Source organism: Variovorax sp. V116, assembly GCF_041154435.1.
GTDB classification, from domain to species: Bacteria; Pseudomonadota; Gammaproteobacteria; order Burkholderiales; family Burkholderiaceae_C; genus Variovorax; species Variovorax paradoxus.
On the sequence record NZ_AP028661.1, the window covers coordinates 3,855,096 to 3,910,925 of the forward strand.

Annotated in this window: 52 protein-coding genes, 1 tRNA gene and 1 pseudogene (2 of these 54 running past the window's edge); 32 read left to right on the forward strand and 22 right to left on the reverse strand. The window is 66.9% G+C overall.

Annotation, left to right across the window (positions count from 1 at the left end; all coding sequences use genetic code 11):
* Positions 1–1,182, reverse strand: partial view of a bifunctional tetrahydrofolate synthase/dihydrofolate synthase gene (gene folC, locus ACAM58_RS18300; RefSeq protein ID WP_369663214.1) — the 5' portion only. 126 nt of this gene lie to the left of the window's left edge; only the first 1,182 of its 1,308 coding nucleotides appear in the window; its start codon is at positions 1,180–1,182; the stop codon falls past the left edge of the window.
* 57 nt (positions 1,183–1,239) lie between these two features.
* On the opposite strand from folC, the gene ACAM58_RS18305 reads away from it, so the two are divergent.
* The 4 genes from ACAM58_RS18305 to argG all read left to right on the forward strand — a co-directional run bounded on the left by ACAM58_RS18305 (position 1,240) and on the right by argG (position 4,232).
* Complete coding sequence (locus ACAM58_RS18305) at positions 1,240–1,605, forward strand: ArsC family reductase (protein WP_369663215.1); 366 nt, start codon at positions 1,240–1,242, stop codon at positions 1,603–1,605.
* 58 nt (positions 1,606–1,663) lie between these two features.
* A complete protein-coding gene (locus ACAM58_RS18310; RefSeq protein ID WP_369663216.1) occupies positions 1,664–2,272 on the forward strand; it encodes a hypothetical protein in 609 nt (202 codons plus the stop codon).
* 135 nt (positions 2,273–2,407) lie between these two features.
* Positions 2,408–2,734, forward strand: coding sequence for a pyrimidine/purine nucleoside phosphorylase (locus ACAM58_RS18315; RefSeq protein WP_369663217.1), 327 nt, complete (start codon positions 2,408–2,410; stop codon positions 2,732–2,734).
* Positions 2,735–2,891: 157 nt separating this feature from the next.
* Positions 2,892–4,232 (forward strand): argininosuccinate synthase, encoded by a 1,341-nt coding sequence (argG, locus tag ACAM58_RS18320; protein ID WP_015866544.1) that lies wholly within the window; start codon positions 2,892–2,894, stop codon positions 4,230–4,232.
* 85 nt (positions 4,233–4,317) lie between these two features.
* Here the strand turns inward: argG and ACAM58_RS18325 are convergent, their stop codons facing one another.
* On the reverse strand, positions 4,318–5,157 hold the full coding sequence (locus ACAM58_RS18325; RefSeq protein ID WP_369663218.1) for a hypothetical protein: 840 nt from the start codon (positions 5,155–5,157) through the stop codon (positions 4,318–4,320).
* Positions 5,158–5,161: 4 nt separating this feature from the next.
* Entirely contained in the window at positions 5,162–6,214 is a 1,053-nt protein-coding gene (murB, locus tag ACAM58_RS18330) for a UDP-N-acetylmuramate dehydrogenase (RefSeq protein ID WP_369663219.1), read from the reverse strand.
* Between the two features lie 43 nt (positions 6,215–6,257).
* Here murB and ACAM58_RS18335 point away from each other — a divergent pair, with 43 nt between their 5' ends.
* Positions 6,258–6,743 carry a YajQ family cyclic di-GMP-binding protein gene (locus tag ACAM58_RS18335; protein WP_015866547.1) on the forward strand — a complete coding sequence of 162 codons (486 nt, stop codon included), beginning with the start codon at positions 6,258–6,260 and terminating at the stop codon, positions 6,741–6,743.
* Between the two features lie 7 nt (positions 6,744–6,750).
* The gene (locus tag ACAM58_RS18340; protein WP_369663220.1) at positions 6,751–7,392 is read left to right on the forward strand and encodes a TIGR02281 family clan AA aspartic protease; all 642 of its coding nucleotides are present in this window, start codon (positions 6,751–6,753) and stop codon (positions 7,390–7,392) included.
* 9 nt (positions 7,393–7,401) lie between these two features.
* Here ACAM58_RS18340 and ACAM58_RS18345 read toward each other — a convergent pair whose 3' ends face one another.
* The 4 genes from ACAM58_RS18345 to ACAM58_RS18360 all read right to left on the reverse strand — a co-directional run bounded on the left by ACAM58_RS18345 (position 7,402) and on the right by ACAM58_RS18360 (position 10,074).
* Entirely contained in the window at positions 7,402–7,755 is a 354-nt protein-coding gene (locus ACAM58_RS18345) for a RidA family protein (RefSeq protein ID WP_015866549.1), read from the reverse strand.
* 8 nt (positions 7,756–7,763) lie between these two features.
* Positions 7,764–8,399, reverse strand: a complete 636-nt coding sequence (gene plsY, locus ACAM58_RS18350; RefSeq protein ID WP_015866550.1) for a glycerol-3-phosphate 1-O-acyltransferase PlsY — start codon at positions 8,397–8,399, stop codon at positions 7,764–7,766.
* A 48-nt stretch (positions 8,400–8,447) separates the two neighbouring features.
* Positions 8,448–8,939 (reverse strand): aminoacyl-tRNA deacylase, encoded by a 492-nt coding sequence (locus tag ACAM58_RS18355; RefSeq protein WP_015866551.1) that lies wholly within the window; start codon positions 8,937–8,939, stop codon positions 8,448–8,450.
* A 73-nt stretch (positions 8,940–9,012) separates the two neighbouring features.
* Positions 9,013–10,074: an aldo/keto reductase gene (locus ACAM58_RS18360; protein ID WP_369663221.1), complete on the reverse strand. Its 1,062-nt coding sequence runs from the start codon at positions 10,072–10,074 to the stop codon at positions 9,013–9,015.
* 115 nt (positions 10,075–10,189) lie between these two features.
* On the opposite strand from ACAM58_RS18360, the gene ACAM58_RS18365 reads away from it, so the two are divergent.
* Positions 10,190–11,119 (forward strand): alpha/beta fold hydrolase, encoded by a 930-nt coding sequence (locus ACAM58_RS18365; RefSeq protein WP_369663222.1) that lies wholly within the window; start codon positions 10,190–10,192, stop codon positions 11,117–11,119.
* Positions 11,120–11,132: 13 nt separating this feature from the next.
* Here ACAM58_RS18365 and ACAM58_RS18370 read toward each other — a convergent pair whose 3' ends face one another.
* Positions 11,133–11,825 carry an aspartate/glutamate racemase family protein gene (locus ACAM58_RS18370; protein WP_369663223.1) on the reverse strand — a complete coding sequence of 231 codons (693 nt, stop codon included), beginning with the start codon at positions 11,823–11,825 and terminating at the stop codon, positions 11,133–11,135.
* 248 nt (positions 11,826–12,073) lie between these two features.
* On the opposite strand from ACAM58_RS18370, the gene ACAM58_RS18375 reads away from it, so the two are divergent.
* The 7 genes from ACAM58_RS18375 to ACAM58_RS18405 all read left to right on the forward strand — a co-directional run bounded on the left by ACAM58_RS18375 (position 12,074) and on the right by ACAM58_RS18405 (position 20,560).
* A complete protein-coding gene (locus ACAM58_RS18375) occupies positions 12,074–14,464 on the forward strand; it encodes a type VI secretion system Vgr family protein (RefSeq protein WP_369663224.1) in 2,391 nt (796 codons plus the stop codon).
* Positions 14,465–14,477: 13 nt separating this feature from the next.
* Positions 14,478–14,942 (forward strand): hypothetical protein, encoded by a 465-nt coding sequence (locus tag ACAM58_RS18380; protein WP_369663225.1) that lies wholly within the window; start codon positions 14,478–14,480, stop codon positions 14,940–14,942.
* Positions 14,939–17,539, forward strand: coding sequence for a DUF2169 domain-containing protein (locus ACAM58_RS18385; protein WP_369663226.1), 2,601 nt, complete (start codon positions 14,939–14,941; stop codon positions 17,537–17,539). The genes ACAM58_RS18380 and ACAM58_RS18385 overlap by 4 nt, the downstream gene beginning before the upstream one ends.
* Positions 17,536–18,585, forward strand: a complete 1,050-nt coding sequence (locus ACAM58_RS18390) for a pentapeptide repeat-containing protein (RefSeq protein WP_369663227.1) — start codon at positions 17,536–17,538, stop codon at positions 18,583–18,585. Before ACAM58_RS18385 ends, ACAM58_RS18390 begins: the two co-directional genes overlap by 4 nt.
* A gap of 61 nt (positions 18,586–18,646) precedes the next feature.
* The gene (locus ACAM58_RS18395; protein WP_369663228.1) at positions 18,647–19,285 is read left to right on the forward strand and encodes a DUF3540 domain-containing protein; all 639 of its coding nucleotides are present in this window, start codon (positions 18,647–18,649) and stop codon (positions 19,283–19,285) included.
* Between the two features lie 28 nt (positions 19,286–19,313).
* Positions 19,314–19,706, forward strand: coding sequence for a DUF4150 domain-containing protein (locus ACAM58_RS18400; RefSeq protein WP_018905449.1), 393 nt, complete (start codon positions 19,314–19,316; stop codon positions 19,704–19,706).
* 41 nt (positions 19,707–19,747) lie between these two features.
* Positions 19,748–20,560 carry a methyltransferase domain-containing protein gene (locus ACAM58_RS18405; protein ID WP_369663229.1) on the forward strand — a complete coding sequence of 271 codons (813 nt, stop codon included), beginning with the start codon at positions 19,748–19,750 and terminating at the stop codon, positions 20,558–20,560.
* Between the two features lie 41 nt (positions 20,561–20,601).
* Here ACAM58_RS18405 and ACAM58_RS18410 read toward each other — a convergent pair whose 3' ends face one another.
* From ACAM58_RS18410 to ACAM58_RS18425, 4 genes are read right to left on the reverse strand one after another with little or no spacing between them, the layout of a single operon-like run.
* Positions 20,602–20,961, reverse strand: a complete 360-nt coding sequence (locus tag ACAM58_RS18410; RefSeq protein WP_018905447.1) for a hypothetical protein — start codon at positions 20,959–20,961, stop codon at positions 20,602–20,604.
* A gap of 26 nt (positions 20,962–20,987) precedes the next feature.
* Positions 20,988–21,809 (reverse strand): MetQ/NlpA family ABC transporter substrate-binding protein, encoded by an 822-nt coding sequence (locus ACAM58_RS18415; RefSeq protein ID WP_369663230.1) that lies wholly within the window; start codon positions 21,807–21,809, stop codon positions 20,988–20,990.
* A 36-nt stretch (positions 21,810–21,845) separates the two neighbouring features.
* Positions 21,846–22,508: a methionine ABC transporter permease gene (locus ACAM58_RS18420; protein ID WP_015866564.1), complete on the reverse strand. Its 663-nt coding sequence runs from the start codon at positions 22,506–22,508 to the stop codon at positions 21,846–21,848.
* Positions 22,501–23,373, reverse strand: coding sequence for a methionine ABC transporter ATP-binding protein (locus ACAM58_RS18425; RefSeq protein WP_369663231.1), 873 nt, complete (start codon positions 23,371–23,373; stop codon positions 22,501–22,503). Before ACAM58_RS18425 ends, ACAM58_RS18420 begins: the two co-directional genes overlap by 8 nt.
* A 241-nt stretch (positions 23,374–23,614) precedes the next feature.
* Here ACAM58_RS18425 and ACAM58_RS18430 point away from each other — a divergent pair, with 241 nt between their 5' ends.
* From ACAM58_RS18430 to ACAM58_RS18460, 7 genes are all read left to right on the forward strand, one after another.
* Entirely contained in the window at positions 23,615–24,436 is an 822-nt protein-coding gene (locus tag ACAM58_RS18430; protein ID WP_369663232.1) for a MetQ/NlpA family ABC transporter substrate-binding protein, read from the forward strand.
* A 204-nt stretch (positions 24,437–24,640) separates the two neighbouring features.
* Complete coding sequence (locus tag ACAM58_RS18435; protein ID WP_015866567.1) at positions 24,641–25,849, forward strand: Fic family protein; 1,209 nt, start codon at positions 24,641–24,643, stop codon at positions 25,847–25,849.
* 136 nt (positions 25,850–25,985) lie between these two features.
* Positions 25,986–27,090, forward strand: a protein-coding gene (gene prfB / locus ACAM58_RS18440; protein ID WP_125964635.1) for a peptide chain release factor 2 whose coding sequence is annotated in 2 segments (ribosomal slippage) — positions 25,986–26,066 and positions 26,068–27,090 — 1,104 coding nt in all. Because the reading frame shifts where the segments join, the coding sequence is not laid out codon by codon here.
* A 3-nt stretch (positions 27,091–27,093) separates the two neighbouring features.
* A complete protein-coding gene (locus tag ACAM58_RS18445; protein WP_369663233.1) occupies positions 27,094–27,783 on the forward strand; it encodes an HAD family hydrolase in 690 nt (229 codons plus the stop codon).
* A complete protein-coding gene (gene pepN, locus ACAM58_RS18450; protein ID WP_369663234.1) occupies positions 27,767–30,481 on the forward strand; it encodes an aminopeptidase N in 2,715 nt (904 codons plus the stop codon). Before ACAM58_RS18445 ends, pepN begins: the two co-directional genes overlap by 17 nt.
* Positions 30,482–30,504: 23 nt before the next feature.
* On the forward strand, positions 30,505–31,521 hold the full coding sequence (locus tag ACAM58_RS18455) for a class 1 fructose-bisphosphatase (protein ID WP_018905443.1): 1,017 nt from the start codon (positions 30,505–30,507) through the stop codon (positions 31,519–31,521).
* A gap of 25 nt (positions 31,522–31,546) precedes the next feature.
* Positions 31,547–31,622 (forward strand) — tRNA-Thr (locus ACAM58_RS18460).
* Positions 31,623–31,723: 101 nt separating this feature from the next.
* On the opposite strand, the gene ACAM58_RS18465 is transcribed toward ACAM58_RS18460, so the two are convergent.
* From ACAM58_RS18465 to ACAM58_RS18480, 4 genes are all read right to left on the reverse strand, one after another.
* Positions 31,724–31,951, reverse strand: a complete 228-nt coding sequence (locus ACAM58_RS18465) for a hypothetical protein (protein ID WP_369663235.1) — start codon at positions 31,949–31,951, stop codon at positions 31,724–31,726.
* A complete protein-coding gene (locus ACAM58_RS18470) occupies positions 31,948–32,211 on the reverse strand; it encodes a hypothetical protein (RefSeq protein ID WP_369663236.1) in 264 nt (87 codons plus the stop codon). The genes ACAM58_RS18465 and ACAM58_RS18470 overlap by 4 nt, the downstream gene beginning before the upstream one ends.
* A 55-nt stretch (positions 32,212–32,266) precedes the next feature.
* Positions 32,267–33,070: a hypothetical protein gene (locus ACAM58_RS18475; protein WP_369663237.1), complete on the reverse strand. Its 804-nt coding sequence runs from the start codon at positions 33,068–33,070 to the stop codon at positions 32,267–32,269.
* Between the two features lie 265 nt (positions 33,071–33,335).
* A complete protein-coding gene (locus ACAM58_RS18480; RefSeq protein WP_369663238.1) occupies positions 33,336–33,674 on the reverse strand; it encodes a hypothetical protein in 339 nt (112 codons plus the stop codon).
* Positions 33,675–34,482: 808 nt separating this feature from the next.
* On the opposite strand from ACAM58_RS18480, the gene ACAM58_RS18485 reads away from it, so the two are divergent.
* Positions 34,483–35,511: a ParA family protein gene (locus ACAM58_RS18485; RefSeq protein ID WP_369663239.1), complete on the forward strand. Its 1,029-nt coding sequence runs from the start codon at positions 34,483–34,485 to the stop codon at positions 35,509–35,511.
* Positions 35,512–35,515: 4 nt separating this feature from the next.
* Positions 35,516–36,124, forward strand: a complete 609-nt coding sequence (locus ACAM58_RS18490) for a HEPN domain-containing protein (RefSeq protein WP_369663240.1) — start codon at positions 35,516–35,518, stop codon at positions 36,122–36,124.
* A gap of 795 nt (positions 36,125–36,919) precedes the next feature.
* Here the strand turns inward: ACAM58_RS18490 and ACAM58_RS18495 are convergent.
* Entirely contained in the window at positions 36,920–38,272 is a 1,353-nt protein-coding gene (locus ACAM58_RS18495) for a tyrosine-type recombinase/integrase (protein ID WP_369663241.1), read from the reverse strand.
* A 320-nt stretch (positions 38,273–38,592) separates the two neighbouring features.
* Between ACAM58_RS18495 and ACAM58_RS18500 the strand changes: the two genes are divergently transcribed.
* Entirely contained in the window at positions 38,593–39,093 is a 501-nt protein-coding gene (locus ACAM58_RS18500; RefSeq protein WP_027730098.1) for a DUF4124 domain-containing protein, read from the forward strand.
* 148 nt (positions 39,094–39,241) lie between these two features.
* Here the strand turns inward: ACAM58_RS18500 and ACAM58_RS18505 are convergent.
* Positions 39,242–39,576: pseudogene (locus tag ACAM58_RS18505) on the reverse strand (XRE family transcriptional regulator).
* Positions 39,577–39,741: 165 nt separating this feature from the next.
* On the opposite strand from ACAM58_RS18505, the gene ACAM58_RS18510 reads away from it, so the two are divergent.
* The 5 genes from ACAM58_RS18510 (at position 39,742) to ACAM58_RS18530 (ending at position 47,978) form a co-directional block, all read left to right on the forward strand.
* On the forward strand, positions 39,742–40,695 hold the full coding sequence (locus ACAM58_RS18510) for a bifunctional enoyl-CoA hydratase/phosphate acetyltransferase (RefSeq protein WP_369663242.1): 954 nt from the start codon (positions 39,742–39,744) through the stop codon (positions 40,693–40,695).
* Between the two features lie 187 nt (positions 40,696–40,882).
* Positions 40,883–43,888: a transglycosylase domain-containing protein gene (locus tag ACAM58_RS18515; protein WP_369663243.1), complete on the forward strand. Its 3,006-nt coding sequence runs from the start codon at positions 40,883–40,885 to the stop codon at positions 43,886–43,888.
* 153 nt (positions 43,889–44,041) lie between these two features.
* Positions 44,042–44,815: a 2Fe-2S iron-sulfur cluster-binding protein gene (locus ACAM58_RS18520; protein WP_369663244.1), complete on the forward strand. Its 774-nt coding sequence runs from the start codon at positions 44,042–44,044 to the stop codon at positions 44,813–44,815.
* Complete coding sequence (locus tag ACAM58_RS18525; RefSeq protein WP_015866587.1) at positions 44,812–45,804, forward strand: xanthine dehydrogenase family protein subunit M; 993 nt, start codon at positions 44,812–44,814, stop codon at positions 45,802–45,804. Before ACAM58_RS18520 ends, ACAM58_RS18525 begins: the two co-directional genes overlap by 4 nt.
* Positions 45,801–47,978, forward strand: coding sequence for a xanthine dehydrogenase family protein molybdopterin-binding subunit (locus tag ACAM58_RS18530; protein ID WP_369663245.1), 2,178 nt, complete (start codon positions 45,801–45,803; stop codon positions 47,976–47,978). Before ACAM58_RS18525 ends, ACAM58_RS18530 begins: the two co-directional genes overlap by 4 nt.
* 104 nt (positions 47,979–48,082) lie before the next feature.
* On the opposite strand, the gene ACAM58_RS18535 is transcribed toward ACAM58_RS18530, so the two are convergent.
* The 3 genes from ACAM58_RS18535 to ACAM58_RS18545 form a co-directional block, all read right to left on the reverse strand.
* Positions 48,083–49,015, reverse strand: coding sequence for a dimethyl sulfoxide reductase anchor subunit family protein (locus tag ACAM58_RS18535; RefSeq protein WP_369663246.1), 933 nt, complete (start codon positions 49,013–49,015; stop codon positions 48,083–48,085).
* A 4-nt stretch (positions 49,016–49,019) separates the two neighbouring features.
* The gene (locus tag ACAM58_RS18540; protein ID WP_369663247.1) at positions 49,020–49,757 is read right to left on the reverse strand and encodes a 4Fe-4S dicluster domain-containing protein; all 738 of its coding nucleotides are present in this window, start codon (positions 49,755–49,757) and stop codon (positions 49,020–49,022) included.
* 110 nt (positions 49,758–49,867) lie between these two features.
* Complete coding sequence (locus tag ACAM58_RS18545; RefSeq protein ID WP_369663248.1) at positions 49,868–52,813, reverse strand: molybdopterin-dependent oxidoreductase; 2,946 nt, start codon at positions 52,811–52,813, stop codon at positions 49,868–49,870.
* Between the two features lie 84 nt (positions 52,814–52,897).
* On the opposite strand from ACAM58_RS18545, the gene ACAM58_RS18550 reads away from it, so the two are divergent.
* Complete coding sequence (locus ACAM58_RS18550) at positions 52,898–53,833, forward strand: LysR family transcriptional regulator (RefSeq protein ID WP_209536099.1); 936 nt, start codon at positions 52,898–52,900, stop codon at positions 53,831–53,833.
* A 16-nt stretch (positions 53,834–53,849) separates the two neighbouring features.
* Here the strand turns inward: ACAM58_RS18550 and ACAM58_RS18555 are convergent, their stop codons facing one another.
* Positions 53,850–54,620 carry a GntR family transcriptional regulator gene (locus ACAM58_RS18555; RefSeq protein ID WP_015866593.1) on the reverse strand — a complete coding sequence of 257 codons (771 nt, stop codon included), beginning with the start codon at positions 54,618–54,620 and terminating at the stop codon, positions 53,850–53,852.
* Between the two features lie 126 nt (positions 54,621–54,746).
* Here ACAM58_RS18555 and ACAM58_RS18560 point away from each other — a divergent pair, with 126 nt between their 5' ends.
* Positions 54,747–55,028, forward strand: a complete 282-nt coding sequence (locus ACAM58_RS18560) for a UxaA family hydrolase (RefSeq protein ID WP_015866594.1) — start codon at positions 54,747–54,749, stop codon at positions 55,026–55,028.
* A 53-nt stretch (positions 55,029–55,081) separates the two neighbouring features.
* Positions 55,082–55,830 carry the 5' portion of a UxaA family hydrolase gene (locus ACAM58_RS18565; RefSeq protein ID WP_018905424.1) on the forward strand. It continues 427 nt past the right edge of the window, so the window shows 749 of its 1,176 coding nt (coding positions 1–749); it begins with the start codon at positions 55,082–55,084; the stop codon falls past the right edge of the window.

Below are 55,830 nucleotides of genomic sequence, written 5' to 3' on the forward strand. Positions count from 1 at the left end.
GCGCAGCGCCTCCATCGGGTTCGCATGCACGCTGCCGGACACGTCGGTGCGCGTGTTCTGCGCCTGCCAGCTCGCGAGCAGATCTGCGGCCTTGGCGGCGCGCTGGGTCGGCAGGTCGGTGAAGTACCAGCGGTCGATCATCGGGCCGATGCGCGCGAGGATCGGGGCCAGGTCCTTGTCGGCCATGACGCCGAACACGCCATGCGTGGTGGGGTAGAAACCCATCGCGTCGAGGTTCTCCGCCAGCGCCGCGACCGCGTGGGCGTTGTGCGCCACATCGAGCACCAGCGCGGGCTCGCCCGGCACGATCTGGAAGCGGCCGGGCAGCTCGACCATCGCGAGCCCCGTGCGCACCGCCTGCGCGGTGATCGGCAGCCGGGGCCGCAGCGCCTCGAGCGCCGCGAGCACGCCGGCGGCATTGAGCAGCTGGTTGGCGCCGCGCAGCGCGGGATAGGCCAGCCCGCTGTAGCGCCGCCCGCGGCCCGACCAGCCCCACTGCTGCTTGTCGCCCGACACATTGAAGTCGTGCCCGAAGCGCCAGAGGTCGGCGCCGACGGCTGCTGCATGGTCGACGACGCTTTGCGGCGGCATCGGGTCGCTCACGATGGCGGGCTTGCCCGCGCGCATGATGCCGGCCTTCTCGAAGCCGATGCTTTCGCGGTCGGGCCCGAGATAGTCCATGTGGTCGAGGTCGATGCTGGTGATGACCGCGCAATCGGTGTCGATGATGTTGACCGCATCGAGCCGGCCGCCGAGGCCGACTTCCAGGATGGCCACGTCCGGCTTTTCCTCGATCATGCAGCGCAGGATGCCCAGCGTGGTGAATTCGAAGTACGTCAGGGGCATGTCGCCCCGGGCCACTTCCACCGCCTCGAAGTTTGCTATCAGTTTGGAAGCATCGACCGCTTCGCCCGCCAGCCGCAGCCGCTCCTCGAAGCGCACCAGGTGCGGCGACGTGAACACCGCCGTGCGGTAGCCGGCGTGCGTGAGGATCGATTCGAGCATGGCGCAGGTCGAACCCTTGCCGTTGGTGCCGGCCACGGTGATCACCGGGCAGTCGAAGCGCAGGCCCATCCGGGAGGCCATTTCCTTGGCGCGGTCGAGGCCGAGCTCGATGTTCTTGGGATGGAGTTGCTCGGCGCGCGCGAGCCAGTCGTTAAGGGTTTCCATGGAGCCCGGCATTGTCGCCGACCCGCAAAGCGCCCGGCGCCCCACGTTTTATCGGCATCATTGGCGTCCATGACAACCCTCTACGGCATTCCGAACTGCGACACCGTCAAGCGCGCCCGCACCTGGCTCGACGACCACGGCGTGGCCTACACCTTCCATGACTTCAAGAAACAGGGCGTGCCCGAGGCCGAGCTCGACCAGTGGCTCAGGAAGCCCGGCTGGGAGGCGCTGGTCAACCGCCGCGGCACCACCTGGCGCAAGCTCGACGAAGCCACCCGCAACGCGGTGGTCGACGCCGCCTCGGCGCGCGCCATGCTGCTGGCCAACCCGAGCCTGATCAAGCGGCCGGTGGTCAACTGGGGCCCGAAAACCGGCGTTACGACGGGGTTCGATGCCGAAGCCTGGGCCACCGTGAACGCCGTGAATGCCGTGTAAATGCCGGAACCCCGCCTTGCCGGCCGGCCTCCAACCTCGATCTGCAGGAGAGAACACCATGAACAAGCACGTTTTTCGCACCCTTGCGGGTCTTTCCGTGGCCGGCCTGCTGGCGACCGGCGCCAGCGTGGTGCAGGCCCAGCAAGTGGTCCAGGCCCGGGTGATTTCGGCCACCCCGATCCGCGAGACGACCGGCAGCGACGTGAGCTACAACGTCACCTACGAATACAACGGCCGCCAGTACACCACCCGCACCAACAGCCGGCCGGGCGCGACCATCCCGGTCGAGGTCGGCGCCTATGGCGTGACGACCTCGCCTGTGGCGCCGCAGCCGCAGTTGCAGCCCTACCCCGTCGAGGCCAACAACGGCGGCCAGCAACAACAGTATCAGCAGCAGTACCAACAGCAGCAGCCGCAATACGCGCAGCCGGACGGCGCGCCCTGGGACAACGTCGTGCCCGAGCCGGGCGTGGTGGTCTCCAATGCGCCGGCGCCGGTCTACGTGCAGCCGGCACCGGTGTATGCGCCGCCCGTCTACGTGCAGCCTGCCTACACCTATCCCTACGCCTATCCCTATGCCTACCCGCCGGTGGGCATTTCGCTCAACCTGGGGTACTCGAGGGGCTGGGGCGGCTACCGCGGATACGGCTACCGCCACTGGCGCTGAGCCGCCCGATGCGGCGGGCCGGGCTGGCGGTGCCGGCCAAGCCCTAAAATCGAGGACTTTTCCAACCCCCAAGGGGTGCGCCGCCGCGGTGGCGCGTCCTCGACAAGCCGACCGCGCATGCGCCGGCGCCATCCAATGACGACGACTACCGACACTCTCAACAGCGCCGCAGTGGCGACCAAGGCCAATGTGTATTTCGACGGCAAGTGCGTGAGCCACAGCCTCACGCTGGCCGACGGCACCAAGAAATCGGTCGGCGTGATCCTTCCGTCCACCCTGACCTTCAACACCGGCGCGCCCGAGATCATGGAAGGCACCGCCGGCAGCTGCGAATACCAGCTGGCGGGAACCACCGAATGGATCGCCTCGGGCGCCGGCCAGAAGTTCAGCGTGCCGGGCAATTCGAGCTTCCAGATCCGGGTCACTGGCGAGCCCTACAGCTACATCTGCCACTTTGGATAAACCCCCAAGCTCCGCGCACTTCGTGTCGCTTCGCCAACCCCCTTGCAGGGGGCGATACCAGTGGCCCGGCAAAGCCGGTTCCACGGTATCCCCGGCACAGAGCGCGGCACCGACGCCATGAGTCATTGAACAGCGCCACCACAAACGGAACACCCACATGTCGACCATTCTCCAAAACGTTCCCGCCGGCCAGAAGGTCGGCATTGCCTTTTCGGGCGGCCTGGACACCAGCGCGGCACTGCACTGGATGAAGCTGAAGGGCGCGATTCCCTATGCCTACACCGCCAACCTCGGCCAGCCCGACGAGCCCGACTACGACGAGATCCCGCGCAAGGCGATGCTCTACGGCGCCGAGAACGCCCGCCTGATCGACTGCCGCGCGCAGCTCGCCAACGAAGGCATTGCCGCGCTGCAGGCCGGCGCCTTCCACGTCACCACCGCCGGCGTCACCTACTTCAACACCACGCCGCTCGGCCGCGCGGTGACCGGCACCATGCTGGTGTCGGCCATGAAGGAAGACGACGTCCACATCTGGGGCGACGGCAGCACCTACAAGGGCAACGACATCGAGCGCTTCTACCGCTACGGCCTGCTCACCAACCCGAACCTCAAGATCTACAAGCCCTGGCTCGACCAGCTGTTCATCGACGAGCTCGGCGGCCGGGCCGAGATGTCGGCCTTCATGACCAAGGCCGGCTTCGGCTACAAGATGTCGGCCGAGAAGGCCTACAGCACCGACTCCAACATGCTCGGCGCCACGCACGAGGCCAAGGACCTGGAGAACCTCGACAGCGGCATGCAGATCGTGCAGCCGATCATGGGCGTGGCGTTCTGGAAGGACGAGGTCGAGGTCAAGCGCGAGACGGTCAGCGTGCGCTTCGAGGAAGGCCGCCCGGTCGCCCTCAACGGCGTCGAACATGCGAACCTCGTCGAGCTGATCCTGGAAGCCAACCGCATCGGCGGCCGGCACGGCCTGGGCATGAGCGACCAGATCGAGAACCGCATCATCGAGGCCAAGAGCCGCGGCATCTACGAGGCTCCGGGCCTCGCGCTGCTGTTCATCGCCTATGAGCGCCTGGTGACCGGCATCCACAACGAAGACACCATCGAGCAGTACCGCGACCACGGCCGCAAGCTCGGCCGCCTGCTCTACCAGGGCCGCTGGTTCGATCCTCAGGCCATCATGCTGCGCGAGACCGCACAGCGCTGGGTGGCGCGCGCCGTCACCGGCGAAGTGACGATCGAGCTGCGCCGCGGCAACGACTATTCGATTCTCAACACCGTCTCGCCCAACCTCACCTACAAGCCCGAGCGCCTGAGCATGGAGAAGGTCGCGGGCGCGTTCACGCCGCTGGACCGCATCGGCCAGCTCACGATGCGCAACCTCGACATCGTCGACACGCGCGAGAAGCTCGCGATCTACACCCGCACCGGGTTGCTGTCGCCGGGCCAGGGCACCGCGGTGCCGCGGCTCTCGAACGACGACGAGACCAAGTAAGCGCCACGCGCTTTCTCCAATGACGAACGGGCCCTCGCGGGCCCGTTTGCTTTGGTGCGTACGCCTGGTGCGCCGCTCCGGCCGGTCAATCGCCGCCGCCACCCCCGCACCCGCCGCCACAACCGCCGCCGTCGCCGCCGGACGAATCCCCTCCCCCGCCGCCATCGCCGCCGCCGCTGCTCGATTCGCTGCCGCCGAAGCCGCCGGCATCGCCCGAGCCGCCGCCATCGGACGACGAGTCGCCGAAGCTGGTGCCGCAATGGGCATCGGAGCCGGCATGCCGGTCGACCGCCCTGCAGTCGGGCACGTAGTCGAAGCCGCCCGGGATGCCGAACTTCACGTCCAGCGCGAACAGGAGCGGCAGGCGCGCCGGCGCGCGCGGATCGATGCTTTCCTCCTTGCAGGCCCAGTACCAGCTGCGGCGCAGGCCGTCGTTGCGCTTCGGGTCCTTGCCCAGCACCTCGGCCGGGCTGTGGTGCAGCATGCCGCCGAAGGCGGCCTTGCACCAGTTCTGGTAGCCCTGCGTGTGCAGGATGAACTCGTGCCAGGCCGTATCGACCACCTTGGACGGCATGGCGACGAACTTGCGGCCGCTGCGCAAATGCGCCATGAAGAACTGGCGCAGCCCGCGCAGCACCAGTTCGGCGTCGCGCTGGCTCAGGCCGGGATGGGCCGCGCGCAGCTTGCCGGCCAGGAAGGGCGGCAGCCGGGCCTCGCGGATGAACTGGCGGCGCAGGCTGGTTTCCATGAAGCCGAGCGCGGCCGCCAGCGCCCAGGCGGCCAGGATCAACGGCACCAGCGCCAGCCGGCCGTGGCGCAAGGCGAAGAACACCGTAACGAAGGCGCCCGCCACCACCGCCCGCCGGGTCCAGATCAAGGCGGCAATGCGCCGCCGGTAGTTCAGGTGCAGGAAGTCGAGATCCATGCCGTCAGACGACCACCGGCTCCGGCTCCAGCCGGATGCCGAAGCGCTCGTACACGCTGGTCTGGATGGCCTTGGCCAGGGTCATGACCTCGCCGCCCGTGACCGGGTTCTCGAGGCCGCCGCGGTTCACCAGCACCAGCGCCTGCCGTTCGTAGACGCCGGCATTGCCGACCGACTTGCCCTTCCAGCCGCAGGCGTCGATGAGCCAGCCGGCCGCGAGCTTGATGCTGCCGTCGTCCATCGGGTAGTGCACGATCTTGGGGTCGCGCGCAATGATGTCGGCGCACTGCTCGGGCGTGACCGTGGGGTTCTTGAAGAAGCTGCCGGCGTTGCCGAGCACGCGCCAGTCGGGCAGCTTGGCGCGGCGGATGGCGCAGACCCAGTCGAACACATCGGTGGCGCTGGGCGTGAAGTTGCCGGTTTCTTCCATCTTGCGCTCGAGGTCGAGGTAGCCCACCACGGCTTTCCAGGGCTTGGGCAGGCGAAAGCGCACACGGGTGATCAGCGCCCGGCCCGACAGGCCGAAGTCGTTGGGGCCGCTGCGCACATGCTTGAACACCGAGTCGCGGTAGCCGAAGGCGCACTGCGCGGCGTCGAGCGTGAAACCGCGCCCGGTGTCCAGGTCGATGGCATCGAGCGAATCGAAGCGGTCCTGCAGCTCGACGCCGTAGGCGCCGATGTTCTGCACCGGCGCGCCGCCCACGGTGCCCGGAATAAGCGCCAGGTTCTCGAGCCCCGGGTAGCCGCGCTCGAGCATCCATTGCACCGCGTCGTGCCAGATTTCGCCCGCGCCGGCCTCCACGATCCAGGCGCGCGGGGTTTCCTCGACCAGCCGCAGCCCCTTGATCTCGACCTTCAGCACCAGCGGCTTGACGTCGCCGGTGAGCACGATGTTGCTGCCGCCGCCCAGCACGAAGCGCGGCGCATCGCGCCAGCGGGGGTTGGCCCGCAGCTCGGCCACGTCCGCCTCGCTGGCGATGCGCGCGAGGTTCTGCGCGCGCGCGACGATGCCGAAGCTGTTGTACGGCTGCAGCGGGACGTTGTTCTCCACGATCATGGGAGAATTGTCGCATCCAGCACCCGTGAATTCAGGAGAGCCCATGCCGTCTTTCGATACCGTCTGCGAGCCCAATCTGCCCGAAGTGAAGAATGCGGTCGAAAACACCGCCAAGGAAATCGCAACGCGCTTCGATTTCAAGGGCACGGCCGCCGCCGTCGAGCTCAAGGACAAGGAAATCACCATGATCGGCGACGCCGAGTTCCAGCTCGTGCAGGTCGAGGACATCCTGCGCGCCAAGCTCACCAAGCGCAGCGTCGACGTGCGCTTCCTCGACAAGGGCGACGTTCAGAAGATCGGCGGCGACAAGGTCAAGCAGGTCATCAAGGTCAAGAGCGGCATCGAGTCCGAGCAGGCCAAGAAGATCACCCGCATCATCAAGGACAGCAAGCTCAAGGTGCAGGCGGCCATCCAGGGCGACGCGGTGCGCATCACCGGCGCCAAGCGCGACGACCTGCAGGCGGCCATGGCACTCATCAAGAAAGACGTGCCCGACATGCCGCTGTCTTTCAACAACTTCCGCGACTGAGCCGCAAATGAAGGCCCTCGTCGTCGCAGCGCAGCTGCTGGCTGCCGCTGCAGGGGCGCATGCGGCCAGCTCCGTGATGCTGACCGGCACCATCGGCAGCCGCGCGATCCTGATCGTGAACGGCGCGCCGCCCAAGACGGTGGCGGTCGGCGAGACCTTCCAGGGCGTGAAGCTGGTGTCGCTGCAGGCCGAGCAGGCGGTGGTCGAACTCGAGGGCAAGCGCGTCAATCTGCGCATGGACACGCCGGTCAGCATTGGCGGCGGGGGAGGCACCGGTGGCGGCAGCCGCATCGTGCTGCCGGCCGACAGCCGCGGCCATTTCATGACGCAGGGCGCCATCAACGGCCGCCCCGTCACCTTCATGCTCGACACGGGCGCCACTTCTATCGCCCTGTCGGCCGACGATGCCCAGCGCATCGGCCTGGACTACAGCAAGGGGCAGCGCATCCAGATGAGCACCGCCAACGGCGTGTCCAGCGGCTACAAGCTGCGGCTGCAATCGGTGCGCGTGGGCGACGTGGAGGTGTACGACATCGACGCCATCGTCTCGCCGCAGCCCATGCCCTTCGTGCTGCTGGGCAACAGCTTCATCAACCGTTTCTCGATGCGCCGCGACGCGGACCAGATGGTCCTCGAAAAACGCTATTGACCGCCCGCGTCAGGCCTGGGCGGCCGTGACCACGATCTCGATCTTGTAGGCCGCATTGGCCATCTTGGCCTGCACCGTTGCGCGCGGCGGGGTGTTGCCGGCGGGAATCCAGGCATCCCACACCTCGTTCATGGCCGCGATGTCGGTGATGTCGGCCAGGAAGATCTGCGTCATGAGGATGCGCGACTTGTCGCTGCCGGCCTCGGCGAGCAGGCGGTCGACCATGGCCAGCACCTGGGTGGTCTGGCCGCGGATGTCCTGCGTGGTGTCGTCGGGCACCTGGCCCGCCAGGTAGATGGTGCCGTTGTGCACGGCTGTTTCGGAGAGGCGCGGGCCGACGTGGAAGCGTGTGATGGATGCCATGGTGTTTATCAAGCCTTTTTCTTCGAGCCGAGTTTCGACTCCGTGCCGGCCGCGAGCCGGCGGATGTTCTCGCGGTGCCGCCAGACCAGCAGCAGACTCATGATGATGATCGCAATCAGCACCGTGCGGTCGAGCGGCCACGCAATATTGCCGCCCAACAGGTAATAGGCCGGCGCAAAGAAGGCCGCCACCAGCGACGACAGCGACGAATAGCGGAAGAACACCGCGATGATCAGCCAGGTGGCGCCGGTCGCGAGCCCCAGCCAGGGCGCGATGCCCACCAGCACGCCGGCCGCCGTGGCCACGCCCTTGCCGCCCTGGAAGCCGAAGAACACGGGGTAGAGGTGGCCCAGGAAGGCCGCCAGGCCGGCCAGCGCGGCCACGCCTTCACCCAGGCCCCACTGGGCGCCGAAATGGCGGATCAGGAACACCGGCAGCCAGCCCTTGAGCGCATCGAGCAGCAGCGTGGCCAGCGCCGCGCCCTTGTTGCCCGAGCGCAGCACGTTGGTGGCACCGGGGTTGCCGCTGCCGTAGCTGCGCGGATCGGCCATGCCGAGCGCCTTGCTCACGATGACCGCAAAGGACAGCGAGCCGATCAGGTACGAAGCCACGATGGCGATGAAAGACGGCAGATGAAAGCTCAAGGCGGCGCTCCGCGGGGAGGAATGGTTGTTCTTGTTCGGCGACGCCGGCTATTCTGCCAGCGCGCACTGCACCGGCGTGGCGCCGAGCAGGGCGACGCACACCTGCGGGTCGATGCCCACGAGGTAGCCGCGCCGCCCGCCGTTGATCGCGATCCTCGGCAGTTCGAGGATGGTCGATTCGATGTACACCGGCATTGCGCGCCGCGTGCCGAAGGGCGAAGTGCCGCCCACCATGTAGCCGCTGTGGCGCTGCGCGACCTCGGGCTTGCAGGGCTCGACCGACTTGGCGCCGATCTGCCGCGCGAGGTTCTTGGTCGACACCGTGCGGTTGCCGTGCATCAGCACGATCAGCGGCCTGGCGTCCTGGTCCTGCATCACCAGCGTCTTCACCACCGTGAAGGGATCGAAGCCCAGCACGGCCGCGCTGTGCTGCGCGCCGCCGTGCTCCAGGTATTCGTACGGATGCTCGGTGAAGGCGACCTTGTTCGCGCGCAGCAGCTGCGTCGCGGGGGTTTCGGAAACGTGTGCCTTCTTGCTCACTGGTGCACCCTTGGCGCTGCGCGCCTTCCCGCCAAGCGGGAGCGAGCTTGCTTGGGGCGGCCCGGCGCGGCGCTCACGCCGCCGGGTCCCGGATCTCCCACCGGATCCTGTCGATCTCGGCCAGCACCTCGGGCGAGAGCGTGGTGCCGTAGGCATCGATGTCTTCGTCCAGCTGCGCCACCGTCGTCACGCCGATGATGGTGCTTGCCACCTGCCACTTGGTGTAGCAGAAGGCCAGCGCAAGCTGCGTGGGCGTCAGGCCGTTGTCGCGCGCGAGCTGGTTGTACAGGCGCGCGGCCTTCAGCGCATCGGGGCGGCCCCAGCGCAGCTTGCGCACCGACTCGTAGCGCGCGATGCGCGCGTCCTGGGGCGCATCGGGCCCGGTGATGCCGCTCTGGTCGTACTTGCCGGTGAGCAGGCCGTAGGCCAGCGGCGAATAGGCCAGCAGCGACACGCCCAGCCGGTGCATCGTCTCGTCCAGCCCGTTCTCGACGCCGCGGCTCGCCAGGTTGTAGACGTTCTGCACCGTGGCCACGCGCGGCAGCCCGTGCTGCTCGGCCAGCCGCACGAACTCGTGCACGCCGTAGGGCGTTTCGTTCGACAGGCCAATCGCGCGCACCTTGCCGGCCTTCACCAGTCCGCCGAGGGCTTCGAGCTGCTCCAGGATCGGGGTCTGCGAGACCTCCTTGGCCGGGTCGTAGTAGATGTTGCCGAAGGCCGGCACATGGCGCTCGGGCCAGTGGATCTGGTACAGGTCGATGACGTCGGTCTTCAGGCGCTTCAGGCTCGCGTTGCACGAGGCCACGATGTCGGCCGCCGTCATGCCCACGCCTTCGCGCACCCACGGCGTGTTGCGCAGCGGGCCGGCCACCTTGGTGGCGAGCACGAGCTTCTGCCGTGCACCGGGGTTGGCCGCAAACCAGTTGCCGATGATGGTTTCGGTGACGCTGTAGGTTTCCTGGCGCGTGGGCACCGAGTACATCTCGGCCGTGTCGATGAAGTCGACACCGCGCTCGAGCGAGCGGCTCAGGATGGCGTGGGAGGTGGGCTCGTCCACCTGTTCGCCGAAGGTCATGGTGCCCAGGCAGATGGGGGTGACGTGCAGGTCGCTCTGGCCGAGTTGGATTTTTTTCATGCGCGGGATGCTACCGCCCTCCTCCGCGGCGCGCTCGCGGCGCAGCCAAAACCCGGACGCGTGCTGTCCTGTGCCGGACTGCGGCCCGCCGCCCGGCTCCGTATCATCGGCGCCCATGTACCAAGCCCTCCGCCCCTCGCGCAGCGAATTCGTGCCCGTGCGCAATCTCCGCTACCACGTGCGTCTCTGGGGCGAGGCCTCGCCCCACAAGCCGCCATTGGTGCTGCTGCACGGCTGGATGGACGTGGCGGCCTCCTGGCAGTTCGTGGTCGATGCGCTGGCCGAAGAACGCTTCATCGTCGCGCCCGACTGGCGCGGCTTCGGCCTCACCGACGGCGGCGGTGTCGACAACTACTGGCTGCCCGACTACCTGGCCGATCTCGAATGGCTGCTCGACCACTACGCGGGCGAAGGCGATGCGGCGCGGCCGGTCGACCTGGTCGGCCACAGCATGGGCGGCAATGTCGCCATGCACTACGCGGGCACCCGGCCCGCGCGCATCCGCCGCCTCGTCAACCTCGAAGGCTTTGGCATGCCGGCGCGCAAGCCCGAGGAAGCGCCCGCGCGCTACGGCCAATGGATCGACGAGCTCAAGCGCCTGCACCGCGGCGAGATGGCGCTGGCGGGCTACTCGGGTGTGGACGGCGTGGCGCGGCGGCTCATGAAGACCAACCCGCGCCTCACGCCCGACAAGGCCGGCTGGCTCGCGAGCCACTGGTCCGCGCTCCAGCTGCAGCCCGACGGCAGCGAGCGCTGGCAGATCCTCGGCGACGCCGCGCACAAGATCATCAACGCGAACATCTTCCGGGTCGACGAAACGCTTGCGCTCTATGCACGGATCTCGGCGCCCACGCTGATGATCGAGGCCGCCGACGACAGCCTGCACGGCTGGTGGAAGAACCGCTACACGCTCGAAGAATTCCACGAGCGGCTGAAGTCCGTGCCGTCGGTGCGCATCGAGCAGCTGGCCGACGCGGGCCACATGCTGCACCACGACCAGCCGCAGCGCGTGGCGGGATTGATCGAGCAGTTCCTGGCCGGCTGAGGCGGCCGGCGCTTCAGGCCGCGGCGCGCCGCAGCGCCGCGCGCGCCAAGAGCCGCGTGGAGTCGAGCGTGGGCAGCGGCGAATTCACGTCGTTCATGATGAGCGGAATCTCGGTGCAGCCGAGCACCACCGCATCGCAGCCGTCTTCGTCCTTCATGCGCTGGATCACGCGCCGGAACGCCAGCACCGCGTCGGGCGTGAACACACCGCGCACCAGCTCGTCCATGATGATGCGGTTGATCTCCTCGCGCTCCAGGGCCGTGGGCCGGACGTATTCGAGCCCCCGGGCCGAGAGCTTCTCGGGATAGACCTCGCTGTCGACCAGCCAGCGCGTGCCGGTGATGGCCAGGCGCCGGAAGCCGCGCTGCGCGGCCTCGTCGGCCACGCACTCGGCAATGTGCAGCCACGGCAGCGGCGAACGCGCCTCGATGAAGGGCAGCGCCTGGTGGATCGTGTTGTCGGGGCAGACGAGAAAGTCGGCACCGATCTTCGCGAGCTTGCTCGCCGAGGCCAGCATCACCTCGCCCACGCCATGCCAGTCGCCGCGGTAGATGTGCGCCATGTAGTCCGAAAGCGAGGGCGTGTGCATGGCCACTTCAGGATGCGCATGCGGGCCGAGCAGCTCGGCCCCTTCCACGCAGATGGTCTGGTAGCAGAGCGCCGCGCCTTCGGCGGAGCACCCGACGATTCCGATGTGCTGGGTCATTCGCACATCCTACAGGCGGCGGCGCCGAAGCCGCAACGCGGCATGAGGCCCGGCCCGCGCTGGCCTGCTACTTGCAAAGAAGCGCACATGCCAGACGCAAAAGGCACAACGATGAAGCACCCCTGGCCCCATGCGGGTTCACCGGTGAACGAGCGCTTCAAACATAAGTTCGCAATCACTGCTTCGGCCGCCACGCAGTGGGCGATGCTGGTGCAGGAGGTGCTGTCTTGAGCAAGGGAGTTTTTCGCATGCCCCGAGTCGTACGCGCACACACGCCGCTGGGCGAAGACCAGCTCATGTTCCGTTCGATGCACGGAACCGAGGGGCTGTCGCAGCTGTTCGAGTTCGAGGTCGAACTGCTGAGTCCCAGCATGTCGATCGACATGAAGGCCGTGCTGGGCAAGCCGCTGGCGCTGGAGATACAGACTGCGGGCGCGCCGCGCTTCCTGAACGGGCAGATCGTCCGCTTCACGATGATCGGCAAGGAGGACGGCGCCTCGCGCTACGTGGTCTACCGCGCCACGGTGCGGCCATGGCTCTGGTATCTCACGCGCACCAGCGACTGCAAGATATTCCAGAACAAGTCGGTGGTCGACATCCTCGAAGAGGTGTTTGCGGACTACGGCTTTGCCTTCGAGAAGAAGCTCAGCGCGAGCTACAGGCAGTGGGAGTACTGCGTCCAGTACCAGGAAACGGACTTCGCCTTCGTGAGCCGCCTCATGGAGCACGAAGGCATCTACTACTACTTCACGCACGAGAAGGGCCAGCACACGCTGGTGCTGGCCGACGACATCGGCGCGCACGAGACCCTGCCCGGCTACGCGAAGATCGGCTACCTGGCCGCCGACCGCGGCGCCGACCCGCGGCAGGAAGTGATCGACCAGTGGCAGGTCACCGAGGAGATCCGCCCCGGCAGCTACGTGGTGGACGACTTCGACTTCAAGAAGCCCCGCGCCGACCTGATGAACATGCGCAGCCAGCCGCGCGGCAACGAGCACGGCCAGTACGAGATGTACGAATGGCTCGGCGGCTTCAGCGAGGCCGAACAGGGCGAGCACTACTCGCGCATCCGCCTGGAGGAAGCGCAGGCGCAGGCCGAGCGCGACATCGGCCACACCAACGTGCGCGGCATGGCGCCCGGCTACCGCTTCACCATGCAGAACTGCCCGCGGCAGGAAGACAACCGCGAATACCTTGTGGTGTCGGTGTCGTATGCGCTGCGCGAGGGCGGCTACGCCAGCGGCGGCGCCGAAGGCCACTACAGCTTCGACTTTGCCGTGCAGCCCAGCGCCTATGTCTTTCGCGCGCCGCGCGTCACGCCGCTGCCGCGCACCAACGGGCCGCAGACGGCCACCGTGGTCGGCAAGGCGGGCCAGGAATTCTGGGTCGACCAGTACGGCCGCGTGAAGGTGCAGTTCCGCTGGGACCGCTACGGCAAGAGCGACGAGAACAGCTCCTGCTGGGTGCGTGTCTCCAGCGCATGGGCCGGCTCCAACTACGGCGCCGTCAACCATCCGCGCAAGGGACAGGAGGTGGTGGTCGACTTCATCGGCGGCCATCCCGACCGGCCCATCATCATCGGCCGGGTCTACAACGCCGACCAGATGCCCCCGCTCGAACTGCCGGCGCAGGTGACCGTGAGCGGTTTCGTGAGCCGCAGCCAGGACGGCTCGCCGGCCAACGCGAACGAATTCATCCTGGACGACGCGCCGGGCTGCGAGCTGGTGCGCATCCATGCCGAGAAGGACTTCGAGATCGATGTCGAGAACGACCTGCGGATCCACGTCGAGAACGACGAGACAGAAACCGTCGACGGCCACCGCATCACCCACATCCTGAAGACCGACACGCTCACCGTCGACCAGACCCGCGACACCCTCGTCAAGCAGAAGGACACCGCCGAATACCGCAACGGCTCGAAGCTCACCGTCTCGGGCGCGCTCACCGAGCACTTCTTCGACAACCGCATCGAGACCACCACCAAGCTCGGCTCGAAGGAGACGGTGCTCAGCGGCCTGTCGGAGGTCACGGTCAACGGCGGCCTGCGCCACGAGACCTTCGACAAGGGGCTGCTGGTCGACGTGAAGCTCGGCATGGACGAGGAGATCCACACCGGCAACTCCATACTGAAGACGCTCGACGGCAACCGGCAGGAAAGCTACCAGACCGGTTGGCAGCGAACCATCGTGAGCGGCGGCGGCAAGGACAACATCAAGGACGGCCTCACCGAAACCATCGAGACAGGCGACCACCACTCGACCGTCTCGGCCGGCGACTACAACGGCAAGGCCCGGAAGGTGACCATCGAGGCCACGGCGGGCGACGTCGAGATCAAGGCCAGCGGCGACTTCACCTTCGAGGGCAACCACGTCAAGCGCGTGAACCGCGTGCTGCTGTGGGACTGGTCGCCGACGGCGGTGACGGCCACCGGCCTGTCGAGCGCGACCTACGGCGTGAACAACAGCAACGCCGGCTTCACGTTCACGACCAACATCAAGAAGATGGATGCCACCGCGCAGATCATGAACATGTACGCACACCAGGCCAACTTCGGCGCGGTGAGCTTCTCGAACGTGGTGGCCTCGGAGCACACCGGCGGCTTCTGGGGCGCGCTCAAGGGCTTCGTGCTCTTCGGCTGAACGCCTTGGCCGGATGCCGAATGTCCCCTTCTCGATCTGGTGGGTGCTGGCACCGCTGCTTGCGTGGCTGGGGTTCACTCTTTGCGTCACGCTCCTGCGCGAGCGCCGCAAGCACGCCGAGAGCCTGTCGCGCACGCGAAGGGCCCTCGGCATCCTCGCGCACGGTACGCCTGCCATGGCGCAGGTGATTGCCTTTTCCGACACCGGCCAGCGCCGCTCGGGCGAAGGCACGACCTGGGCGATCGCGCAGCTGCGCCTTCGCATACAGGCCGCCGAGACCGGCGAGACCTTCGAGGTCGACCAGACCACCGCCATTCCCCTCGCCCAACTGCCCGGCCACGCGGCCGGCCGGACCATCGCGGTGCGCTTCGATCCGGCGAGCCGCGAGGTCGCCGTCGAGCGCAGCGGCACCTCGGCCGCCCACTACGGCGCCGACAGCTCCCGGCTTCGTGCACCCTCGGAGGTTTCCGACCGATGAAAACCGTCAAGCCGCTGCGCCTGGGCATCCTCACCCGGCCATACCGCTGGCAGGGCGTCGACCAGCTCGGCGTGGCCGTCACGGCGTTCGCCAGCCTCGAGGCGGAACCGAAGCTCATGGCCGACCAGGAGCTGTGGCAGACCGTCGGCGAAGAGATCGGCGGCCTGGGCGTGTTCGACGCGGGCGTGCCCAAGTGCATGCCGGAGGTGCTCGCGAGCGGCCATGGCTACACCCACCACCAACAAGACAAGACCGCCTGCGCCGTGCGCCTGCGCGTCGCCGATCTCGAGAAGTCCCTGCACGTGTCGGGCGAGCGCTACTGGCTCGACGGCCGCCTGACCGCACCGCAGCCCTTCGAGGCCATGCCGCTGGACTGGGCGCACGCTTACGGCGGGCCGGGCGTGCCGGAGAACCCGGCAGGCATCGGCGCGTTCGACGAGCTCATCAACGGCGTCCGCACGCGCCGCGCACCCAACGTGGAGGCCGTGCATGCCCGCGTGCGCTCGCGCGGGCAGGCGGTGGCGCCCGCGAGCTTCGGCGCCGTGCCCATCGACAGCCCGCAGCGCATGGCCCTGATGGGCAGCAAGTTCGGGCAGCACTGGCTGGAGCACCACTTCCCGGGGTTCGCGCAAGACATGGACTGGCGCTTCTTCAACGCCGCGCCCGAAGACCAGCGCTGGCCCGCGCGCCAGGAGCTCCCGCCCGGCGCGCCCTACGAAATTCTCAACATGCACCCGGAAAAGCCGGTGCTGAGCGGCCGCCTGCCCGACTGGCGCGCGCGCTGCTTCGCAAGCTTCGACAAGGAAGGCCGCGGCCTGCACGAGATCGGCCTGCGCCTGACCACGGCCTGGTTCTTCCCGCACCGCGAGCGCGTGGCGCTGATCTGGCACGGCGTGCTGCCGGTGCGCGAGGACGATGCGGCAGATGTGCGGCACATCATGCCGGCACTCGAGCTGCCGCAGGAGCCGCGCGAGCTCGCGCATTACCAATCCGTGCTGCTGCAGCGCCTGGACACCGCGCGCGGCGGCCTGCTCGCCTTTCGCGACAGCGACCTCGCACCCAAGGCGGTCCTCGGGCGCTGGGGCATCCTCGACGCGCCCGACCCGATGGCGCGGCCGCTGCTGCGCAACCTGCGTGCCGGCCAGCAGCGCGACCACGAAAGCCGCCGCGCCGAACTCATCGCGCTGGGCGTCGATCCCGACAAGTACCTGCCCGCGCCCCAGCCCCCGGCCGCGCCGCTGGAGTTCGACGACGTGCCCGAGTACTTCGAGCGCATGCAAGGGGAAATGATGGAAGCCCGAAAAAACCTGCAAGCCCAGGGCGAACAGATGCGCCGCCGGCAGGAGGAAGAAATCGACCCCGCGCTGCTGCAGAAAAGCCGCGAGCAGCCGCAGCGCTTCGACCCCGACGCGCTGATACGGCAGCTCGAACAGCTTGCCGCCGCGCCACCCGCCGGGACCCCCGCAAGCCCCCCGCCCACGCTCATCTCCCTGGGCACCAAGGATCGGATGACCGCGCAGATCCGGCAGGGCTACCTCCACGGCGCCCACCTGTCCGACGCCGCGCCGCCCATGCCCTCGTTCCGCGCCGCGAAGATCCGGCGGCGGCTGGCCGAGGCCGCGCCCGGGGCGCGCAATTTCTCGGGCATGCGGCTCGTCGGGGCCGATCTCTCGGGCATGGACCTGCGCGGGGCCGACTTCTCCGGCGCCGCGCTCGAAGACGCCAACCTCGACGACGCGCAACTGTCGGACGCCAACTTCAACGGCGCGGTGCTGGCACGGGCCCGGCTCTCGCGCACGTCGCTGGCCAGTGCGACCTTCCGCAACGCCAACCTCGGCGGCGCGCACTGCGAGTTCGCCGATTTCTCCGGCGCCGACCTGAGCAGCGCCAACTGCGAGAAGACGCGCTTCGCGTCCTGCAGCATGGCCAACACCGTGCTCGACCAGACGCGCTTCACCGAAAGCGAGATGAGCCATTGCGACTTTCGCGGCTCCGACTGGCACCAGGTCTTCCTGACCAAGCTGCGCATGAGCGGCATGGCCTTCGGCGGCGCCTCCTTCCAGCAGGTGGTATGGCTCGAATGCGCGCTGGAGGATGTGCGCTTCACCAATGCGTCCCTGGTGCGCTGCAGCTTCGTCACGAGCGACTGCAGCCGGTCGGTCGATTTCTCCGACGCCCGGCTCGATGCCTGCAGCTTCGCGCACGGCAGCACGCTGGCCGGCGCGGTATTGCGCCGCGCCGCGCTCAAGCAATGCGGCCTGCGCACGACGCCGATGCAGCAGGCGGACCTGCGCGAAGCGCGCCTGGACAACTGCGATTTTTCGGAATGCGCGCTGCAGGGCGCCAAGCTCGAGCGGCTCGTCGCGGGCGAGAGCCTCTTCGTGCGTGCCGACCTCACCGGCGCCAGCTTGCGCGGCGCCAACCTCATCGACGCCAACTTCTCGAAGGCCGTCTTCGCGCAGGCCGACCTGAGCGGCGCCAACCTGTTTCGCACCGACGTGTCGCAAAGCCTGATCGACGGCAGCACCCACCTGCTCGGCGCCTACACACGGCACGCCAAGACCTGGCCCGCACGGCGCGCCGCAGCGCCCGAATGACCCGCGATGAACTCGTCGACAGGATCCGCCATGGCACCCAGGTCGGCAACGCCGATTGCAGGGGATGGGACTTGAGCGGCCTCGACCTCTCGGGCGCGATGATGGACGACGTCGATTTCAGCGGCGCGAACCTCGCCCGGGCCAATCTCGAAGGCAGCTCGCTGTCGCACTGCCAGCTCTCGGGATGCGACTTCTCCTTCGCCCAGTTGAAGGAGGCGCAGTTCTTTCGCAGCCGCATGGAGGCGGCACGCTTCGATGCCGCCACGCTGGAGGGCGCCTCCTTCGTCGAGTGCCACGCGGCGCGGGCGAGCTTCGCGCAGGCCAGGCTCGATCTCACCAAGTTCTTTCGCTGCGAGCTCACGCAAAGCCGCCTGCAGTCGCGGCAGTTCGAGCGCGCGAGCTTCATGGAATCGCAGCTCGACCGGGCCGATTTCACCGGCGCGGCGCTGGGCCATGTGACCTTCTACCGCCTCGACCTGAAGACGGCGATTTTCCAGGGTGCATCCGGCCTCAACGCAATGTTCCTGGAGTGCGACCTGAGCGGCCAGCGCTTCGCGGGCCTCTCGCTGTGCATGTGCCAGTTCACGGACAGCCGCCTGGACGATGCCGACTTCAGCGGCGCCACGCTCACCCAAGCCAACTTCAAGGGCACCACGCTGAAGCGCGCGAACTTCTCGAACGCGGACGCATGCCAGGCGCTGTTTCCTGAAGCCGACCTCAGCGATGCGAACTGCAGCGGCGGGCGCTTCGACCAGTCGATCTGGGCCCGGGCTCTGCTGGAACGCGCCGACTTCTCGCAAGCCCGCTTGCCGCTCGGCGTGTTTCACCACGCGCGCTGCGCCGGCGCGAACTTCCGCAACGCCGACATGCAGGACGCCGATCTTTCATATGCCGACCTGACCGGTGCCGACCTGGGCGGTGCGCATTTCCTGCGCACGCGCCTGCACCGCGCCCAGCAGCAGGGCGCGCGGTTTTCCAGCCGCAACGGGATCATCGACAACGAGCCCGAACTCTTCAAGGCACAGGCCTGGTCCGACTCGCACTGAGCCCCGCAACCGCCCGCCCGCTTTCCAGACGTCCACACCCACATCAAGAAGGGAATCCGCCATGAATGTCATTCCACTGCGCCCCGCCCTTGCGGCAGCCACCGCGCCGGTTCATCTCGTGGGCCGGCTGGCGGCCGCACTGCCCGATGCGCACTTCGATGTCGAAGACGAGGGCGGCGGGACCTGGCGCTGCCGCCGAGCCGCCAGTTGCCTGCTGCGGCCCGAGGTGGGCGACACCGTGCTGCTGTCCGGACCGGACGGAGCCCGGGTGTACCTGATCGCCGTGCTCGAACAGGCCGACGATGCGGTCAGCCGCATCGACACATCAGGCGCCCTCTCGATCGAAAGCCCCGGCGACGTGCGGCTGCGCAGCGGCGGCGAGCTTCAGATGCACGCCGCGCAATGGAAGCTCCAGGCCACGAGCGGACAGTGCCGCGTCGACGACCTGCACTTCACCGGCCAGGCCCTCGACGCCACGGTGGGGCGGCTGCGGCTGGTCGGGCTTGTCCTCGAATCGGTGGCCGATCGCATCGTGCAGATGGCGCGCAACGCGCTGCGCGTGGTGGACGAAACCGAGCAGGTCCGCGTGGGCCATCTCGACTGCGAAGCCGGCGGCACGGCGCGCCTGCATGCCCGGCACACGGTGGTCACGGCCAGCGAGCTCGTGAAGGTCGATGCCGCGCAGATCCACATGGGCTGACCCGGCCCGCAGCAAAAGGAGCACCGCAATGTTTGCCAACTGCCAGCTGATGGGAATGGACCTCGCCTTTCCCGATGTCTGCAAGACCCCGCCCGCCGCGATGGCGCCCATTCCCTACCCCAACATGGCGTTCGGCCCCACGGCCGTGCCCAACGCGTGGAACATCCTCTTCATGTGCATGCCCGCGCACAACATGGCAACCACCACGCCGATCACGCTGGGCGACACCACCGGGGCGGGCGGCGGCATCGTCTCGCAGACCTTCATGAGCCAGTCGCGGCACGTGACGGGCGCGTTCACGGTGCTCATCAAGGGCACGCCGGCCACGCGCATGACCAGCCTGAGCACGCAGAACCGCAGCAACATGGTGGGCATGCGCATCGTGCCGAGCCAGTGCAAGGTGATGATTCTTTCGCCCTGAGAGCCATTGCGCTGCGCACGAACTGCGAGACAAAATGAACCATGCATGACACCGCCTACGAACATGGCCGCCGCTTCTTCGCGTTGTACTGGCAGCCGCATTTCAGGGATGTGGTCGAGCTCGGCAGCCAGGACGTCAACGGCTCACTGAGGGACCATGCCCCCGCCACGGCGAGCTATCTCGGTCTCGATGCCGCGCCGGGCCGGGGCGTGGACAAGGTGGTCACGCCGGGCGACCCCCTGCCGCTGCCCGACGCCTGCGCCGACGTGGTCGTCACGAGTTCGGCCCTCGAGCATGACCCCTGCTTCTGGGAAACTTTTCTGGAGCTCGTGCGTCTGCTGCGGCCCGGCGGTCTGCTCTATGTCAATGCGCCAAGCAACCATGCGTTTCACCGGTATCCGGTCGATTGCTGGCGCTTCTATCCCGATGCCGGTGTGGCGCTGGTCGAATGGGGCCGGCGCCGGCGGGTCGAAGTCGAACTGGTCGAGTCCTTCGTCGCCCGCCCCGCGGCGTCCGGCTGGGCCGATTTCGTCGCGGTCTTTCGCAGGCCCGGACCGCCCCTCGTGCGCCTGGGACGGCTGGCGGACTTCGGCGAAACCCAGAACGGATACGACGCCGAGTCCACGGAGCTCCTGCGCCACCACGCGGAAACCTTCGACATGCTCGCGCTGGCGCAGGCACGGCAGCAGCTGCAGAACTGCGAACGGGAGCGCGACGAACTCCGGGCCCAGGCCGCCAGCGCGTCAGGCGAGCTCGGCAAGGCCTACGAGGCCATCCTTGCCCTCAAGCAGGAGTCCGAGGCGCTGCGCCGCGAACTGCACACACTGCGCGGCCATCCGTCTTCCGGCGCGTAGGCACGCGCTCCGGCTCTCCCCCGCTCAGGGGACGCTTTCGTTCACGCTTCGTCGTCGGCGTCGTTGCCCGTGAGGGACAGCACTTGTTCGACGAAAGCCTCGAACAGCGGCAGTGCGGCGGGCAGTCCATCGAAGGAATGCGCCTCGCCGGCGTCGAAGACATGCGGCTTGCCGGCCGGCAGGGCCACCCATTCACCGGCCTCGAACAGCAGGCCCAGGTAGCCGTCCTGCGTGGGCAGGTAGAAAAGCCCCACGCGGTCGAGAACCCGCTGGCCTTCCGGTGCGTCGTCTTCGCGGCCCCAGGCCACACCTTGCCGCGCCAGGTGTTCGGTGATCCAGCCGTCGCACACATGCGTGTCGCGCCAGCTTCCTTCGGCATCGAAAACGGCGAGCACGGGCATGGGCGTCCTTGGCTTGAGAAGAAGAACTACTGCAGGAAGCTGGGCTTGGCGTAGCCCTGGAACTTGCTGTCGACCACGGCCTTGAATTCCTTCGAGCGGTAGGCCTCGGCAATGTCCCTGGCCCAGGGCGCGTTCCTGTCCGCGCTCTTCACGGCCACCACGTTCAGATAGTAGTCGGGCGTCTTCTCGAGCACCACGGCTTCGCTCAGCTTCAGGCCCGACGAGATCGCGAAGTTGCCATTGACGATGGCGTACTCTGTGTCGCCCAGCGAGCGCGGCAGCTGCGCGGCCTCGAGCGGAATGAACTTGAGCTTCTTCGGGTTCTCGGCCACATCCTTCTCGGACGCGCGCAGCGCATCGACGCCGGGCTTGATGGTGATGAGCTTGTTCTGCTCCAGCAGCACCAGCGCGCGGGCCAGGTTGCTCGGGTCGTTGGGCAGCGTGAAGCGGTCGCCCTCCTTCACCTCGGCCAGCGTCTTGCGCTTGGTGGAGTACACGCCCAGCGGTGCAATGGGGCCCTGCACCAGTTCGGCAAGGTCCAGCTTCTGGTCGGCCGAGAACTTCTTCAGGTAGACCTGGTGCTGGAAGAAGTTGGCATCGAGCGAACCTTGCGCGAGCGCGAGGTTGGGCTGCACGTAGTCGTTGAACTCGACCAGCTTCACCTTGTAGCCCTTCTTCTCGAGGATGGGCACGATGCCGGCCTTGAGCTGGTCGATGTTGGAGCCGGCGGTGCCGCCGATCACGAGGTTCTTCTTGGCTTCCTGGGCCTCTGCCAACGAAAGGCCGCCGAACGACAGGGCAACCAGGGACAGGGCAAGGACGGAGCGGCGCAGCAGAGCGGTTTTCATGAAATCAAAAAAAGAAGGAACGAGAGAAAAAGAGATTCAACGCTTGTCCAGCCTGCGCGCCGTGGTGTTGCCCACGAACTGCAGGATCTGCACCAGCACCACGAGCAGCGCCACGGTGAGCACCATCACGTCGGTCTGGAAGCGGTAGTAGCCATAGCGGATGGCCAGGTCGCCAATGCCGCCGCCGCCCACCACGCCGGCAATTGCCGAGTAGGAGAGAAAGCTCACCGCCAGCACCGTGAGCGCCAGCACCAGGCCCGAGCGGGCCTCGACCACCAGCACGCGCCAGACGATCTGCAGCTCCGAGGCGCCCATGGCATGCGCCGCCTCGATCACGCCGCGCGGCACTTCGCGCAGGCACTGGTCGACCAGCCGCGCGAAGTACGGAATGGCCGCGAACGACAGCGGCACCGCGGCCGCCAGCGGGCCGATGGACGTGCCCGCGATCACCCGCGTGAACGGCACCAGCGCCACCAGCAGGATGATGAAAGGAAACGAGCGCACGGTGTTCACGATCCAGTTGAGCACCAGGAACGCCGGCTTGTTCTCGAGCGACTGGCCCGGGCCCAGCAGGAACAGCAGGATGCCCAGCGGGCCGCCGATCAGCACCGCGGCCGAAAGGCCGATGGCCAGCATCATGAAGGTCTGGCCCGTGGCCACCCACAGCTCGGGGAGGATGGGGGCGATGTTCTCAAACATAGGCCACCTCCTGCGGGCTGCGCTGCAATGACGGCGGGCGCGGCGCGATGGGTTCGCGCGCCTCGCGTTCGCGGCGGCGCACCAGCTCGTCGATCTCGCGGCCCAGCGCGGTCTTGCGCTCTTCGCTCGGCGCATCGACCACAGCGAACTGCTCCACCAGCCGGCCCTTCTCCAGGATGGCCACGTTGCGGCACAGCACCTCGACCACCGAGAGCTCGTGCGTGACGATCACGATGGTCACGCCGATCTTCTGGTTGATGTCGCGCAGCGTCTCGAGCAGCGCGCGCGTGGTTTCGGTGTCCAGCGCCGAGGTGGGCTCGTCGCACAGCAGCACCTGCGGCCGCGGCGCCAGCGCGCGCGCAATGGCCACGCGCTGCTTCTGGCCGCCCGAGAGCTGGGCCGGGTAGGTGTCGATCTTCTCGGCCAGGCCCACCAGGGCCAGGCATTCGCGCACGCGGGCGTCGATCTCGGCCCTGGAATGGCGGCCGTGGATCTTCAGCGGGAAGGCCACGTTGTCGAACACCGTGGCGTTCTGCAGCAGGTTGAACTGCTGGAAGATCATGCCGATGTTCTGGCGTGTGCCCCGCAGCTCGCGGCGCGAGAGCGTGGTGAGGTCGCGCCCGCCCACGAAGACCTGGCCCGCATCGGGCCGCTCCAGCAGGTTGATGAGGCGCAGCAGCGTCGACTTGCCCGCGCCGCTCTTGCCGATCAGGCCGAACACGTCGCCCTGGTGGATGTCGAGCGAGAGCGACTGCACGGCGTCGAACACCTCGCCGCTCGGCAGTGCGAATGACTTCTGCACGGATTGAAGACGGATCACGGGCTGCGCGTTGCCGCGGCCCGCATCGGACGAAGGGTTGCTCATAAAAAAGGCAGCGGCGGGCGCGGAGCCGGCCGCAAAGGTTCGCGAAAAGGGGCCGAGTATGAAAACAAAGGCGTCAAAAGGGAACGAACAAATCCGCTCGTGCTTATGCTTGAAAACACATAAGACCTCGGATTGAGGGTTGTGCATTGCCATATCGATATGAAGATTCGTTCGTTCCCAAACGTGCCGGGCAATGCCACATTCGCGCCTTCTTTTTTGTTGTGAAACGCACATCCGATCTATGCAGAACCTCTTTCGCCGCCGCAGCCTCGTCCTTGCCACGCTGGCCGCCTCCCTCTTCTGCGGCAGCGCCGCCTTCGCGCAGGACAACGGCAACAAGAACACCGTCAAGGTTGGCATCTCGGTCGGCAGCGCCGAGCAGGTGTTCGAGGTGGTGAAGAAGGTGGCGGCCAAGAACGGCCTGAACATCCAGCTCGTGGTGTTCAACGACTACCAGCTGCCCAACGCGGCGCTGGCCTCGGGCGACCTGGACGCCAACGCCTTCCAGCACCAGCCCTTCCTGGACAACCAGAACAAGGCGCGCGGCTTCGACATCGTGCCCGTGGGCCTCACCATCACCGCGCCGCTGGGCTTCTACTCGCGCAAGATCAAGTCGATCGACCAGCTGCCCGACGGCGCGGCGGTCGGCATCCAGAACGATCCGTCGAACGGCAACCGCGCGCTGCTGCTGTTGCAGTCGGCCGGCCTCGTCACGCTGAAGCCCGAGGCGGTGAAGAACAACACGGCCACGCCGCTGGACGTGGTGAGCAACCCCAAGAAGCTCAAGCTCGTGCCGCTCGACGCCGCCCAGCTCCCGCGCTCGCTCGACGACCTGGCGATTGCCGCCATCAACAACGACTATGCCGAGAAGGCCGGGCTTTCGCTCAACAAGGATGCCGTGATCAAGGAGGCCGCGAAGAGCCCCTATGCCAACCTGATCGCCGTGCGCCGCGCCGACAAGGACAAGCCCTGGGCCAGGCGGCTGGTGGCGGCCTACCAGTCGCCGGAGGTGAGGAGCTTCATCGAGACGCAGTTCAAGGGCTCGCTCGTCCCCGCGTTCTGATCCAAACGCAGATTCCCCCTTGCCCCCTGTGCGCCCGCGCCGCGCACAGGGGGCTTTTTGCTTCTACGGCGGGTTGCCATCGATGACCTCCTCCGGTATTCCAACCAGAACTACAACCGGAAAATCATCGCGATCAGTTTTTCAGTAACTTATTGAATTTAAAAGGCTTTCATCCTAAACTGACCAGAACTTAAACCGGAATCCATGTCCGTCAATCCCGCACCTTTGCAGGTCTACGACCAACCTCATCAGTTCGAGCCATTGCTGCCAACGCAAAAACTCGGCGAACTGAGCGAAATCACGCGCCGAATATTCGAGAAGTCGTCCGAGATGAAAGGCTCCGCAAGTCCGCAAGCACGGGCTGCGCTGCGCGAGATCGTCCGATCGATGAACTCGTACTACTCGAACCGCATCGAGGGACAAAGCACACATCCCGTGAACATCGAGCGCGCGCTGAGCAAAGACTTTTCCGACACGCCGGACGTCGCCAGACGGCAGCGTGTCGCACTGGCACACATCGACGCCGAACGGGAACTGGAAGAAATCGTCACCACCGAAGCGGGCGCACTGAGCAGCGGCTTCCTGAAACAAGCGCACGAGAACCTGTACCGCCGCCTCCCGGAACCCGATCGCCTCACCGATGACGGTCGGGTCATCATTCCCGGAAGCCTCCGCACGCATGACGTCGCGGTGGGCCGCCACCAGCCGCCAGCGTGGAAATCGATCCCTCGGTTTCTCAAGAGGATGGATGAGGTCTACGGTGGCCTCAAGGGCATCGATGCTGTGATCTACACCATTGCAGCCGCACATCATCGAATGGCCTGGACGCATCCCTTCGAAGACGGAAACGGGCGTGCCATCCGGCTGCAGACCCATTGCGCCCTGCATTTGATGAGCGGCGGCCTCTGGTCTGTCAATCGCGGCCTGGCTCGCCAGCGCGACCGCTACTTCGAGATGCTGGACAACGCGGACAGCGCAAGGCAGGGAGATCTCGACGGGCGGGGGAATCTCAGCGAAAAAATGCTCTGGGAGTGGTGCCGCTACTTCCTCGAACTGTGCGAAGACCAAGTCAGTTTCATGGCTTCGATGCTCGACCTTTCCAAGCTCAAGGACCGCATGCGCGCCTACTTGCTGGTGCGCGGCGCGACGGAGGGCATCACGGAATATCGCGAGGAGGCACTGCTGCCGCTGCATACGATTGCCGTTGGTGGCACGGTGTCGCGCGGAGAGTTCATCCGGATGACCGGACTGGAAGAGCGAACGGCCCGAAAAGTGATTTCTCGATTCATCAAGGACGGACTTCTGAAAAGCGACAGCCATCGTTCGGAGCTGAGCATCGGTTTTCCGCTCGGCTCGCTGAACATCCTGTTTCCGAACCTCTACCCCGAGGCGGCAACGGCGGTGCTGGAATAGGCCGCACCGAATGCGGGAACCGCCCCCATCCCAGCCTTCCCCCGGAAGGGGAAGGAGCAATACAGGGGCTCTGCAGGGCGGGTTACCGGTCCGTGAGAAAATGACGGGTTTCCCCCGAACACAGTCAGGACACCCCATGGACGCAGAACAAATCAACCAGATCGGCGCAACGCTTGCAGACCTGAGCGCCCGGACTGCGGATTTACGGAGGTATCTTTGACTACGATGCCAAAGCCGAACGCCTGAGGACGGTCAACGCGTCGCTCGAAGATCCCAACGTCTGGAACGACCCCAAGAAGGCCCAGGAACTGGGCCGCGAGAAAAAGTCGCTCGACGACGTGGTCGTCACGCTCGACCGCCTCACCAGCGGCCTGTCGGACAACACCGAGCTCTACGAGATGTCGAAGGAAGACGGCGACATGGACGGCTTGCAGTCCATTGCCGATGACGCCGCCGCGCTCGAAGCCGACATCAAGCAGCTCGAATTCCGCCGGATGTTCAACAACCCGGCCGATCCGCTCAACGCCTTCGTCGACATCCAGGCCGGCGCCGGCGGCACTGAGGCCTGCGACTGGGCCAGCATGCTGCTGCGCCAGTACCTGAAGTACGCCGAGCGCAAGGGCTTCAAGACGCAGATCGAGGACGAAACCCCGGGCGACACCGCGGGCATCAAGGGCGCGACCATCAAGGTCGAGGGCGACTACGCCTTTGGCCTCTTGCGCACCGAAACCGGCGTGCACCGCCTCGTGCGCAAGTCGCCGTTCGACTCGTCGGGCGGGCGCCACACCAGCTTTGCCTCGATCTTTGTCTACCCGGAAATCGACGACTCCATCGAGATCGAGATCAACCCGGCCGACGTGCGCACCGACACTTTCCGCGCCAGCGGCGCGGGCGGCCAGCACATCAACAAGACCGACTCGGCCGTGCGCCTCACGCACATCCCCACCGGCATCGTGGTGCAGTGCCAGGACGGCCGCAGCCAGCACAGCAACCGCGACGTGGCGTGGAAGCGCCTGCGCTCGCGCCTGTACGACCACGAGATGCGCAAGCGCCAGGAAGAGCAGCAGAAGCTCGAGGACAGCAAGACCGACGTGGGCTGGGGCCACCAGATCCGCAGCTACGTGCTGGACAACAGCCGCATCAAGGACCTGCGCACCAACGTCGAAGTCTCGGCCACGCAGAAGGTGCTCGACGGCGACCTCGACGTGTTCATCGAAGCCTCGCTCAAGCAGGGCGTGTAAGCGATGAGCCTGAAGCACGGGAAGGTCGAAGCCTTCATCTTCGACATGGACGGCACCATGATCGACTCCATGCCCTGGCATGCGCGCTCGTGGGTGGAGTTTGTCGAACGCCACGGCCTGAAGCTCGACGTGACCGACATCCTTGCGCGCACCACGGGCCGCACCGGCGCCGAGTGCATGCGCGAATTGTTCCAGCGCGAGCTTTCCGACGCCGAGTGCCTGGGCCTGGTGCACGAGAAGGAAGAAATCTACCGCGCCATGTTCAGCGACAACTTCACCGAAGTGGCCGGCTTCACCGCCTTTGCCAAGGCCGCCGTGGCGCGCGGCCTGAAGGTGGCCGTGGGCACCGCCGGCGACCGGCACAACATCGAGTTTGCGATGTCGCGCCTGAAGATGAACCCGCTGCCGCTGGCCATCGTCGGCGGCGACGAAGGCTTTGCCGGCAAGCCCACGCCCGAGATCTTTCTTGAAGCCGCGCGCCGCATCGGCGTGGCGCCCGAGCGCTGCATCGTCTTTGAAGATGCCCCCTTCGGCATCGAGGCCGCGCGCCGCGGCGGCATGCGTGCCGTGGCGGTGTGCAGCACCCATTCCGCCGCCGAGCTTGCCGGCCCCCATGTGATTGCCGCGGTTCGCGACTACGACGAACTCGCCCATTCGAATTTTCTGGAGACACTCGATGCTGCTGCAGCGTGACGCCCAAGGGCAACCGATTGCCATTCGCCGCGAAGACTATGCCGCTCCGGCGTTCTGGATCGACACTGTCGACCTCACCTTCGACCTCGACCCCGCCAAGACCCGCGTGCTCAACCGCATGCAGCTGCGCCGCAACCCCGACGCGCCGGCCCAGCCGCTGCGCCTGGACGGCGACGAGCTGAACCTGGCGCGCGTGCTGGTCAACGGCCAGGGCGCATCGTTCCGCATGGAAGGCGACCAGCTCGTGATCGACGGCCTGCCCGATGCCTTCGAACTCGAGATCTTCACCACCTGCTGCCCCATCAAGAACACCAAGCTGATGGGCTTGTTCGTGAGCGAAGACACCTTCTTCACGCAGTGCGAGGCCGAGGGCTTCCGCCGCATCACCTATTTTCTCGACCGTCCGGACGTGATGGCGATGTACACCGTCACGCTGCGCGCCGCCAAGGCCGCGTATCCGGTGCTGCTGTCGAACGGCAACCTCGTCGAACAAGGCGATCTGCCCGAAGGCCGCCACTTTGCCAAGTGGGTCGACCCCTTCAAGAAGCCCTGCTACCTGTTCGCGCTGGTGGCCGGCAAGCTGGTGGCGCGCGAGCAGCGCATCACCGCGCGCAATGGCAAGGAACACCTGCTGCAGGTGTACGTGCGCGCCGGCGACCTCGACAAGACCGAGCATGCGATGAACTCGCTGGTCAACTCCGTGCTGTGGGACGAAGCCCGCTTCGGCCTGCCGCTGGACCTGGACCGCTTCATGATCGTGGCCACCAGCGACTTCAACATGGGCGCCATGGAGAACAAGGGCCTGAACATCTTCAACACGAAGTACGTTCTGGCCAACCAGGCCACCGCCACCGACGCCGACTACAGCAACATCGAAAGCGTGGTCGGCCACGAGTACTTCCACAACTGGAGCGGCGACCGCGTGACCTGCCGCGACTGGTTCCAGCTCTCGCTGAAGGAAGGCCTCACCGTCTTCCGCGACCAGGAGTTCAGCCAGGACCTGTGCGCCGACGCCTCGGCCCGCGCCGTCAAGCGCATCGAGGACGTGCGCGTGTTGCGCACCGCCCAGTTCCCCGAAGACGCCGGGCCCATGGCCCACCCGGTGCGGCCCGACAGCTACATCGAGATCAGCAACTTCTACACCGTCACCATCTACGAAAAGGGTGCCGAGGTGGTTCGCATGATGCAGACGCTGGTCGGCCGCAAGGGCTTCGAGAAGGGCATCACGCTGTACTTCGAACGCCACGACGGCCAAGCCGTGACCTGCGACGATTTCGCCCAGGCCATTGCCGACGCCAACCCCGATTCCGAACTCGCCCGCCTGCTGCCCCAGTTCAAGCGCTGGTACAGCCAGGCCGGCACGCCGCGCCTTGCCGCCCACGGCGTGTACGACGCGCAGAACCGCAGCTACACCCTGAGCATCGTCCAGAGCTGCCCGCCCACGCCGGGCCAGCCCACCAAGGAACCCTTCGTCATTCCGGTGAACATCGGCCTGCTCGACGCCAGCGGGCGCGAACTGCCGCTGCAGCTCGAAGGCGAAAGCGAAGTGACGCGCGGCGCGCCGGGCACGCCCTGCACGCGCACCGTGGTGCTCTCGCGCGCCGGCGAGCAGATCACCTTCGTCGGCCTCGACGCCGAGCCCGTGCCCTCCATCCTGCGCGGCTTCAGCGCGCCGGTGATCCTCGACTTCGAATACACCGACGCCCAGCTGCTCACCCTGCTGGCCAACGACCCCGACCCCTTCAACCGCTGGGAAGCCGGCCAGCGCCTGGGCCTGCGCGCCGCGCTGCAGGGCATTGCCGCGCTGGCCACCGACACCACCCCGGTGCTGAACGACGCCTACCTGGACGCCATGCGCAGCGTGCTGCGCAACCCCAAGCTCGATGCCGCCTTCAAGGAACTGGTGCTCACGCTGCCTTCGGAAACCTACATCTCCGAGCAGCTCGATGTGGTCGATCCGCAGCGCGTGCACCTGGTGCGCGAAGCCATGCGCGCGCAGCTGGCCACCGCCCTCTTTTCGGACTGGCAGCAGGTCTACGAAGAAAACCACGACACCGGCGCCTACACGCCCGACCCCACCTCGTCGGGCCGCCGCGCGCTGGCCGGCATGGCGCTCAGCTTTTTGTGCCTGGCGGCGCGCGTTTCGGGCGACACCGTGTGGCCCGGCAAGACGCTGCAGCGCTTCAAGGACGCCGGCAACATGACCGACCGCTTCAACGCGCTCAACGCGCTGGTGTCGTCAGGCCACACCCTGGCCGCGCAGGCGCTCGCGCGCTTCCACGCCCTCTTCAAGGACGAGGCGCTGGTCATCGACAAGTGGTTCTCGCTGCAGGCCGGCGCGCCCGACCGCGGCGGCGACATCCTGCCGCTGGTCAAGCAGCTGATGAAGCACCCGGACTTCTCCATCAAGAACCCCAACCGCGCCCGCAGCGTGATCTTCAGCTACTGCAGCGCCAACCCCGGCGCGTTCCACCGCCCCGACGCGGCCGGCTACGTGTACTGGAGCGAGCGCGTCATCGAGCTGGACGCCATCAACCCCCAGGTGGCCGCCCGCCTCGCCCGCGCCCTCGACCGCTGGAGCAAGCTGGCCGAGCCGTACCGCAGCGCCGCGCGCGAAGCGATTGCCCGCGTGGCCGCCAAGCCCGACCTGAGCAAGGACACGCATGAGGTGGTGACGCGTGCGCTGGCCGGTAACTGACAAACAAGGAACACAGGAAGCACATGGCTCAACAACAGAAGATCTCCCTCACCCGCTACCTCGTCGAACAGCAACGCGCCGACGGCCTCATTCCCGGCCAGCTGCGCCTGTTGCTCGAAGTGGTGGCCCGCGCCTGCAAGAGCATCAGCCAGGCCGTCAACAAGGGCGCGCTGGGCGGAGTGCTCGGCACCGCCGAGAGCGAGAACGTGCAGGGCGAGATCCAGAAGAAGCTGGACATCATCGCCAACGAAGTGTTGATCGAAGCCAACGAATGGGGCGGCCACCTTGCGGCCATGGCCAGCGAGGAAATGGACAGCATCTACGTGGTGCCCAACCGCTACCCGCAGGGCGAATACCTGCTCATGTTCGACCCGCTCGACGGCAGCAGCAACATCGACGTGAACGTGAGCATCGGCACCATCTTCAGCGTGCTGAAGAAACCCGACGACACCCCCGGCGTGCAGGAAGCCGACTTCCTGCAGCCCGGCACCCAGCAGGTGGCCGCGGGCTACTGCATCTACGGCCCGCAGACCACCCTGGTGCTCACCGTGGGCAACGGCGTGGCCATGTTCACGCTCGACCGCGAGCAGGGCAGCTTCGTGCTCACGCAGGAAGACATCCAGATCCCGGCCGACACCAAGGAATTTGCGGTCAACATGAGCAACATGCGCCACTGGGACGAGCCCATGAAGCGCTACATCGACGAATGCCTGGCCGGCAAGGAAGGCCCGCGCGGCAAGGACTTCAACATGCGCTGGATTGCCAGCATGGTGGCCGACGTGCACCGCATCCTGATGCGCGGCGGCGTCTTCATGTACCCGTGGGACAAGCGCGAACCCGAAAAGGCCGGCAAGCTGCGCCTGATGTACGAGGCCAACCCCATGAGCTGGCTGGTCGAGCAGGCCGGCGGCGCCGCCACCAACGGCAAGCAGCGCATCCTGGAGCTGCAGCCCACCAAACTGCACGAGCGCGTGAGCGTGATGTTGGGTTCGCGTAACGAAGTCGAGCGTTTGACCAAGTACCACGCCGAAAAGGCCTGACGGTGTTGCTATAATCCGAGGCTTCGCCGGTGTAGCTCAGTCGGTAGAGCAGCTCATTCGTAATGAGAAGGTCGGGTGTTCGATTCATCTCTCCGGCACCAAGTCAGTCAAGGAAACCTTGCTATCGAATAGATAGCAAGGTTTTTCTGTTTGGGCCTGTGTAGCCACGGTGTAGCCGACAGCACAGGGTTTCGGCATGGCTTCAACCACGCGCTGCCGCTTCGAAGTGCACCCGCGCTTGCGCCGCCCACACCTCGGGCCGCAGCACTTCGCCCACCAGCAACACACCCCCGGACAAGCCCGCCGCGGCGGCGCGCTGCATCGCCACCACCGGCGCCTCGTCACCGTCATAGCGCACCACCGCGCAGCCCTGCACTTGCTCCAGCGCCGCGAGGCGCCGCAGCATCGCCGCCCTGCTCGTCGCCATCATCTGCGCTGCTCCAACCGGTCGATGCGCGCCTCGAATTCGCTGGTCTCAATCAGGCGGCCGAGGATGGACAGCACGTTGGCCAGCTTGGAGACCTCGGCCGGCTCGCGCTGGCCGGCTTTGCCTTCGCGGTACAGCCGGGCCAGTTCGCGGCGAACGTCGTTCGCCGTGGCCAGCGGCAAGCGCAGACGGGTGGGGGGTGGCGGCGCATCGCGAGCATCGGCGCGGCCTTGGGGAAAATCGATTGTGCTTTTCGGTGCCATGTGAATGCCTTAAATGGGCCTGGGCGCGCCTCTTGCGCCCAGGCCAAGGGTTGCATCAAGCCGGCGCCGTCGCGGCGCGCTGCGCCTGTTCCCGCGACACCGCGGCGGCATCCAAGGCGCCGAAGCCGAACACGCGGTATCCGGCCGACTGGCGCTCGTTGCCAGCGAGCACCGCCGCGAGGATGCGACGTGCGGGCCACACGTCGGCGTCGAGACTGGCGACAAGCACGCCGGCCACCTGCGCGAGCCCACGGCGCGCCCACTCCACGACGGCGCGCCCCGCGGCGATGTCGATGCTCTCGCCCGGGTTGTCGTCGCACTTCGCCTTGTCCCACGCGCTGCGAACCACCTGCAACTCGTGGTCGGCAATCAGGACCGGCGAGCGCAGCAAGGCCAGCTCGATGCGCTGGAATTCCGGGCCGGCCTGGATGGCCCGCAGGGTGTCGCCGCGCTCCGCGATGGACAGGCTGCGCCACCACTGGCGAATCTCGACATCCTTCATGGTGTCGGCGAAGTTGCCGGCGGCCAGCTCCGGCACCGCGACGAGCGCGGCATACCGCGCATCGAGCGCGGCGGCCACCCGTTCAACCTCGGCCGCGCAAGCGCTCACCGTGCGCACGGCCGCATTGACCAGCGGCTCCAGCTTGCGCACGCGGCCGGCCGCGCTCAGGTTGTCGTCGAGCCCGATGGCGGCGGCGGCTTCCATGTAGTCGCTCACGGCATCGACGGCGGCGCCGAAGTAGTGGCCCGCGCCGCTCTGCCGGTCCTGCTTCATCAGGTTGGTCTGACGCACGACGGCGCCGTTGGCAAAGCGGATTTCGAACTCGTTGCTCGCGTTCAAGGTTTCGGCGATTTTCATGATGGTTACTTCCATGTAGTTGATAGAGGAGTGAATTGAATGAATTGAGGTAGGGCTGACCCCGAGCGGACAGACCTAGCCTTCCTGCTGGGCCTTCACATGCATCGACGTGACCCGTCGCGTTACATGACCCGGCAGCCGTTCGACGTTCGGGCGCTACCTTCGCCACCCTTACCCCTTCTTCCACGTCTATCCCACAGTAGGGGGTCTTCCCTCGTCGCTGCTGTCTTTTCCCGACCAACGAGGTGCATGCGACCGGCCGTTGCTACGGCTCGGCCAAATCGTCCAGCGGCTTCGTCGCAAGCCAATCCGAGAGCTTCCTGAAGTCGTTGGCCGTGAGCCAGTAAAGCCCCGGCCAGCACCGCTTCCCGTCACGATCCACGGACGCCAAACTGCAGTCGCACGGGATGTGCAGACCCCGGCGCCGCAACTCGGCCACCAGGGCCGGGCCGTTGCTGCAACCGGCAATCGCGTCCAGCCGTTCGCGCCGCACATCGACGCCGCGCATCAGTTCGATGAGGGCGCGCAGGTGCCGCGGGTTGAGCGTCCCCAAAAAGACGCCGTCGGCGTCTCCTCGCGTCTCGGTGGTGGGTGCTGCATTCATTCGCGCCCTCCCCGCAGAGCTTGCGGATTTCGGACATCGGCCACGCCAGGCGCCCGTTGATGCGAAGCGGATTGATGGGACCCGCCGACGAGAGCGACCAGCACCGGAGGGTCTGGGGGCGCCTGTTCAGGTACCAAGCGGCCTGAGCGGTGGGCACGTTCGGGCGGGTTTCGGCTTCCAACGTCGGGAAAGCCTGTTGCGATTGATTCGACATTGATTCATCCAAAAAAAAACCGCACCAGCGAGGCCGGTGCGGCTTGATGAAACCGCCTGGCGGCGGTCTGATGGGAGGGGGCGGAATGTTGTTAGCTTCGTCGGCTATCACCTCTTTGCGCAAAGGACGTAAAAAAACCAGCGGCGGCGCTGGTTTGTTTGATTGCTGGAGCGCATGCGCAAAAGAACGCACGCAGTTCTCCCTCAACTCTTGCCGCTTGAGCGGAACCATGCGGCTGTCAGTCACCGCATGGGTACACGGCCTTAAAAGCCAGCGGCCTGCGCTGGATCCGTGCGACCAGTTGGAGCTCTCAGTTGCCCGACTGCAGGCACTTCTCCATTCACAAACGTATTTTATGGTTGCTGTTCATGACGTGCTCCAGTCATGTGGCCAGCGCACCACATCGACTGCATGCAGTGGATTTGCCTGGAACTTCTGCCGCTGTTGGTCGAAGGCGCCAACCGGGCCAAGCGGCAGGAGTCCATCATTTATCGCTGGGCGCCTGGACCGCCCCAGTCCTTATAGGCCGCCCGTCTGGGGCATGATGGAGCCATCAATCATCGATATGGCGATCTATACCTTGGGAGGTCAGAAATGGCAAAGCGATTGGTCTTGTTCAACCACAAAGGTGGCGTCAGCAAAACTACGACCGTCTACAACGTGGGATGGATGCTCGCCGAGCAGGGACATCAGGTCCTGCTGGTCGACGCCGACCCGCAATGCAATCTCTCCAGCTTGATACTCGGCGATGACTTCGACGCGTACTATCTGGAAGACGCTACGCGACTTCAGAACATCAAGGACGGTGTCGCGCCGGCCTTCAGGGGTAAGCCAACGCCCATTCAAGCTGTGAGCTGCAGGTCTCCAGCCGGTCAGCCTCGATTGCACCTGCTGGCGGGCCACGCAACGCTTTCCGAATATGACGCGTCGTTGACCTTCGCCCAGAACTCCAATGCGCTAGCCACTTTGCAAAACCTCCCCGGCGCGTTCAACGAATTGATCCGCAAAGTTGAGGAAGCTAATCAGATCGACTACACCATCATCGACCTCAACCCGGGGCTAAGCGCGGTTAATCAAAACCTGTTCTTGAACTCGGACTTCTTCCTGATTCCAACCAACCCAGACCCGTTTTCCATCATGGCGCTGGAGACGCTGGAATCCATCTTCCCGCGATGGGCGAACTGGAAAGTGGCCAACGAGGCAGTGTTCCAGGATTCAGCCTATCCACTGCGGCCGGGCTTGCCGAAATTCGCCGGAACGGTGGTCCAGCGCTTCAACGTTCGTAAAGGGCGAGCGGCAGCCCCGTATCGCGACAACATTGGCGAGATCAAGGCGGTCACCAAGGACCGGCTGTATCCCGCGCTCCGAACGGCGGGGCTCACGCTGCCCGACAACGACTACCCGGCCGCGCTGCGCGATGGGGGCTTCTGCTTGGAGGAGGTCCCGGACTTCGGCGCTTTGCTGCCGCGCTCCCACGAAGCGGGCGTGCCAGTGTTCGCGCTGCAGAACGCCGACCTTGTGGGCTACACCGGTCCCGTGTTGGCCAACGCGATCCAGAAGCGTGAGCAAATCCGAGGTCAGTTCAACAATGTTGCCGCCGTGCTTCGGGATCTCATGGTCTGAAGTCATGCTCAATGCGAAACTGGTCTTTCACAAAAACATCCAGCAGGCGAACGACCTCGGGGCCCTCTACGCCCAGCTGAGCCACATGGTCGAGATTCCCGAACAGTTCGACGATCTTTTGCGCTCGCAGATCGTCAATGCGGTCAGCGCATTCGACAAGCTGATGCATGACTTGATTCGCATTGGCATGGTGAAGATGTTCGAGAACCAGAGGCCGTCAACGAGCAAATACTTGGGCGAGAGCATAGCCATCCGTCATCTGCCTACGCTGATGGCCACTGCAGTCCCACCACCCGCTGTTCGGTTCGAGGAAATCGTCCGCGAAAAGCTCAGCGTGTTGTCATTCCAGGACCCTACGAAGCTCGCCGATGGCCTGAGCTTCATCTGGAATGCAGATCAAAAGTGGCAGCAAATTGCTCTAGGCCTCGGAATGTCCGATACCGACGCCAGGCTCACGCAGAAGCTGATCGCCACGCGCCGAAACGCCATCGTGCATGAGGCAGACCTTGATCCGGTGAACAACCAAAAACAAGCCATTACGCGGGCAGAAGCCACGGACATCGCCAACTTCCTTTTGGCTCTGGGCAATCGAATCTGTGACCTAGTTATCTGACCTGCATCCCGACATCGCCCAAAGCTGTCACGCGGCAGCACCGCCGACGAGGCGCAGCTTGCCGGGCTCTTCGTCAGGCCACACACACCACGCCGACCAGACCCAAGTTGTGCGATTCGATTAAAGTTATTCACGGCGTTCAACTCAGTGGCCATTGCTTGTGGCCAGCGTACGACGTCAGCCGCCTGGCCCCGGCCTGCTGGAGCAGGCCGTGCGAGCACTTGCCCTCAAGAAGCACAGACAAAGACCAGCTGCATTGGCCTGATTACTTTTCCGGCGACGCATGCTGGACGCACTGCGTTCCACCATATCAACAGATTGCCATGGTTACTCACAGCGAGCAACGCAGTGCCTCGCGCAACGTCTCGGATCTGCAACGCGCTCCCCTGCTCGCGACCTAGTGCGCCAAACGGACTACTAGTGCGCGAGGCGGACGGGGGTAGTCCGCCAGCCGAACATAAACCAGTCATTGAACCTATCAATAAGAAGAAGAGAGCGCGAGCGCGAAAAACGCCGTCGGCTTGGATGCCCAGACCGCATCTTCACCGCCAGTCTGCCGAGCACCTAGCCCTCCGAAGCGCGCCCATTCCCGCGTTGAAGGAGAACGCGTGCGCGACTCCGTGCGTCGGTTAAGAAGGCCCGAAGCTGCTGCCCGACAACATGAGGGCCACCCCACGCCTGCGCTTCTATGGCGGCCGCACAGCCCGCGACGCCACGTCCCCCTTCAGGCCAACCATTCGGGGCCCCTGCGCCCGTTTTAGACGCTTGGCGCCCTGGACTGAATCGGCGACTACTTCACGCAGCAGCACCACCGACCACGCGCAGTTTCCCGGGTGCGATGTCGGGCACGTACACGACACCGGTCAGACCGATGATGTACGCCTCGATTTGCTCCATGAACGGGCGCAGCGCGTCAATGCTCCGCGGCCGGTAGCCCTCGGCGGTGGCGCTGGGCTTGTGGCCCATGACCTGGGCAATGGCGCCTGCCGGCGCTCCAGCAGCTTCGCCCAGCAGCGAGAACGAGCGGCGCAGGCCGTGGATGGTCAGGCCCTCGATGCCGGCGCCCTGTAGCGCCTTGGCGTGGCTTGAGCGGGCATCGGCGATGCGGCCCGACTTGCTGGCGCTGGCGAACACGTACGGGCCGACCCTCGGCAAGCTGGCCAGCAGTTGGGCAAGGTAGGGCGTCAGGGGAATCGTGCGGGTCGCGTCCACCTTGTCGGCGATGGTCAGCTTGCGCCATTGGAAATCCACGTTCGCCCAGGTCAAAGCGGCCAGTTCTTCGCGGCGCGCCCCCGTCAGCAGCAAGGCGCGCAGGTAGGCCGATGCGGCGCTGTTGCCGAGTTGCGCCACGCCTGCCCACCAGCCGGGCACTTGCGCGGCCTCCAGAGCGTCGGTGCGGCGCGTATTGCTCGGCAGGTTCTCCACGATGGCGGCGGCCCTGCCGGCCTCGCGGTCGGTCTGCCCCCGGTATTCGGGACGGCCGGCACACCAGCGCAGAAAACCACGGAACATCATCAGGGCGCGAGCCGCCTGATGCTTGCCGGCCAGGGCTTCGCGGTCGTACCAGGCCTTCAGGCTGTCCTCGTTGATGGCCGCCAGCGGCAGCGCGAGCAATGGAGAGAGCGGCCCCGGCCGCGTCAGCCCCTCCCCTCTCTTTTTCTTCACCCCGCCGGGCGCCGCCATCGCCTTCAGGTCGGCCAAGTAGCGCGGCTTCCATGCTTCGCGGCGCTTGGGCCTGCCACGCTCCAAGTACAGCGGCCACACCTCGCCCACGGTGACGGCATGGGCCGCAGCGGCCGCAGCCCGTGCGGCCTTGTCGGCGGCTTGCTGGCGCTCGATTTCTCGCGGGTCCAGTCCGTTGTCCAAGACCACGGCCAGGCGGCGTGCCTCGGCACGCGCCTGCTCGATGGACCAGACGCGCACGTCGCCAATCGTGCGGCGGATGGTCTCGCGGTTCAGCTTGGATTCGAACACGAACGACTTCGAGCCGGTGTTCGTCACGCGCACACGCAGGCCGGGTACCTGGCTGTCGCGCAGGAAGGCCTGGGCCTTCTGGTCGGTGCGGCAAGTCAGGCGCTCGATGACGCCAAGGGTCAGGTTCACGCGCTGCGTGGTGTCGGGCGCTTCGTTTTTCTTCGGTCGGGCCATGTGCGGTGCTCCGGTCGGAAGTGGCTACACCGCAAGCCGTGTAGCCACCGTGTAGCCAAAATCGCCCAATTTTGGGGAATATCGATCAACGACTAACTGTACATTCAGCCAGCAATTCTACTGTAAGTTGTTGATTTATATCGATTCTATCTACGAAGCTCAACGCAGGCAAACAGGCCTATCCCATCATTCGTAATGAGAAGGTCGGGTGTTCGATTCATCTCTCCGGCACCAAATAAAAAGCCCCGTTGCTATCAGGACGATAGCGACGGGGCTTTTTTCTTAGGCGATGTAGTAGCCAATGTAAGAGGATTTGAGGCATGACTCTGATGCTGTCGCATTCCACGCCGATTCCTACCCGCCATGCGCTTTGGCGCCCGCTGTGCTTGGCCACTGCCCTGTTGGCCATCGCGATCTTCCCAGCCGCGGCGCAACACCCGGTCTATCGCTGCGAGACGAACGGCAAGGTCAGCTACTCGGACGCCCCATGCGTCGGGGCCAAGGTGATCGACGCGACACCCACGCAAGGCATGGACAAGATGAGCGGGCAGTCCCGCAAAGGCCGCGAGGTGCAGCGCGAAGAGTTCAATACGACCTTCGACAACGCACTCCGTCCGCTCCATGGCCGCTCGCATGCCGACATGGACGTGATGCGTCGCCGCGTCAAGCTGCCCAGGGACGATCAGGCCCAGTGCGCCAATCTCGACAATCGTCTATCCCAACTGGAGTCGGACGCAGCGGGAGCATCGGGCGAAGCAAAGGCTCGTGCCGATGTCGACCTTTACAAGGCCCGCAAGCGATTCTTCGATCTGAAGTGCTGAAACGCGCTTTGCACGCACGGCATCCGGGCGGCAAGCACCGCCGTCCACTCCGCCGGAGTGACCGGGCCGCCGCGTTCCGCTCTTGATCATGTCCCACTCCACGTCGTAAGACCCGCTCGCGAAAGGCTGTCTGATCCAGGTCGCCAGGCTATATACGAGCGATGCCTTCGACATCATCGATTTCGGCAAAGTTGGTGATCTTCACGGCACCATCGGGAAAGCGAGCCACTACCTCCAATTCGCCGCCCATCGCCTTGATGTGGCTACGCAGGGTCGAGAGGTACTATCCGTGCGTCGCTCCAGCTTCGCAATCGACGGCTGCTGCACGTGCAAAACCTCGGCGAGCACCTTCTGAGAAAGATCGCGCGCTTGACGCAGTTCGAAGAGCGGCATTTCCGCCAGCATTTCCTGCGCCTTGGCGTTGGAGCGTGCCTGAACATCGGGCTCCATCTTCGCTCGCAGGTCTGCAAATTTCTTAGCCATTGATCAGCCCTTCCTTTCGAAGTTGTTCAAGGTGTTCGTCATAGCGGCGATCACAGAGATGCAGTTGCGCGGTCGCTTGCGTGAGGCCGCCGCATCAATCGATCTGCGCGAACAGGCGAAAATCCGAGACATCGTAGTGCACCCACCCCACTCTCCGGAGCCCGCATGCCACCCGCATCTCCCGCCACCCACCCCCACTACGACCGCCTGATCGCCGCCGCCCGCGCCCTCCCCCCGCTCCGCGTCGCAGTCGTCCACCCAGCCAACGCCGTCTCCCTCGAAGCCGCCTTGGCTTCAGCCGCCCTCGGCCTCATCGCCCCCACGCTGGTCGGCCCCTGCGCAAAGATCGAAGCTGCCGCACGCGAAGCCAACGCAGACCTCTCGAACATCCCCATCGTCGACGCCCCGCACAGCCACGCCGCAGCCGACGCCGCCGTCGCCATGGCCTTGCGCGGCGAGGTCGATGCGTTGATGAAGGGCAGCCTCCACACCGACGAGCTGATGGGCGCGGTGGTGCGGTGCGAAGGGGGCCTCCGCACATCGCGGCGCATCAGTCATTGCTTCGTGATGGACATTCCGGGCCACTCGCAGCCGCTGATCATTTCGGACGCCGCCATCAACATCGCGCCCACGCTCGATGAAAAGGTCGACATCGTGCAGAACGCGATCGACCTGGCGCATGCGCTGCTGATGCCGGCGGTGCGCGTGGCGATTCTCTCGGCCACGGAGACGGTCAACACCAAGGTGCCTTCCACGCTGGATGCCGCCGTGCTGTGCAAGATGGCCGACCGCGGCCAGATCACCGGCGCGCAGCTCGACGGACCGCTGGCCATGGACAACGCCATCGACCCTGAGGCAGCGCGCATCAAGGGCATCGTCTCGCCGGTGGCGGGCCGCGCCAACGTGCTGATCGTGCCCAGCCTGGACGCGGGCAACATGCTGGCCAAGAGCCTGAGCTTCCTGGGCGGGGCCTATGCGGCGGGCATCGTGCTGGGCACCCGGGTGCCGGTGATCCTGACGAGCCGGGCCGACTCGGAGCCGGCACGCCTGGCCTCCTGCGCGGTCGCTTCGATGCTGGCCAAGGCGGGGCGCGAACGGCTCATCAAGGCGGTGGGCTGAAAAGAACCCCCGCCCGCCTACCTCGTTACGGCTGAAACAACCGAACTACGACTTGTATGCCAACGCGGCGCTGACTCGCCATAGGTAGTTTTCCGGCACGCAAGATTGCCGCGCATGCGCGCCAAGTGGCCGCGGAAAGCGCATCATCGCGCTGGACGGACCCCCGGTTCAGACTGTGCGAGGCAGCATGACAAGGTTCAAGAAGGTCTTCTGGATCGGCACTGGGCTCGCCGTGCTGGGTGCGCTTGCCGCTTTTGCGGTGCTCGACGAGCTGAAGACCTCCCGATGGCAATCGGCCCTGTGGCGCGACTTTGCCAGCGGCGCGGGCTTCACCGTCGACAACGGCGCCAGCGACGCCATCCGCTTTCCCCATTCCGGCCCTTACGACGCGCGGCTCGGCTACCACGATCTCCCCGGCTTCATCGAACGCCTGCAGCCGCAGGGCTTTGCCATCACGCGCCAGGCGCGCATGTCGCCGCGGCTCGTCGAGCTGCAGGAGCGCGGGCTTTTCACGCCCTACCGCGAGAAGAACCAGGCCGGCTTGACGGTGCGCGACTGCCGCAACACGGCGCTGCTGCACACGCGCGTGCCCCAGCGCGCCTACGAGCGCTTCGAAGACGTGCCGCCGCTGCTGGTGAGCGCCCTGCTGTTCGTCGAAGACCGCCACCTGCTCGATGCGGAGCCGGCCCAGCGCAACCCTGCGCTCGATCCGGAACGCTTTGCCAAGGCCGCGGTCGAGCAGGGGCTGCGGGTGTTCAGCCCGGGCGCGACCGCGACCGGCGGCAGCACGCTGGCCACGCAGATCGAAAAGTACCGCCATTCGCCGCAGGGCCGCACCGGGTCGGTCCGCGAGAAGCTGCGCCAGATGGCCTCGGCCTCGGTGCGCGCCTACCAGGACGGCGACGACACGCTCGCGCGGCGCCGCCAGATCGTCGTCGACTACCTCGACACGGTGCCGCTGGCCGCGCGCCCCGGCATCGGCGAAGTGCACGGCATGGGCGACGGCCTGTGGGCCTGGTATGGGCGCGACTTCCGCGAGGTCAACCGCCTGCTCGCCGACAACGCGGAAGGGGCGACCACGCCCACGCCCGAGGCGCTCCAGCGCCAGGCCGAGGCCTTCAAGCAGGCGCTGTCGCTGATGATCGCGCAGCGCCGCCCCTCGCAGCACCTGCTCGGCGACGGCACGGGCCTGGCGCGGCTGACCGACAGCTACCTGCGGCTGATGGGCGATGCGGGCCTGATCGCGCCCACGCTGCGCGATGCGGCGCTGCCGCTGCCGCTGAATCTGCGGCCCGAACTGCCGACCAGGCCGCGCACGGATTTCGTCCAGCGCAAGGCCACCATCGCGCTGCGCACCCACATCTCCACGCTGCTCGACGTGCCCCGCGCCTACGACCTGGAACGGCTCGACCTGGAAGCTGAAACCAGCCTGGACGGCGAAGCGCAGGCGCTCGCGGCGCAGGTGCTGACCGGCCTGCGCACGCCCGCCGCCGCCAAGGCCGCGGGCTTGTTCGGCGCCCACATGCTCGACCCGGGCGCGGACCCGGCCCCGCTGATCTACAGCTTCACGCTGTTCGAGCGCGGCGCCCAGGCCAACCTGCTGCGCGTGCAGGCCGACAACATCAACCAGCCCTTCGACGTGAACCAGGGCGCGCGGCTGGACCTGGGCTCCACCGCCAAGCTGCGCACGCTGGTGAGCTACCTCGAGATCGTGGCCGAACTGCATGCCCGCTGGTCGGACCTGGGCGCCGCCCAGCTCGCTGCGCTGGCGAACAACCCACGCGATCCGCTGGGCATGTGGGCGCGGCAGTACCTGTTGCGCGCCAAGGATCGCCGCCTCACGCCAATGCTCGAGGCGGCCATGGAGCGCAAGTATTCGGCGAACCCGGGCGAATCCTTCTTCACAGGCGGCGGCCTGCACCAGTTCGAGAATTTCGAGCGCTCGCGCAACAGCGAATCGATGACGGTGCGCGAGGGCTTCAAGCATTCGGTCAACCTGGTGTTCATCCGCCTGATGCGCGACGTGGTGCGCCACCGCATGTTCGGCGGCGCATCGGATGCTGAGACCCTGCTGAAGGATCCGGCCGACCCGCGCCGGCGCGAGATGCTCGAGCGCTTTGCCGACCGCGAAGGCTCGGCCTACCTGATCCGCTTCTATCGCAAGTACCAGCGCCAGTCGGCCGCGGGCGCGGAGGCGCTGCTGCTGCGCAGCCTGAAGCCGTCGGCGCCGCGCCTGGCAAGCGCGCTGTTCACGATCGAGCCCGAAGCCAGCGAAGAACGGCTCGACGAGCTGCTCACGCAGCGGCTGGGCAAGGGCGCCGGCTCGCCGCGCGCGCTGCGGGCGCTGCACACCACCTACTCGGGCCTGTCGCTCGCGGACCGCGGCTACGTCGCACGCGTGCATCCGCTGGAGCTCTGGCTGGTGGGATACCTGCGGCGCCATCCCGGCGCAACCCTGACCGAGGTGCTGGACGCGAGCGCGAGCGAACGCCAGGAGGTCTACGCCTGGCTCTTCAAGACGCGCCACAAGAGCGCGCAGGACAAGCGCCTGCGCGAGCTGGTCGAGCTCGATGCCTTCGCGGAAATCCATCGCTCGTGGCAGCGCCTGGGCTACCCCTTCGAATCGCTGACGCCGTCCTACGCGAGCGCCATCGGTGCCTCGGGCGACCGGCCGGCCGCGCTGGCGGAACTGATGGGCATCATCGCCAGCGACGGCGTGCGGCGGCCTGTGCAGCGCGTCGGCGCACTGCACTTTGCGCGCGACACGCCCTACGAGACGCGGCTCGAGGCGCAAGGCGCGGGCGCCGAGCGCGTGCTGCCCGCCGAAGTGGCCGCAACGGTGCACCGCGCGCTGGTGCAGGTGGTGCAGGACGGCACCGCGCGGCGCCTGAAGGACGCACTGGTGGACGCGAACGGCCGCGCGATCGAGATCGGCGGCAAGACCGGCACCGGCGACCACCGCTACGGCCACAACGGCCGCGGCGCTGGCGCGGGCCCGGAGCGCAAGATCAGCCGCTCGGCCACCTTCGTGTTCACCATCGGCGACCGCTACTTCGGCACCATCATGGCCTACGTGAACGAGCCCTACGCCGCCCGCTACCGGTTCACGAGCGCACTGCCGACGCAGCTGCTGAAGTCGCTCGGGCCGCAATTGCTGCCGGTGCTGGAGCGCGGGGGGTGCGGAGGGGACTGACTCGCCCCCCGCAGCAGGTATTAAAAAAACCGATGCCTGCAACAAGCTATCGATAGCTAAGCTGGGGAATCGACGCCCCTCGACAGCGCACGGGCCACGCGCCGCGCGACGAGGCTCCTTCATCGATCGATCCATCCCCAGGTGCCACACACGATGACATCCCTCCTTTCCGATGAACGGCAGGCCGATGCCTTGCCTGACGACGATAACGACAACAGCAACCCTCTTCTCCCCTCACCCGCCGGCCAGCTGACCCGCCGTGCCTTCCTTGCGGAAAGCGGGACGACCGGCATCGCCGGCATCCTGGCGTCCGCGCCCATGGCGGCGTCTGTCGCATCGGCCGCGCAGGCGGATGCCAATGCAGCGCCGCCCTCTTCGTCTTCCATGGCCCTGGCCCTGCGCGTCAACGGCAAGCCGCATGTGCTGCAGGTCGATCCGCGCACGACCCTGCTCGACCTGCTGCGCGAGCAGATGGCGCTGCCGGGTACGAAGAAAGGCTGCGACCACGGCCAGTGCGGCGCGTGCACGGTGCTCGTCAATAACCGCCGCATCAATTCCTGCCTGGCGCTCGCGCTCTCGCATGATGGCGCGGACGTCACCACCATCGAGGGGCTGGCGCGCGGCAGCGAGCTGCATCCGATGCAGGCCGCCTTCATCAAGCACGACGGGTTCCAGTGCGGCTATTGCACCTCGGGGCAGATCTGCTCGGCCGTGGGCATGCTGCGCGAGGCCGAACAGGGCGCACCGAGCCATGTCACGACCGATGTGCGGCGCACCGGGCCGGTGGCGCAGCTGAGCGACGCCGAGATCCGCGAGCGCATGTCGGGCAACATCTGCCGCTGCGGCGCCTATCCCGGCATCGTGGCCGCGGTGCGCGAAGTGAGCCTGATGCCGCGCGCGGGCAACAGCCGAAGGAGCCGCGCATGAAGCCCTTTGCATTCACCCGCGCCACCGACGTGGACACGGCCGTTCGGGCGGCCACGCAGCCCGGCGCCCGGTTCCTGGCCGGCGGCACCAACATCGTCGACCTGATGAAGGAAGGCGTGGAAGCGCCCGATCAGCTGGTGGACATCAACCGCCTGCCGCTCGCGGCCATCGAGGCGCAACCTGGTGGCGGGCTTCGGCTGGGCGCGCTGGCGCGCAACAGCGACACGGCCAGCCACCCCGTGCTGCGCACGCGCTATCCGCTGGTGGCGCAGGCCATTCTTGCGGGCGCCTCGGGCCAGCTGCGCAACGCGGCCACCAACGGCGGCAACCTGCGCCAGCGCACGCGCTGTCCCTACTTCTACGACGTGACCCAGCCCTGCAACAAGCGCGAGCCGGGCACGGGCTGCAGCGCGCTGCAGGGCTTCAACCGCAACCACGCGGTGCTGGGCACCAGCGCGAAGTGCATCGCGAGCTATCCGGGCGACATGGCGCAGGCGCTGCACGCGCTCGATGCGGTGGTGCAGCTGCAGGGGCCCTCAGGCCGCAGGACCATTCCGATTGCGCAGTTCCACCGCCTGCCGGGCGAGACGCCCGAGCTCGATGCCAACCTGGCGCCCGGCGAGCTGATCACCGCCATCGACCTGCCGGCCGAAAGCGCCCGCTTCGCACAGCGCTCGCATTACCTGAAGGTGCGCGACCGCGCCAGCTATGCCTTTGCGCTGGTGTCGGTGGCGGCCGCGCTCGACATGGAGGGCAGCCGCATCCGGCAGGCGCGCATCTGCCTGGGCGGCGTGGCGCACATGCCCTGGCGCGCGCGCGGGGCCGAGGCGCTGCTGCAAGGCGCCGAGCCCAGCATGGCGCTGTTCCGCCAGGCGGCGGAGGCTGCGCTGGCCGGTGCCACGGGCTTCGAGCACAACCGTTTCAAGATCGAATTGGCCAGGCGAAGCATCGTGCGCGCGCTGGAAACCACGAGCAGGAGCACGGCATGAACAGGCAAGCGACTCCCTTCATCGGGCGGCCGGTCGACCGCGTGGACGGCCGCCTCAAGGTGACCGGCCAGGCGCGCTATGCGGCCGAGTTCTCGTACCCGGGGCTGGTGTACGGCGTTGCGCTGGGCAGCACCGTGGCGGCCGGGCGCGTGCGCGACATCGACACCGCGGCGGCGGAGCAATTGCCCGGTGTGCTGCTGGTGCTCACGCACAAGAACGTGCCCAAAATGGCGCCGCCCGCGCCCGAAACGCCGCAGAACCGCTTCACGCGCGCCACGCCGCTGCTGCAGGACACAGCCATTCACCACCACGGCCAGCTCATCGGCTTTGTGGTGGCCGAAACGCTCGAGCAGGCGCGCCATGCGGCCACGCTGGTGAAGGTGAGTTACGACGCGGCGCAGCCCCGCATCGGCTTCGACGCCAACGTCAAGAACGCCTATGCGCCGGCGGCCATCAACGCCGGCTACAAGACCGACACGCGGCGCGGCGACCTCGACCAGGGCCTGCGCGCCGCAGTGGGCACGGTCGATGCGGTCTACAACACGCCCATCGAGCACCACCATCCGATGGAGATGCACGCCACCGTGGCCGCATGGGAGGGCGACGACAAGGTCACGGTGCACCACTCGCTGCAGATGGTGAGCGATGCCGCCCCGGCCATTGCCGCCACCTTCGACATTCCGCGCGAGAACGTGCGCGTGGTGTGCCCGTTCGTGGGCGGCGGCTTCGGCAGCAAGATCCTCACGCGCGACAACGCGATGCTCACGGTGCTGGCCGCGCGCCTCGTGAAGCGGCCGGTCAAGCATGTGCTCACGCGGCAGCAGATGTTCATGGTGGTCGGCCTGCGCCAGCACAACCGCCAGCACATGCGCCTGGGTGCGGATGCGAGCGGCCGGCTCACGGGGCTGGGCCACGACACCGTCACCCACACTTCGGTGCACGAGGAGTTCGTCGAGCAGACCGGCGTCATCTCGCGAATGATGTACGAGGTGCCGAACTCTCAGGTCACCCACCGCGCTTTTCGCCTCAACGTGCAGACGCCGAAGTGGACCCGCGCACCGGGCGAGGCGCCCGGCAGCTTTGCGCTCGAATCGGCGATGGATGAACTCGCCGAGCAGCTGAAGATCGACCCCGTGGAACTGCGCGTGAGGAACGACGCCAGGACCGACCTCGACACGGACAAGCCCTTCGGCAGCCGCTCGCTCGTCGAATGCATGCGAATCGGCGCCGAGAAATTCGGCTGGAGCAATCGCAGCGCCATGCCGCGCAGCCGCAGGCAGGGCCACTGGCTCGTGGGCTACGGCATGAGCGCGGCATCGCGCGGCGCACCGCATCGCGGCGCCTCGGCCAACCTCTTGCTCACGCGCAGCGGCCGCGACGTGCGCGCGGTGGTGGAGATGTGCGCGACCGACCTCGGCACCGGCAGCTACACCGTCATTGCGCAGACCGCGGCCGAGACGCTGGGCCTGCCGCTCGACAAGGTGCAGGTGCGGCTCGGCGACTCGGCCCTGCCGCCCACGCCCGGTTCGGGCGGCTCCTGGGGCGCCAACACCTTCTGCACCGCGGCGCTCGCGGTCTGCGAAGCGGCCAAGCAGCAACTGCGCGAGAAGGTCAGCCTGCGCTTCGTGCGCGAACCCAGCGTGGCGGAGCTGCTGCAGGCGGCCCAGCTGAACGAATGGCGCGCCAGCAACACGGCCACGCCGGGCGCGGACATCGCCGCCTGGTCGCACTATGCCTTTGGTGCCAACTTTGCCGAAGTGTGGGTCGACGAAGACCTGGGGCTGGTGCGCGTGCCTCGCTACCTGGCGGTGATTGCGGCCGGGCGCATCCTCAACCCCAAGACCGCGGCATCGCAGATCATCGGGGGCGTCGTCTGGGGCATTGGCAACGCGTTGATGGAAGAGTCGGTGCTCGACGAGCGCAGCGGCCACTTCGTCACGCGCACGCTAGCCGACTACCACGTGCCCGTGAACGCGGACATCGGCGATGTGCAGGTGCACTTTGCGCCCGAAACCGACACCCGGGTCAACCGCATGGGCGTGAAGGGCGTGGGCGAGATCGGCATCACCAGCGTGGCCGCCGCCATTGCCAACGCGGTGTACAACGCCACCGGGCGCCGCGTGCGCGACCTGCCCATCACGCCCGACAAACTGCTGACGCCGATCCAGGCATGACGTGGGCGCGGCCGGTGATGACGCCCAACGGCATCGCGCTGTCGCCTGACGGCCGCACGCTTAGGGGGGCCTGTCCAGGCCTGAACGACGCCTTGGCCGGGTCTTCAGGACACCACCTGGTAGTACAGGTTCTGCGGGTGCTTCGCCTGCGCGAAGAAGAACCAGCGCTCCGCAAGCAGGCCGGGCGCCTGCACCAGCACCGCCAGCAGCCACGGCCACACGGCCCCGCCGGCAACGCCCCACAGCAGCAGCAGCGAAGGCAGCACGAAGGCCAGCAGCAGGAAACCGAGCTTCATGTTCCTGAGCGCGGCCAGCGTGGCACCATGAAAGAACTCGCGCGTGTTGAACGAGCCGGCCGACATGCCCATCGACTTTTGCACGAGCTTCCCGGCGCGGATGCCGGTGGCCGATTGCAAGGTCGACTTGTGGCGGATCGCCGCATTGCGCCTGAGCGCCCCGCTGCGTGCGGCCCATGCCGCGAGCGTGGCGGCGAGCGCGCAGGGCCCGAACAGCTGCACGAAACCTGTTTCGCCCGCCAGCGCCGCCATCGCACAGGCCAGCACCAGCCCCGACGACAGGCCAATGAGCGTGAAAGTGACGACGGTGAGCGGATGCGCCCATTCCTCGATGAAGCGCAGGCACGCATAGATCATGGCGGTGCAGTACCAGAGCGCGGCGGCGCCGCACAGCACCAGCACCGGCAACAGCCACGACCACGGCGCACCAGCGCCCAAGCGCAGCGACAGCCACCACAGCGCCACCAGCGCGATGAAGCCCGGCAGCACGATGACTTCGCGCGACATCCACGAGGTGCGCCACATCAGCACGGCGCGCCATGCGCGGCTCTTGCGGCCCAGGTGCATGAACGAGGCCGCGAGCCCGGCTGCGAGCAGCACTTCGGCCACGCCCAGTGCCAGCGCGAGAAAGCCGGGCGCGAGCGCGAGGCCCAGCAGCACTGCGAGCGCAAGCGCGACGACCAGGCCCTGCGCGGCGCCGGCCAGCGTGGTGAAGAAAAGAATGGAGAACGCGGGATGCATCGGGCTACTCCTGCGTTTCGATCGAAGGGGTGGTCTGCTGCGTGACGCGGCGCGGCAGGTACTGGTTGGCCGGGCTGGTTTCCCACTCGGGCATCAGCTGGTAGCCGCCGCGTTCGCGGATGGCCCTGGACACTTCGGAGTCCGGGTCCTTCACGTCGCCGAACAGGCGCGCGCCGGTGGGGCAGGCCTTGACGCAGGCGGGCTTGCGGTCTTCCTTGGGCAGGTGCTCGTCGTAGATGCGGTCGACGCAGAGCGTGCACTTGGTCATGACCTGGCGCTCCTCGTCGAGCTCGCGTGCGCCGTACGGGCAGGCCCATGCGCAGTACTTGCAGCCGATGCACTTGTCGTAGTCGACCAGCACGATGCCGTCTTCCTTGCGCTTGTAGCTGGCACCCGTGGGGCACACGGGCACGCAGGGCGGGTCTTCGCAGTGCAGGCAGCTCTTGGGGAAGTGAACCGTCTGCGTGGCCGGGAAGGTGCCGGCCTCGTAGGTCTGCACGCGGTTGAAGAAAGTGCCGGTGGGGCTGGCGCCGTAGGGCTGCGCATCCGCAAGCGGGCCGGCGCTGCCGGAGGTGTTCCACTGCTTGCACGAAGTGACGCAGGCATGGCAGCCGACGCAGACGTTGAGGTCGATGACGAGGGCGAGTTGCTTGGCGAGGGTTTCGCCCGGCTCGGCGCGCACGGATTGACTCCCTCTCCCGCTTGCGGGAGAGGGTTGGGGTGAGGGTGCAGCGGCCCGCATCACGGCACTGCTTCCAATGCCAGCGCCGCCGCCCTCACCCCAGCCCTCTCCCGGAGGGAGAGGGGGCAAGACCGAAGAAACCGGGGCCATCAAGTCCTTGAGCCACTGCATCATTTCTTCCCCCTCCCCGCAAAGTACGTCAGCACGCTCGCCGCCTTCCCCAGCACTCCCGGTGCGCTCGGCATGCTCGCCATCTGCGGAAAGCTTTCTTCCGGCTCGCCCGGTTCCGCGGGCCGTATGCGCACGCGCACGTCGTACCAGCCGGCCTGCCCCGTGACCGGATCCGAATTGCTGATGCGGCCGCTCGCGGTGCCTGCGCAAGGCAGTTCCTCGCTGATCAGGTGGTTGAGCAGGAAGCCCTTGCGCGCCTCGTCCGCACCCGGCGCCAGCTGCCATGCGCCATCGGCCTTGCCGATCGCGTTCCAGGTCCACACGGTGCCGGGCTCCACCGCCTCGCTGTAGCGCAGCATGCAGCGCACCTGGCCCCATTGGCTTTCGACCCAGCACCAGCCGCCATCGGCAATGCCCGCGGCCTGCGCGGTGAGCGGGTTCACGTGAAGATAGTTGTGGCTGTGGATCTGCCTGAGCCACGCGTTCTGTGAATCCCACGAGTGGTACATCGCCATCGGCCGCTGGGTGATGGCATTGAGCGGGTACGCATCGAGATCGGTCGAGGCCTCCTCGAGCGGCGGGTACCAGAAAGGCAGCGGATCGAAATACGTGTCGATGCGCTCGCGCAGTGCATCGGGCGGCTGCCGGCCCGGGCTCTTGCCCTGTGCGGCCAGGCGGAAGCTCTGCAGCGTGTCGGAGTACAGCGCCAGCTGCACCGGGTCGTTGCGCTGGCGCCAGCCCTTGTCCTTTGCAAAGTCGAGGTACTCGCGGTTCCAGTTGCGCATGTAGTGCATGGTCTCGGGCATGTGGTACTGGAACACGCAGTTGTTCTGTGCATACGCTTCCCACTGCTTGGGGTTGGGCTCGCCGCGCAGGTGCTCGGTGCCGTCCTTGCCGCGCCAGCCCATCAGAAAGCCGATGCCCGGCTGCGGCTGGAAGTTGACGACAAAGTCCGGATAGCCCGAAAACTTGCGCCCGCCCTCTGGCGTGGTGAAGGCCGGAAACTTCAGGCGCGAGGCCAGCTCGATCAGCACTTCCTGGAACGGCTTGCACTGGCCGGTGGGCGGCACCACCGGAATGCGCACCGAATCGACCGGCCCGTCGAATTCCGAGATCGGCCGGTCGAGCATGCTCATCACGTCGTGGCGCTCAAGGTAGGTGGTGTCGGGCAGCACCAGGTCGGCAAAGGCCACGGTCTCGCTCTGGAAGGCGTCGCACACCACCAGGAAGGGGATCATGTGCTCGCCCTTCTCGTCCTTGCGGTTGAGCATCTCGCGCACGGCCATGGTGTTCATGCTGGAGTTCCAGGCCATGTTGGCCATGAAGATCAGCAGCGTGTCGATGCGGTAGGGGTCGCCCTTGACCGCGTTGGTGATCACGTTGTGCATGAGCCCGTGCGCCGACAGCGGGTGCTCCCACGAGAACGCATGGTCGATGCGGATCGGCGAGCCGTCGGGGTTGATGGCCAGCTCTTCCGGGTTGGCCGGAAAGCCCAGCGGCGCGGCATTGAGCGGCGTGTTGGGCTGGATCATGCCGGGGTCGTTGAAGGCGCGGTAGTTGGGCACGATGTGGCGCGGGTACGGCGCCTTGTGGCGGAAGCCGCCGGGCGCGTCGATGGTGCCGAGCACGCTCATCAGCACCGCCAGCGCGCGCACGGTCTGGAAGCCGTTGGAATGCGCTGCGAGCCCGCGCATCGCGTGGAAGGCCACGGGCCGCGCCTGCGTGCTCGGGTGCTCCTTGCCCCAGGCATCGGCCCATGGAATGGGCAGCTCGAAGGCTTGCCTGAGCGCGGTCTCGCCCATCTCGCGCGCGAGCTTGCGGATGCGCTCGGCATCGATGCCGGTGATGGCCTCGGCCCACTCGGGCGTGCAGCTGGCCACGCGATCGCGCAGCAGCTGGAACGAGGGCGCGACGCGCGTGCCGTCGGCCAGCGTGTAGTGGCCCTCGAGCGCGGGATCGCAGCCGTCGGCAATGCCTTCGGGGTAGGCGTTCTTCACGCTGCCTTGGCTCAGGTCCCACACCAGCTTGTTGTGCGGATGGCGGCCATCGCCGGGCGGTCCGCGCGTGGGGTCCGGGTCGAAGGCGAACAGGCCCTGGCGCTCGCAGTCGTCCAGCACCACGAGCTGCGGCGCATTGGTGAAGCGCTTCAAGAAAGCGTGGTCGATCAGGTCGCTCGCGATCAGCTCATGCAGCAGCGCCATGAACAAGGCGCCGTCGGTGCCGGGCTTGATCGGAATCCACTCGTCCGCAATGGCCGAGTAGCCCGTGCGCACCGGGTTGATCGAGATGAAGCGTCCGCCCGCGCGCTTGAACTTGCTGATGGCGATCTTCATTGGGTTGCTGTGATGGTCCTCGGCCGTGCCGATCATCACGAACAGCTTGGCGCGGTCGAGGTCGGGCCCGCCGAATTCCCAGAAGCTGCCGCCGATGGTGTAGATCATTCCCGCGGCCATGTTGACCGAACAGAAGCCGCCGTGCGCCGCATAGTTGGGCGTGCCGAACTGGCGCGCGAACAGGCCCGTGAGCGCCTGCATCTGGTCGCGGCCCGTGAAGAGGGCGAACTTCTTCGGATCGGTCGCGCGGATCTTGCCGAGCCGCTCGGCCAGCATGTCGAAGGCGCGCTCCCAGCTGATGGGCTCGAACTCCCCGGCCCCGCGCTCGCTGCCGGCCTTGCGCAGCAGCGGCTGCGTCAGGCGCGCGGGCGACACCTGCTTCATGATGCCCGAGGAGCCCTTGGCGCAGATCACGCCCTTGTTCAGCGGATGCTCGGGGTTGCCGTCGATGTAGCGCACCTCCGGGCCATGCTCGCCTTCGCGCAGGTGCACGCGGATGCCGCAGCGGCAGGCGCACATGTAGCAGGTGGTGGTCTTGACCTGGGTGTCCGCCGTGGGCGTGGGGGCGGCGAGCGGATCGTGGACGGGCTCTCGGGACAGGAAACTGAACACTGGCGGTCCTTCGTTTTATTGTGCGGGGCTGCGCCGATGTTAGAGAGCATCGATCAAACGAAAAAGCGGAGAATATCGCTCACGATGACCGGAAAAACAGATCAGCAGCACACCGCGCAGCGGCTTCGGCTCAACCTGCGCCAGCTCGAGGTGTTCGTGGCCACGGCCCGGGGCGGCAGCACGCGCGCCGCGGCCGACCGCGTGGCGCGTTCGCAGTCGGCCGCGAGCAGCGCGCTGGCCGACCTGGAGTCATCCGTGGGCGCGCTGCTGTTCGACCGGCTCGGCCGCCGCCTGGTGCTCAACGAGAACGGCCGCGCGCTGCTGCCCAGGGCCCAGGCCCTGCTCGACCAGGCCGGCGAGGTGGAGGCGCTGTTCAGCGGCGAGCATGCGGCGCCGCTGCGCGTGGCGGCCAGCTTCACCATCGGCGAATACCTGCTGCCCGAGCGCGTGTCGCAATGGACGGCGCTGCATCCGCAGAGCCAGGTGCACCTGCACATTGCCAACACGCGCGACGTGATCGAGGCGGTGGCGGGGTTCGACGTGGATGTCGGCTTCATCGAGGGGCCGCAGACGCACCCCGACCTCGTGGTGCGGGCATGGCGCGAGGACGAGCTGGTGATCGTCGCTGCGCCGGGGCATCCGCTCGCCAGGCGCATTGCCACCCACCATCAGCTCTCGCAGGCCACCTGGGTGCTGCGCGAGCACGGCTCGGGCACGCGGCAGGTCACCGATGCGTGGCTGATCCAGAACCTGGAGCAGGTGCGCGTGGGCTTCGAGCTCGGCAGCACCGAGGCCATCAAGCGCGTGGTGGCTTCGGGCACCGGGCTGGCCTGCCTCTCGCGCTACACGGTGGCGCAGGCGCTGGAAGACGGCCATCTGATCGAGCTGCGCACGCGGCTGCCGGCCGGCATGCGGCGGCTGGCCACGGTGATGCACCGCGACAAGCTGCTGGGCCGCGCGACGGCGGATTTCCTGCGGCATTGCGGGGCGACCGTGCCGCGCATGCCGGCCGCGCGTTAGCCCCACGCGAACGCGCTCAGGCCGGCCGCGACAGCAGGTGCACGTATTCGTACTGCGCCGTGTTGATGGTCGACACGCGGTACTCCACCGGCTTGTCGCCGAAGGTGAGCGCGGTGCGCCGCACCTCCATCACCGGCGCGCCCGGCGCCACGCCCAGGATGCGCACCACGCTGCGGTCGGCCGCCATCGCGCGTGCGCGTTCGCGCGCCAGCGTCACGGTGATGCCGAACTCGGTCTGGTACAGGTGGTAGATGGTGCTCGGCCGCTCGCGAAAGCGCTTCTCGGTCAGGCCCTTGAAGAGCAGCGCCGGCAGCGTGAGCCGGTCGTGGATCACCGCCCGGCCCTGCAGCAGCAGCCGGTTGTCGATCTGGATGGCCGGCTCGCCGGTTCGCAGCCCCAGCGCCTGCGCCGGCTCCTCGTCCATGCGCATGCGCTCGAAGGCGACAAACTCCACCTGCGGCGCCTGCCTGAGGCCGTCGCTGCGCTCCACATGGAAGAACTGGAACATGAAGCGGTCGTCGTTGTGCACCGCCACGAAGGTACCGCGCCCCTGCCGCCGCACGAGGATGTGCTCGGCCACCAGGTCGTCGGTGGCGTGGCGCAGCGTGCCGATCGACACGCCGAGCGCCGCCGCCAGCTCGCTCTCGCTCGGCAGCACGCTGCCGGCCGCGCAGCGCCCCGACTCGATGGCGCGCAGCAGCGAGCGCTTGACGAGCCGGTAGAGCGGCGCGCCCGCCGACTCGGCGGGAATCGGTTCGAACGCGGAGATGTCTGTCGAGCGGGGCATGGCGCATTGTGGCGGCCGCATCGCGATTCATCCAAGTCATTCATATGACCTGTTTGACACGCGGAGACGCGCACTCGGACACTGGCCCGGCTGCAAATTCTCAGCGAGTCACAACAGGAGACAACGATGATTCATTTCGTTCTGCACGACGCGAAGGACACGGTCGCGGTCGTGGTGGTGGAAGGCGTCAAGGCCGGCATGTCGCTCAGCGGCTGGATCATGGACGAGGACCGCATGACCAGCGTCGATGCGCGCCAGGACATCCCGATCGGCCACAAGGTCGCGCTCAAGGACATGGCGCCCGGCGACACGGTGTGGAAGTACGGCATCGACATGGGCAAGGTGGTCGCGCCGATCAAGGCCGGCGAGCACGCGCACGTCCAGAACATCAAGACCAAGCGCTGGTAAGACACCGCCCCGCTTCGCCCACTTCCATTCCCCCACGAATCAGAAAGCACCGCATGTCCATCATTTCCAAAGACACCACCTTCCTCGGCTACCGCCGCGAAAACGGCCGCGTCGGCGTGCGCAACCACGTCATCATCCTGCCGCTGGACGACCTCTCCAACGCGGCCGCCGAAGCGGTGGCCCACAACATCAAGGGCGCGCTGGCCATTCCGCATCCCTACGGCCGCCTGCAGTTCGGCGCCGACCTGGAGCTGCATTTCCGCACGCTGATCGGCGCGGGCTGCAACCCGAACGTGGCGGCCGTCGTCGTCATCGGCATCGAGGACAGCTGGACGCAGAAGGTGGTCGACGGCATCGCCGCCACGGGCAAGCCGGTGGCCGGCTTCGGCATCGAGGGCCATGGCGACCACGACACCATCCTGCGCGCGAGCAAGGTGGCGCGCGAGTTCGTGCAGGTGGCCAGCGAGAAGCAGCGCGAGCCCTGCGGCATCCACGAGCTGTGGGTGTCCACCAAGTGCGGCGAGAGCGACACCACCTCGGGCTGCGGCTCCAACCCCACCGTGGGCAACGCCTTCGACAAGCTCTACGAGACCGGCAACACGCTGGTGTTCGGCGAGACCTCCGAGATCACCGGCGGCGAACGCATCGTGGCCGACCGCTGCCGCACGCCCGACGTGAAGGAACGCTTCATGTTCATGTTCAACCGCTACCAGGACATGATCAACCGCCACAAGACCAGCGACCTGTCGGACTCGCAGCCCACCAAGGGCAACATCGCGGGCGGCCTCACGACCATCGAGGA

Excerpts from the sequence above, each read along its gene's own strand:
- ACAM58_RS18455 (WP_018905443.1), top strand. The coding sequence starts at position 30,505 with ATGGCTCAACAACAGAAGATCTCCCTCACCCGCTACCTCGTCGAACAG.
- ACAM58_RS18325 (WP_369663218.1), bottom strand. The coding sequence starts at position 5,157 with ATGGATCTCGACTTCCTGCACCTGAACTACCGGCGGCGCATTGCCGCC.
- ACAM58_RS18445 (WP_369663233.1), top strand. The coding sequence starts at position 27,094 with ATGAGCCTGAAGCACGGGAAGGTCGAAGCCTTCATCTTCGACATGGAC.
- ACAM58_RS18510 (WP_369663242.1), top strand. The coding sequence starts at position 39,742 with ATGCCACCCGCATCTCCCGCCACCCACCCCCACTACGACCGCCTGATC.
- ACAM58_RS18480 (WP_369663238.1), bottom strand. The coding sequence starts at position 33,674 with ATGAATGCAGCACCCACCACCGAGACGCGAGGAGACGCCGACGGCGTC.
- ACAM58_RS18530 (WP_369663245.1), top strand. The coding sequence starts at position 45,801 with ATGAACAGGCAAGCGACTCCCTTCATCGGGCGGCCGGTCGACCGCGTG.
- ACAM58_RS18305 (WP_369663215.1), top strand. The coding sequence starts at position 1,240 with ATGACAACCCTCTACGGCATTCCGAACTGCGACACCGTCAAGCGCGCC.
- ACAM58_RS18475 (WP_369663237.1), bottom strand. The coding sequence starts at position 33,070 with ATGAAAATCGCCGAAACCTTGAACGCGAGCAACGAGTTCGAAATCCGC.
- ACAM58_RS18435 (WP_015866567.1), top strand. The coding sequence starts at position 24,641 with ATGTCCGTCAATCCCGCACCTTTGCAGGTCTACGACCAACCTCATCAG.
- ACAM58_RS18385 (WP_369663226.1), top strand. The coding sequence starts at position 14,939 with ATGAAAACCGTCAAGCCGCTGCGCCTGGGCATCCTCACCCGGCCATAC.
- argG (WP_015866544.1), top strand. The coding sequence starts at position 2,892 with ATGTCGACCATTCTCCAAAACGTTCCCGCCGGCCAGAAGGTCGGCATT.
- ACAM58_RS18495 (WP_369663241.1), bottom strand. The coding sequence starts at position 38,272 with ATGGCCCGACCGAAGAAAAACGAAGCGCCCGACACCACGCAGCGCGTG.
- ACAM58_RS18520 (WP_369663244.1), top strand. The coding sequence starts at position 44,042 with ATGACATCCCTCCTTTCCGATGAACGGCAGGCCGATGCCTTGCCTGAC.
- ACAM58_RS18405 (WP_369663229.1), top strand. The coding sequence starts at position 19,748 with ATGCATGACACCGCCTACGAACATGGCCGCCGCTTCTTCGCGTTGTAC.
- ACAM58_RS18515 (WP_369663243.1), top strand. The coding sequence starts at position 40,883 with ATGACAAGGTTCAAGAAGGTCTTCTGGATCGGCACTGGGCTCGCCGTG.
- murB (WP_369663219.1), bottom strand. The coding sequence starts at position 6,214 with ATGATCGTGGAGAACAACGTCCCGCTGCAGCCGTACAACAGCTTCGGC.
- ACAM58_RS18540 (WP_369663247.1), bottom strand. The coding sequence starts at position 49,757 with ATGCGGGCCGCTGCACCCTCACCCCAACCCTCTCCCGCAAGCGGGAGA.
- ACAM58_RS18525 (WP_015866587.1), top strand. The coding sequence starts at position 44,812 with ATGAAGCCCTTTGCATTCACCCGCGCCACCGACGTGGACACGGCCGTT.
- ACAM58_RS18420 (WP_015866564.1), bottom strand. The coding sequence starts at position 22,508 with ATGTTTGAGAACATCGCCCCCATCCTCCCCGAGCTGTGGGTGGCCACG.
- ACAM58_RS18485 (WP_369663239.1), top strand. The coding sequence starts at position 34,483 with ATGGCAAAGCGATTGGTCTTGTTCAACCACAAAGGTGGCGTCAGCAAA.
- ACAM58_RS18395 (WP_369663228.1), top strand. The coding sequence starts at position 18,647 with ATGAATGTCATTCCACTGCGCCCCGCCCTTGCGGCAGCCACCGCGCCG.
- ACAM58_RS18425 (WP_369663231.1), bottom strand. The coding sequence starts at position 23,373 with ATGAGCAACCCTTCGTCCGATGCGGGCCGCGGCAACGCGCAGCCCGTG.
- ACAM58_RS18375 (WP_369663224.1), top strand. The coding sequence starts at position 12,074 with ATGCCCCGAGTCGTACGCGCACACACGCCGCTGGGCGAAGACCAGCTC.
- ACAM58_RS18430 (WP_369663232.1), top strand. The coding sequence starts at position 23,615 with ATGCAGAACCTCTTTCGCCGCCGCAGCCTCGTCCTTGCCACGCTGGCC.
- ACAM58_RS18560 (WP_015866594.1), top strand. The coding sequence starts at position 54,747 with ATGATTCATTTCGTTCTGCACGACGCGAAGGACACGGTCGCGGTCGTG.
- ACAM58_RS18380 (WP_369663225.1), top strand. The coding sequence starts at position 14,478 with ATGCCGAATGTCCCCTTCTCGATCTGGTGGGTGCTGGCACCGCTGCTT.
- ACAM58_RS18365 (WP_369663222.1), top strand. The coding sequence starts at position 10,190 with ATGTACCAAGCCCTCCGCCCCTCGCGCAGCGAATTCGTGCCCGTGCGC.
- ACAM58_RS18315 (WP_369663217.1), top strand. The coding sequence starts at position 2,408 with ATGACGACGACTACCGACACTCTCAACAGCGCCGCAGTGGCGACCAAG.
- ACAM58_RS18360 (WP_369663221.1), bottom strand. The coding sequence starts at position 10,074 with ATGAAAAAAATCCAACTCGGCCAGAGCGACCTGCACGTCACCCCCATC.
- ACAM58_RS18490 (WP_369663240.1), top strand. The coding sequence starts at position 35,516 with ATGCTCAATGCGAAACTGGTCTTTCACAAAAACATCCAGCAGGCGAAC.
- ACAM58_RS18555 (WP_015866593.1), bottom strand. The coding sequence starts at position 54,620 with ATGCCCCGCTCGACAGACATCTCCGCGTTCGAACCGATTCCCGCCGAG.
- ACAM58_RS18550 (WP_209536099.1), top strand. The coding sequence starts at position 52,898 with ATGACCGGAAAAACAGATCAGCAGCACACCGCGCAGCGGCTTCGGCTC.
- pepN (WP_369663234.1), top strand. The coding sequence starts at position 27,767 with ATGCTGCTGCAGCGTGACGCCCAAGGGCAACCGATTGCCATTCGCCGC.
- ACAM58_RS18535 (WP_369663246.1), bottom strand. The coding sequence starts at position 49,015 with ATGCATCCCGCGTTCTCCATTCTTTTCTTCACCACGCTGGCCGGCGCC.
- ACAM58_RS18310 (WP_369663216.1), top strand. The coding sequence starts at position 1,664 with ATGAACAAGCACGTTTTTCGCACCCTTGCGGGTCTTTCCGTGGCCGGC.
- ACAM58_RS18415 (WP_369663230.1), bottom strand. The coding sequence starts at position 21,809 with ATGAAAACCGCTCTGCTGCGCCGCTCCGTCCTTGCCCTGTCCCTGGTT.
- ACAM58_RS18500 (WP_027730098.1), top strand. The coding sequence starts at position 38,593 with ATGACTCTGATGCTGTCGCATTCCACGCCGATTCCTACCCGCCATGCG.
- ACAM58_RS18400 (WP_018905449.1), top strand. The coding sequence starts at position 19,314 with ATGTTTGCCAACTGCCAGCTGATGGGAATGGACCTCGCCTTTCCCGAT.
- ACAM58_RS18465 (WP_369663235.1), bottom strand. The coding sequence starts at position 31,951 with ATGATGGCGACGAGCAGGGCGGCGATGCTGCGGCGCCTCGCGGCGCTG.
- ACAM58_RS18340 (WP_369663220.1), top strand. The coding sequence starts at position 6,751 with ATGAAGGCCCTCGTCGTCGCAGCGCAGCTGCTGGCTGCCGCTGCAGGG.
- ACAM58_RS18345 (WP_015866549.1), bottom strand. The coding sequence starts at position 7,755 with ATGGCATCCATCACACGCTTCCACGTCGGCCCGCGCCTCTCCGAAACA.
- ACAM58_RS18470 (WP_369663236.1), bottom strand. The coding sequence starts at position 32,211 with ATGGCACCGAAAAGCACAATCGATTTTCCCCAAGGCCGCGCCGATGCT.
- ACAM58_RS18390 (WP_369663227.1), top strand. The coding sequence starts at position 17,536 with ATGACCCGCGATGAACTCGTCGACAGGATCCGCCATGGCACCCAGGTC.
- ACAM58_RS18410 (WP_018905447.1), bottom strand. The coding sequence starts at position 20,961 with ATGCCCGTGCTCGCCGTTTTCGATGCCGAAGGAAGCTGGCGCGACACG.
- ACAM58_RS18335 (WP_015866547.1), top strand. The coding sequence starts at position 6,258 with ATGCCGTCTTTCGATACCGTCTGCGAGCCCAATCTGCCCGAAGTGAAG.
- ACAM58_RS18370 (WP_369663223.1), bottom strand. The coding sequence starts at position 11,825 with ATGACCCAGCACATCGGAATCGTCGGGTGCTCCGCCGAAGGCGCGGCG.